The sequence below is a fragment of the Stenotrophomonas sp. Y6 genome (assembly GCF_022436665.1).
In the GTDB taxonomy this organism is placed as follows: Bacteria; Pseudomonadota; Gammaproteobacteria; order Xanthomonadales; family Xanthomonadaceae; genus Stenotrophomonas; species Stenotrophomonas acidaminiphila_A.
Genome location: NZ_JAKUKB010000015.1, coordinates 1 through 45417, shown reverse-complemented (window position 1 = coordinate 45417; position 45417 = coordinate 1). Strand labels below are relative to the sequence as shown.

The 45417-nt window shown below is 70.4% G+C and carries 34 protein-coding genes; 16 read left to right on the top strand and 18 right to left on the bottom strand.

The features are described from left to right. The 4 genes from MKP15_RS16495 to MKP15_RS16480 all read right to left on the bottom strand — a co-directional run. Positions 1-1025, bottom strand: a 1025-nt coding sequence (locus MKP15_RS16495; RefSeq protein WP_240213456.1) for a glucokinase, incomplete at its 3' end; no start/stop codon positions are given. 312 nt (positions 1026-1337) lie between these two features. Further along, complete coding sequence (locus MKP15_RS16490) at positions 1338-3638, bottom strand: family 20 glycosylhydrolase (RefSeq protein ID WP_240213455.1); 2301 nt, start codon at positions 3636-3638, stop codon at positions 1338-1340. A 109-nt stretch (positions 3639-3747) separates the two neighbouring features. Beyond that, positions 3748-6450: a TonB-dependent receptor gene (locus MKP15_RS16485; RefSeq protein ID WP_240213454.1), complete on the bottom strand. Its 2703-nt coding sequence runs from the start codon at positions 6448-6450 to the stop codon at positions 3748-3750. Between the two features lie 60 nt (positions 6451-6510). Beyond that, complete coding sequence (locus tag MKP15_RS16480; protein ID WP_240213458.1) at positions 6511-7503, bottom strand: glucokinase; 993 nt, start codon at positions 7501-7503, stop codon at positions 6511-6513. 431 nt (positions 7504-7934) lie between these two features. On the opposite strand from MKP15_RS16480, the gene MKP15_RS16475 reads away from it, so the two are divergent. The 6 genes from MKP15_RS16475 to MKP15_RS16450 all read left to right on the top strand — a co-directional run bounded on the left by MKP15_RS16475 (position 7935) and on the right by MKP15_RS16450 (position 15536). Next, on the top strand, positions 7935-9218 hold the full coding sequence (locus tag MKP15_RS16475; protein ID WP_240213453.1) for a sugar MFS transporter: 1284 nt from the start codon (positions 7935-7937) through the stop codon (positions 9216-9218). 43 nt (positions 9219-9261) lie between these two features. Next, positions 9262-10338 (top strand): LacI family DNA-binding transcriptional regulator, encoded by a 1077-nt coding sequence (locus tag MKP15_RS16470; protein WP_240213452.1) that lies wholly within the window; start codon positions 9262-9264, stop codon positions 10336-10338. Between the two features lie 4 nt (positions 10339-10342). Continuing rightward, positions 10343-11368 (top strand): SIS domain-containing protein, encoded by a 1026-nt coding sequence (locus tag MKP15_RS16465; protein ID WP_161613209.1) that lies wholly within the window; start codon positions 10343-10345, stop codon positions 11366-11368. Positions 11369-11543: 175 nt separating this feature from the next. Next, positions 11544-12683: an N-acetylglucosamine-6-phosphate deacetylase gene (gene nagA / locus MKP15_RS16460; RefSeq protein WP_240213451.1), complete on the top strand. Its 1140-nt coding sequence runs from the start codon at positions 11544-11546 to the stop codon at positions 12681-12683. A 569-nt stretch (positions 12684-13252) separates the two neighbouring features. Beyond that, positions 13253-14341, top strand: coding sequence for a heparan-alpha-glucosaminide N-acetyltransferase domain-containing protein (locus tag MKP15_RS16455; protein ID WP_240213450.1), 1089 nt, complete (start codon positions 13253-13255; stop codon positions 14339-14341). 220 nt (positions 14342-14561) lie between these two features. Continuing rightward, positions 14562-15536 carry a S41 family peptidase gene (locus MKP15_RS16450; protein WP_240213449.1) on the top strand — a complete coding sequence of 325 codons (975 nt, stop codon included), beginning with the start codon at positions 14562-14564 and terminating at the stop codon, positions 15534-15536. Between the two features lie 10 nt (positions 15537-15546). Here MKP15_RS16450 and MKP15_RS16445 read toward each other — a convergent pair whose 3' ends face one another. Beyond that, positions 15547-16773 (bottom strand): multifunctional CCA addition/repair protein, encoded by a 1227-nt coding sequence (locus MKP15_RS16445; protein ID WP_240213448.1) that lies wholly within the window; start codon positions 16771-16773, stop codon positions 15547-15549. Continuing rightward, positions 16770-18728: a transglycosylase SLT domain-containing protein gene (locus tag MKP15_RS16440; RefSeq protein ID WP_240213447.1), complete on the bottom strand. Its 1959-nt coding sequence runs from the start codon at positions 18726-18728 to the stop codon at positions 16770-16772. The genes MKP15_RS16445 and MKP15_RS16440 overlap by 4 nt, the downstream gene beginning before the upstream one ends. Positions 18729-18915: 187 nt before the next feature. Between MKP15_RS16440 and MKP15_RS16435 the strand changes: the two genes are divergently transcribed. After that, complete coding sequence (locus MKP15_RS16435) at positions 18916-19323, top strand: biopolymer transporter ExbD (RefSeq protein WP_240213446.1); 408 nt, start codon at positions 18916-18918, stop codon at positions 19321-19323. A 109-nt stretch (positions 19324-19432) separates the two neighbouring features. Next, positions 19433-20311, top strand: a complete 879-nt coding sequence (locus MKP15_RS16430) for an EamA family transporter (protein ID WP_240213445.1) — start codon at positions 19433-19435, stop codon at positions 20309-20311. Positions 20312-20452: 141 nt separating this feature from the next. Here MKP15_RS16430 and MKP15_RS16425 read toward each other — a convergent pair whose 3' ends face one another. The 4 genes from MKP15_RS16425 to MKP15_RS16410 form a co-directional block, all read right to left on the bottom strand. Beyond that, positions 20453-21190, bottom strand: a complete 738-nt coding sequence (locus tag MKP15_RS16425; RefSeq protein WP_104940113.1) for an endonuclease/exonuclease/phosphatase family protein — start codon at positions 21188-21190, stop codon at positions 20453-20455. Between the two features lie 70 nt (positions 21191-21260). Further along, on the bottom strand, positions 21261-22085 hold the full coding sequence (locus tag MKP15_RS16420; RefSeq protein ID WP_240213444.1) for a thiol:disulfide interchange protein DsbA/DsbL: 825 nt from the start codon (positions 22083-22085) through the stop codon (positions 21261-21263). Positions 22086-22204: 119 nt separating this feature from the next. Beyond that, positions 22205-22852, bottom strand: coding sequence for a thiol:disulfide interchange protein DsbA/DsbL (locus MKP15_RS16415; RefSeq protein ID WP_161613219.1), 648 nt, complete (start codon positions 22850-22852; stop codon positions 22205-22207). A gap of 97 nt (positions 22853-22949) precedes the next feature. Continuing rightward, positions 22950-23726 carry a c-type cytochrome gene (locus MKP15_RS16410; protein WP_240213443.1) on the bottom strand — a complete coding sequence of 259 codons (777 nt, stop codon included), beginning with the start codon at positions 23724-23726 and terminating at the stop codon, positions 22950-22952. A gap of 125 nt (positions 23727-23851) precedes the next feature. Between MKP15_RS16410 and yihA the strand changes: the two genes are divergently transcribed. Further along, a complete protein-coding gene (yihA, locus tag MKP15_RS16405; protein WP_104940114.1) occupies positions 23852-24451 on the top strand; it encodes a ribosome biogenesis GTP-binding protein YihA/YsxC in 600 nt (199 codons plus the stop codon). A gap of 85 nt (positions 24452-24536) precedes the next feature. Here yihA and MKP15_RS16400 read toward each other — a convergent pair whose 3' ends face one another. From MKP15_RS16400 to MKP15_RS16390, 3 genes are all read right to left on the bottom strand, one after another. After that, positions 24537-25499 carry an MBL fold metallo-hydrolase gene (locus MKP15_RS16400; RefSeq protein WP_240213442.1) on the bottom strand — a complete coding sequence of 321 codons (963 nt, stop codon included), beginning with the start codon at positions 25497-25499 and terminating at the stop codon, positions 24537-24539. A 109-nt stretch (positions 25500-25608) separates the two neighbouring features. After that, positions 25609-26442 carry a helix-turn-helix transcriptional regulator gene (locus MKP15_RS16395; protein ID WP_240213441.1) on the bottom strand — a complete coding sequence of 278 codons (834 nt, stop codon included), beginning with the start codon at positions 26440-26442 and terminating at the stop codon, positions 25609-25611. Further along, the gene (locus MKP15_RS16390; RefSeq protein WP_161613223.1) at positions 26442-27146 is read right to left on the bottom strand and encodes a VIT family protein; all 705 of its coding nucleotides are present in this window, start codon (positions 27144-27146) and stop codon (positions 26442-26444) included. Before MKP15_RS16390 ends, MKP15_RS16395 begins: the two co-directional genes overlap by 1 nt. Positions 27147-27487: 341 nt before the next feature. On the opposite strand from MKP15_RS16390, the gene MKP15_RS16385 reads away from it, so the two are divergent. The 4 genes from MKP15_RS16385 (at position 27488) to MKP15_RS17045 (ending at position 30951) form a co-directional block, all read left to right on the top strand. Further along, a complete protein-coding gene (locus MKP15_RS16385) occupies positions 27488-28867 on the top strand; it encodes a glutamate--cysteine ligase (protein ID WP_240213440.1) in 1380 nt (459 codons plus the stop codon). A gap of 54 nt (positions 28868-28921) precedes the next feature. Further along, on the top strand, positions 28922-29557 hold the full coding sequence (locus MKP15_RS16380) for a glutathione S-transferase family protein (RefSeq protein WP_240213439.1): 636 nt from the start codon (positions 28922-28924) through the stop codon (positions 29555-29557). Between the two features lie 153 nt (positions 29558-29710). Then, complete coding sequence (locus MKP15_RS16375; protein WP_240213438.1) at positions 29711-29953, top strand: hypothetical protein; 243 nt, start codon at positions 29711-29713, stop codon at positions 29951-29953. A gap of 218 nt (positions 29954-30171) precedes the next feature. Beyond that, positions 30172-30951: a hypothetical protein gene (locus tag MKP15_RS17045; protein WP_345778734.1), complete on the top strand. Its 780-nt coding sequence runs from the start codon at positions 30172-30174 to the stop codon at positions 30949-30951. 250 nt (positions 30952-31201) lie between these two features. Here the strand turns inward: MKP15_RS17045 and MKP15_RS16365 are convergent, their stop codons facing one another. Both MKP15_RS16365 and MKP15_RS16360 read right to left on the bottom strand, forming a co-directional pair. Continuing rightward, a complete protein-coding gene (locus MKP15_RS16365) occupies positions 31202-37948 on the bottom strand; it encodes an MBG domain-containing protein (RefSeq protein ID WP_240213437.1) in 6747 nt (2248 codons plus the stop codon). Positions 37949-37959: 11 nt separating this feature from the next. Continuing rightward, on the bottom strand, positions 37960-39501 hold the full coding sequence (locus tag MKP15_RS16360) for a ShlB/FhaC/HecB family hemolysin secretion/activation protein (protein WP_240213436.1): 1542 nt from the start codon (positions 39499-39501) through the stop codon (positions 37960-37962). Positions 39502-40315: 814 nt separating this feature from the next. Between MKP15_RS16360 and MKP15_RS16355 the strand changes: the two genes are divergently transcribed. From MKP15_RS16355 to fghA, 3 genes are all read left to right on the top strand, one after another. Continuing rightward, entirely contained in the window at positions 40316-40591 is a 276-nt protein-coding gene (locus MKP15_RS16355; protein WP_104938063.1) for a metal/formaldehyde-sensitive transcriptional repressor, read from the top strand. Between the two features lie 136 nt (positions 40592-40727). Then, positions 40728-41837 (top strand): S-(hydroxymethyl)glutathione dehydrogenase/class III alcohol dehydrogenase, encoded by a 1110-nt coding sequence (locus tag MKP15_RS16350; RefSeq protein ID WP_161613229.1) that lies wholly within the window; start codon positions 40728-40730, stop codon positions 41835-41837. Between the two features lie 51 nt (positions 41838-41888). Continuing rightward, complete coding sequence (fghA, locus tag MKP15_RS16345) at positions 41889-42719, top strand: S-formylglutathione hydrolase (RefSeq protein WP_240213435.1); 831 nt, start codon at positions 41889-41891, stop codon at positions 42717-42719. Between the two features lie 507 nt (positions 42720-43226). Here the strand turns inward: fghA and MKP15_RS16340 are convergent. From MKP15_RS16340 to MKP15_RS16330, 3 genes are all read right to left on the bottom strand, one after another. Beyond that, positions 43227-43913 carry an ATP-binding protein gene (locus MKP15_RS16340; RefSeq protein ID WP_161613231.1) on the bottom strand — a complete coding sequence of 229 codons (687 nt, stop codon included), beginning with the start codon at positions 43911-43913 and terminating at the stop codon, positions 43227-43229. Next, complete coding sequence (locus MKP15_RS16335; RefSeq protein ID WP_104938067.1) at positions 43914-44252, bottom strand: hypothetical protein; 339 nt, start codon at positions 44250-44252, stop codon at positions 43914-43916. A 69-nt stretch (positions 44253-44321) separates the two neighbouring features. Continuing rightward, entirely contained in the window at positions 44322-45266 is a 945-nt protein-coding gene (locus MKP15_RS16330) for a DegV family protein (RefSeq protein WP_161613232.1), read from the bottom strand. Between the last annotated feature and the right edge of the window lie 151 nt (positions 45267-45417).

The following is a 45417-nucleotide window of genomic DNA, read 5'->3' as shown; positions in this document are numbered from 1 at the left end:
TACCAACTGGCTGCGCCGATGACGCCCAGTTGCCCGTGCTCGACCAGTTTCACGGGGATGCGCTGCAGCGCCTTGGCCATGGGTCCCTTGTTGAGGAACCGCTCGACGAAGGTGCTGCCGATGAGGAACGGGCCGAGCTTGGGCAGGATGCCGCCGGCCAGGTAGATGCCGCCCTGCACGCCGTAGAGCAGGGCCATGTCGCCGATGGTGGAGCCGAGGATTCCGCAGAACAGCTCCAGGGTCTGGACCGCGAGCGGGTCGCTGCCATCGCAGGCGGCGGCGCTGACCGCGTCGGGGGTGGCGTGCACGGGCGCGGTGCCGCGCACCGCGCACAGGGCGTTGTAGAGGTTGAGCAGGCCGGGCCCGGACAGCGCGCCGTGCTCGATGGAGACATGGCTGCGGTTGCGCAGCATGTGCTGCAGCACGGCCATTTCCAGTTCGGTGCCGGCGGCCAGCGCGGCCTGCCCGGCTTCGGTGGCGAGCACGACCGAGCGCTCGCCGACGGGAATCCAGAGCGCGGCGCCCAGGCCGGTGCCGGGGCCGACGACGAGGGTGGGGCCGCGCGGCGCCTGCGCCGGGCCGGTGAGCTGCAGCACCTGGCTGCCGTCGATGTGGGCGGCGGCGTGGGCGACTGCCTCGAAATCGTTGACCAGGTGCACGGCCTCGAAGCCGAGGTCGTCGCGGATGCGGCTGGCCGACAGCGGCCACGGCAGGTTGGCCGAGATCACGCTGCCGTCGGCCAGCGCGTAGCCGGCGCTGGCGATGACGCATTCGCGCGCGCCGGGGGCGTGGGCGTGGAAGTCGGCCAGGATCTGGCCCAGCCCGGCGTGGTCGGCGCAGCGGTAGCGGCGGTAGGCGGTCACGTCGACGGCCTGGCCCGGCGTGGCACGGACCAGCCCCACCCGCACATGGGTGCCGCCGACATCGGCGGCGATCAGCGGCACGGCCGGCGCGGCGATGGGCTGGTGCTGGGTTGGACTGAAGCTGGCGACCACGCGGTTCCCCCGGAGTGTCTGCAGTTCCATGGGGAGCTGCGGCATCCGGAGTTTCGGCGTTGCCTGACAACGATGTCAAGCTGTTCTGCAAAAAATTTTCAGATCAACAATGCCGTCAGAATTTCAAATAACCCAATGATTGCAATGGCAAAAATTATTTCATTCGAAACGATGCTTCAAATTTGGAGGGTGCGTAGGACCAGTCGGTTGTATTCGTGAAATTTTTTCGCATCGCCCGGGCCTGGCTCGCTGCCCGCGCCCGGGGGCCGGCACCGCAGCGGCCTACGTGGTCCGTCCCCATGAAGAAAAGGGCCACCGTTTCCGGTGGCCCCGGGGGCGTGCTCAGTGCGTGGTTTCCAGTTGTATCCAGTCCAGCGTCCACAGCGCCGGCCGGGTGTCGCCGGTGAAACGGATGCACAGGTCGGCGCGCGGCGGCGCCGCGTGCAGTGGCGCGCGCAGCTCCACGAACCCGTCGGCGCCCGGCGCCGCCGGCAGCGGCACCGACACCAGCGGCGTGCCCTTGCAGTCGGCCAGGATCTCCAGCTCGCCATGCGCGGTGCGGGCGGGTGCGAAGCGGCGGCTGGGTTCGTCGTGGGCGAGCTGGAAGTTGTACGGGATGCGCCCGGCGCGGACCTTCACCGCGCTCACGCCCGCCAGGTCCGCGTCCTGCCACAGCCAGCACGGGCTGAAGATGTTGACGTTGAACACCGCGCGCTCGCCGTCGGCGGGGCCGTCGTCCTCCAGGCGCAACAGCAGCTTGCCGTCGCCGGGGCAGAGGCCGAGCCGGGTGTCGTCGCGGGTGAGCAGCGAATCGGCGGTGACCGCGAAGCGGCTGGCCGCGGCGAGCGGCTTGCCGTCGAAGAACGCCGCGGCGCGCACCTCGGCCGGCAGCCTGACCTGCAGCGGCTGTACGTAGCGCGGCGACGCGGCGCTCACCGCGCTGCCGTCGAGCGTGTAATGCACCGCGTAGCCGAGCGGATTGTCGAGCGTGACCGTGGCGGTGCCGGCGCTGCGGTCGCCCTTGTCGTGCATGTCCACCTGGAACGGCGTCTGCGCGTAGTGGATGCCCATCGCGCGGTAGCGCTGCAGCTGGCGCGGCAGGCGCTGCAGGAACCCATCGAAATCGCGCTTGTCCGCTGGACTCCAGCCGGTTTCGGCCACCGCGGCCAGGCGCGGGAACAGGTTGTGCTCCAGATTGCGGTCGTTGCGCGTGTGCTCGGTGAACATGTTGGCCTGCAGGCCGAGGATGTGCTGGCGCTTGTCGGCGGCCAGTTCCGCGGGCACCGGCTCGAACCCGTAGGCCTTGCGCAGCTCGATGGTCGTCGGCCGGCCCGGCGGCTCGTCTGGCGAGGACGTCTGCAGGTAGTCCATGTACATGTGGGTGACCGGCGACATGATCACGTCGTGGCCTTCGCTGGCCGCCTTCAGGCCGCCTTCGGTGCCACGCCAGGACATCACCGTGGCTTCGGGCGGCAGGCCGCCCTCGAGGATTTCGTCCCAGCCGATCAGGCGGCGGTCGTGCTGCTCCAGGAACTTCTCCAGGCGCTTGATCATGTGGCTCTGCATTTCCATCTCGTCCTTCAGGCCGAGCCGGCGCATGTGCGCCTGCACGCGGGGGGAAGCGATCCACTGGTCCTTGACCGCCTCGTCGCCGCCAACGTGCACGTACCTGGCCGGGAACATGTCGATCACTTCCAGCAGCACGTTCTCCAGGAACTGCAGGGTGCTTTCTTCGGTGTTGAACAGGTTGGGGAACACCCCCCACTGGTTGTCGATGGCCAGCTTCTGGCCGGTCACGCCCAGCTCGGGGTAGGCGGCGATGGCCGCGGTGGCGTGGCCGGGGACGTCGATCTCCGGGATCACCTGGATGTGGCGCTCCGCCGCGTACGCCACGATCTCGCGGATCTGCGCCTGCGTGTAGTAACCACAGTAGCGGCGCGGCTCGCCGGTGGCCGGGTCGCGGCCGGCATCGCCCAGCGGCACCCGGCAGCTGCCCACCTCGGTGAGCTTCGGGTAGCGCTTGATCTCCATGCGCCAGCCCTGGTCGTCGGTGAGGTGCCAGTGGAAGGTGTTGAGCTTGTGCTGGGCCATGGCATCGAGCAGCTTCCTGATCTCGTCCATGCTCTGGAAATGGCGGGCCGAATCCAGCATCAGCCCGCGCCAGACGAAGCGCGGCGCATCGGTGATGGTGGCGGCGGCGACCTCGCCGGGGGTCTGGTCGGTCAGCAGCTGCGCGGCGGTGACGGCCCCGTAGAACAGGCCGCGGTCATCGCTGGCACTGACGTCGATGCCGGTGTTGGAGACCTTCAGCGTGTAGGCCTCGGCCGGGTTGGTCGCCGATGGGTCCAGGCGGAAGCGGATCTGTGCCTTGCTGGCGTTCTCGGCCACCGCCAGCGTGGGGCCGCCGTTCTGCCTGAGCAGCTCGACGAACTGGGCGGCGACGCGGCGCGAGGCCTCGTCATTGCCACCGACCCGGGCGGCATCCTTCAGTACGAAGTCCTTGCCGCCGTCGGCCTGGTAACGGGCGGGCAGCGGGATCAACGACGGTGCGCCGGCGGCGTGGACCTGCACGGCGGTGAGGCCGAGCAGCAGGCAACTGCCGAGCAGGGTTGCGCGACGACGCGCACGGAGGGACTTCGTCATCGGGGCGGAGCTCCTGTGTTTTCTGGAGGGTACTCAAAAAAACGCCGGGCCCGGAATGATCCAGGCCCGGCGCGTCATGCTGCCCGGCGATGCGGCGTGCCGGGATGGATCAGAACTTCACGCGGGCATTGAGGTAGTACTGGCGCCCGTTGCTGTAGAACGCGGTCGGAATGCTGGCGCTCTGGTAGTACTTGTAGGTCGGGTCGTTGAGGTTCAGCGCATCCAGGCTGAAGCTCAGGTGGTCGTTGAACTTGTAGCTCAGTGCCACCGACAGGGTGCCGAAGCTGTCCTGGTAGTACGGATTGGCGCCGGACAGGCCGATCAGGAACTTCGAACGGTAGGTGTAGCCCACGCGTGCACCGAAGGTGTCGTTTTCGAAGTAGGCACCCACGTTGTAGGTGTTCTTCGAAGTGCCGGTCAGGTTGTTGCTGCCGTCGGCCCAGGTGTGCGAGGTGCTGCCATCGGCGTAGGTGTAGTTGCTGGTGACGCCGAAGTTTTCGCCGATCGGTTGCTCGTAGACCAGTTCGACGCCGGTGACCTTGCCGTTGGAGTTGACCGGAACCGAGACGTTGTACGGCTCGAGCTTGTGGGTCAGCTCGCTGAACAGCATCTGCGTCTCGGTGCCGAAGGCCACGTAGTCCTTCAGGTTCATCGAGTAGGCGCCGATCGACAGCAGGCCGCGCGGCATGAAGTACCACTCGAGGTTGGCGTCGAAGTTGGTCGATACGATCGGTTTCAGGTTCGGATTGCCGCCGCCACCGGTCTTGTTCAGGTCAGAGCCCCAGGACGAGGCGCCGAGCGCGGAAAAGTCCGGCAGGGTCTGGGTCTGGGATGCGGCAAAGCGGAACACCAGGTTGTCGGCCATGTCGAACTTCAGGTTCGCGCTCGGCAGGATGCGGCTGTGCTTGTTGTTGGTGTTGATGATCTTCCAGCCGCCCCACACCGGGCAGGCCCAGCCGCAGCCGGGGCCGGGGCCCTGGGCGAACAGGCTGGTGACATCCGCATTGGCGACGTCGCTGACCGACTGGTAGGACATGATGTCCTGGTCGATATTGACGTAGCGCAGGCCGACGTTGCCGCTCCAGCGGTCACCGACGAAGTTGGCCTGCACATAGGCGGAGAAGTTCTTCTCCTGGACCTTCCACTCGGCGCCATAGTTGTGGCGGCCGTTGGGGCCGTCGTCGTTGGACAGCCAGGTGGAGTTGTTGACCACCGCGTCCTTCAGCGCGCCGGGGGTGAAATACCACAGGTTGCGCGGGAAGGTGCCGCCGATGCTGCTGGCGAAGCCATCCGGGTACGGTGCGGTGGCGCCATTCTTGAGCGCACTCCAGATGTCGCCCGGGCTCGCGCCTTCCGGCGACATAGCCTCGCGCTTGTGGTCGGCGTAGCGGGCGCCGAAGTCGAGCGAGCTCAGCGTGCCGTCGTTGAAGTACTGGCTGAAGTCGGCGGTGAACCACTTCTCCTTGTCCTCGGCGGTGACCTGCTGGTTGCCCCAGGTGCCGAAGCTGGTCACACCGCTCGGGGTGAGGTCGCCGCCGACGTTCCAGTCGATCGGCGCGCCGTTGCCGTGGGTGCTCCAGCTGGCGCCGCCGCCATTGGCCAGGGTCACTTCGGCGATGAACTGGCGTGGGGTGGAGCCGGTGCCCTTGGTCGAGCCGGCCTGGAACTTGGCGCTCAGGTTGTCGTTGATCTGCCAGTCGGCATCCAGGGTGACGTAGCTGCTCTTGGCGGTGGCTTCGCGGTAGATCATGTCGTACACCGCGTAGTCGGTACCCGCCTGGCCGGTGTACGTGGCATCGGTCAGCACGCCATCCTTGACCACGTAGCCGGGGTTGGGTGCCTGCGCGCCGGCAAAGTGGTTGCCCCACAACATGAAGTTGCGGTTGTAGTTGTTGGCGTCCATCTTCGAGCTGAAGCCCTCGACACCCAGGATGAGGGAGTCGGACGGCTTGAACTGCAGTGCGACCAGCCCGCCCTTGCGCTCGCGGGTCTGTTCGAACAGGGTCGAGCCGAGCAGGCCGGGCGCCCACACCCCGACCAGGTCCGGGTTGGTCGCGGCCACCGGGTCGGAGGCGCCGATCTGGAAGAAGCCGCCGGGCACTTCCTGGGCTTCGCGGCGCAGTTCGCGCTTCTGGCTGAACGCCTGCACCATCACGCCGAAGGTGTTGTCGTCATTTTTGTAGTTGAACAGGCCGGACAGCTGCGGATCGTTGGACTTGGCCTGGTCCGAGCGCACCGCGCCGATCGAGGCCTCGGCGGTGATCTGCTTGGCGAACTCCAGCGGCTTGCGGGTGATGATGTTGACCGTGCCGGTGGTGCCGCCGTCCTGCAGCTTGGCCTGCGAGGACTTGTTCACCTCCACAGAACGCACCAGTTCCGACGGCAGCAGGGTGTAGCTGACGCTGCGGCCGACGTTGTTGCCCTGGCTGAGTACGAACCAGTCGGCCGAGCCGACGCTGTGGCCGTTGATCAGGGTCTGGGTCAGGCTCGGGCTGGTGCCGCGCAGGCTGACGCGGTCGGCTTCGTCGAAGCCGCCTTCGTCGGCGCTGGACGAGCTGATGTTCACGCCGGGCAGGCGCTGCAGGGTGTCGGCGACGTTGTGCGCCGGCAGCTTGCCGATGTCCTCGGCGGTCACCACTTCGACGCGGGCATTGGCTTCGCGCTTGGTGTCCAGCGACTTTTCCATCGAGCCGCGGATGCCGGTGACGGTGACGGTGTCCAGGTCGGTCGCCTTGGGCTGCGCTTCCTGCGCGTGGGCGCTGAAGGCAAGGCAGCCGGCGATGGCTGCCGAAAGCAGGGTCTTGCGGTGCATGTTGTCTCTCCTCAACATCGGAATGAAAGGCACGGGCGTGCCGCTTTACGTCTGGTCTTGCTATTGCATCTGTTGCTTATGCTGCGAGGCTTGCGTGGCCAACTTTTCCAGATACCAACTGGCTGCGCCGATGACGCCCAGTTGCCCGTGCTCGACCAGTTTCACGGGGATGCGCTGCAGCGCCTTGGCCATGGGTCCCTTGTTGAGGAACCGCTCGACGAAGGTGCTGCCGATGAGGAACGGGCCGAGCTTGGGCAGGATGCCGCCGGCCAGGTAGATGCCGCCCTGCACGCCGTAGAGCAGGGCCATGTCGCCGATGGTGGAGCCGAGGATTCCGCAGAACAGCTCCAGGGTCTGGACCGCGAGCGGGTCGCTGCCATCGCAGGCGGCGGCGCTGACCGCGTCGGGGGTGGCGTGCACGGGCGCGGTGCCGCGCACCGCGCACAGGGCGTTGTAGAGGTTGAGCAGGCCGGGCCCGGACAGCGCGCCGTGCTCGATGGAGACATGGCTGCGGTTGCGCAGCATGTGCTGCAGCACGGCCATTTCCAGTTCGGTGCCGGCGGCCAGCGCGGCCTGCCCGGCTTCGGTGGCAAGCACGACCGAGCGCTCGCCGACGGGGATCCAGAGCGCGGCGCCCAGGCCGGTGCCGGGGCCGACGACGAGGGTGGGGCCGCGCGGCGCCTGCGCCGGGCCGGTGAGCTGCAGCACCTGGCTGCCGTCGATGTGGGCGGCGGCGTGGGCGACGGCCTCGAAATCGTTGACCAGGTGCACGGCCTCGAAGCCGAGGTCGTCGCGGATGCGGCTGGCCGACAGCGGCCACGGCAGGTTGGCCGAGATCACGTTGCCGTCGGCCAGCGCGTAGCCGGCGCTGGCGATGACGCAGTGCGCCACCTGCCGGTGGTGGCTGGCGAAGTCGGACAGGATCGCGCTCAGGCTCGGATGGTCGCCGCAGCGGTACTTGCGGTAGGACAGGATCTCGATGGTCCCGCCATCGCTGCCGCCGGCGCGGATCAGGCCGACGCGGACATGGGTGCCGCCGACGTCGGCGGCCATGAAAGGTAGAGACGCGCTGTCGAGCGGAAAGGTCTGCAGTGTGGGGGCGGCAGCGGTCACTCGGTTTCCCTATGGCGTTGGGGGAGCGCCCGTCAGGCGCCATCGGGAGCCGAGTCTGTAATCGTTCTGACAACGATGTCAACGAATAGTTGAAACTTTCGATGCTGCGCCGCAGCGCCGTTCTGCGCGGCGGCGACGGCTGCGGTTCGGTTGCATTCGAAAGCAGGTGGCCGGCAAACCCTGCGTTTTCAAGCGTGCGAGCACTGGCTGCATGCCGTGCGGCACGCTGCCAGCGTGGGCGGCAGGCGGGTCACGCGTACACGCGTTGTTGACAAACGCGTCGGCACCCAACCATAAATGTGACAACGTTGTTCCCAGTTACCACCGGTCGGCGTGAGCCGTCCCTCTCGCAGCTGCAGGAGCCTTGACCAATGTCCGCTGTTCCCGCTTCCACGCCGCGCACCGGCATGGCGTCGTCGATCGCCATCGTCGGCGGCCTGTTCTTCATCCTTGGATTCTGTACCTGGATCAACGGGCCGCTGATCACCTTCGTCAAGCTGGCCTTCGAGGTCAGCGAGGTGTCGGCGTTCCTGGTGTTGATGGTGTTCTACCTGTCCTACTTCTTCCTGGCGCTGCCGGCGTCGCTGATCCTCAACCGCACCGGCATGAAGAAGGGCCTGGCGCTGAGCCTGGCGGTGATGGCGGTGGGGGCCATGCTGTTCGGCCAGTTCGCGACGCAGCGCTGGTTCGCCGGTGCGCTGGGCGGCCTGTTCGTGATCGGCGGCGGCATGGCGCTGCTGCAGACCGCGGTGAACCCCTACATCTCGATCCTCGGCCCGATCGAGGGCGCGGCCCAGCGCATCGCGCTGATGGGCATCTGCAACAAGGTCGCGGGCATCCTGGCGCCGATCGTGATCGGTTCGCTGGTGCTGCACGGCATCGGTGATCTCGACGCCCAGGTGCAGGTCGCGGACGCGGCCACCAAGGCGCAGCTGCTCAGCGATTTCGCCGCCAAGATCCATACCCCGTACATGGTGATCGCCGGGGTGCTGCTGCTGGTGGCGGTGGGCGTGCTGTTCTCGCCGCTGCCGGAAGTGCGCGCGGCCGAGGCCAACGCCGTGGCCGCCGACGGCGCCGCGGAAAAGCACAGCATCTTCCAGTTCCCGCACCTGTGGCTGGGCGTGCTGTGCCTGTTCGTCTACGTCGGCGCCGAGGTGATGGCCGGCGACGCCATCGGCACCTACGGCCATGGCTTCGACCTGCCGCTGGACCAGACCAAGCTGTTCACCTCGTATACGCTGACGGCGATGCTGGTCGGCTATCTGGTCGGCCTGGTGCTGATCCCGCGCTTCATCTCGCAGGAGCGCTGGCTGGCGGTCTCGGCGGCGCTCGGCGTGCTGTTCAGCGTGGGCGCCTACGTCACCCAAGGCTACGTCTCGGTAGGCTTCGTGGCCGCGCTGGGCTTCGCCAACGCGATGATGTGGCCGGCGATCTTCCCGCTGGCGATCCGCGGCCTGGGCCGCTTCACCCAGACCGGCTCGGCGCTGCTGGTGATGGGCATCGCCGGCGGCGCGATCATTCCGCAGGCGTTCGCGGTGCTCAAGCAGCATTTCGACTTCCAGCTGGTGTTCGCCGCGCTGATGGTGCCGTGCTACCTGTACATCCTCTATTTCGCTGTCCGCGGGCAGCGTGCGGGCCGCGCGCATGGCGGCTGAATCGAGCATCATGGCGGCCAGTCAGTCCAGCCAGGAAACCGTCATGCGCAGGCCCACCATCAAGGACGTCGCCGAGCGGGCAAAGGTGTCGCTCAAGACCGTGTCGCGGGTCATCAACAACGAACCGTCGGTGATGCAGGCCACCCGCGCGCGGGTGCTGCGCGCGGTCGCCGAGCTGGATTACGAGCCGGATCCGTCGGCGCGCAACCTGCGCAGCAACACCACGTTCGTGATCGGGCTGGTCTACGACAACCCGAACCCGTACCACATCATCGGCGTGCAGAACGGCGTGCTGTCGGCCTGCCGCGAGACCGGCTTCGGCCTGCAGATCCATCCATGCGACTCGACCTCGCCGATGCTGGCCGAGGAACTGGCCGACTGGGTGCAGCGCTCGCGCCTGGCCGGGCTGGTGCTGACCGCGCCGATGTCCGAGCGCCCGGAGCTGGTGGCCGCGCTCAACGCGCGCGGGATCAAGACGGTGCGGATCATCGCCGCCACCGAGGACCCGGCCGACGGCGCCTGCGTGTTCGTCGACGACCGCGATGCCGCCTACGAGATCACCGAGCACCTGATCCAGCTCGGGCACCAGCGCATCGGCTTCCTGTGGGGCGGGCCGGAGCACCGCTCCAGCGGCGAGCGCTATGCCGGCTACGAGGCCGCGCTCAAGGACTACGGCATCCCGCTGGACAAGCACCTGGTGATCCCGGGCGACTACACCTTCGACGATGGCTTCCGCGGCGCGCGCCGGCTGCTGGCGCTGCGCGAGCCGCCCACCGCGATCTTCGGCTCCAACGACGAGATCGCCGCCGGGGTACTGGCGGCGGCCAACTCGGCCGGGCTCAACGTGCCCTACGACCTGTCCATCGCCGGTTTCGAGGACAGCCCGTTCTCGCGCCAGTCGTGGCCGGCGCTGACCACCGCCAAGCAGGCCACCGGCGACATCGCCCGGCATGCCGCGCGGCTGCTGATCAGCCAGCTGCGCACCGACGCCTACGAGGACAACCCGGTGCAGCTGCAGAACCAGGGCTTCGTGCCGCAGCTGGTGGTGCGCGGCTCCACCGCGCCGCTGCGCCAGCAGCCGTTGCGGCCGCCTTCCCCTTCCCCCGATCTTTCCGAGTAGAACCATGTTGCCCAGCGAGACCGAAACCCTGATGTTCAACGAGGCCGCGTCCAGCGCCTCGGTGATCGCCGCCCAGTTCGCCCGCAACCACGAGCGCATGCGCGCGCTGGCCGCGGACCTGCGCCAGAACCCGCCGCCGTTCGTGGTCACCTGCGCGCGCGGCAGTTCCGATCATGCCGCCACCTACGCCAAGTACCTGTTCGAGACCCGGCTGGGGCTGGTGACTGCCTCGGCCTCGCCGTCGGTGGGGTCGGTCTACGAGGCCCGGCAGCAGCTGCAGGGCGCGCTGTACCTGGTGATCTCGCAGTCCGGCAAGAGCCCGGACCTGCTGCGCAACGCCGAGGCGGCCAAGGCCGCCGGCGCGCGCGTGGTGGCGCTGGTCAACGTCGAGGATTCGCCGCTGGCGCAGCTGGCCGATACGGTGATCCCGCTCGGTGCCGGTGCCGAGCGCAGCGTGGCCGCGACCAAGAGTTACCTGGCCTCGCTGGCCGCGATCCTGCAGTTGTGCGCCTACTGGCGCGATGACCCGACCCTGATCGCCGCGCTCGACGCCCTGCCCGCGGCCCTGACCCAGGCCTGGCAGTGCGACTGGAGCGCGCTCACCGAAGGCCTGGTCGATGCCCACAACCTGTTCGTGGTCGGCCGCGGCCCCGGCCTGGCCGCGGCGCAGGAGGCGGCGCTCAAGTTCAAGGAAACCTGCGGCCTGCATGCCGAAGGCTACAGCTCGGCGGAGGTCAAGCACGGACCGATGGCGCTGGTCGGCCGCGATTTCCCGGTGCTGGCCTTCGCCCAGCCGGACGAGACCGGCGCCGGTACCCGCGCCCTGGCCGACGAGTTCGCCGCGCGTGGCGCACGCGTGTGGCTGGCGGGCGAGGGCGGCGACCTGCCGGTGGCGGCCGCGCCACACCCGCTGTGCGCGCCGCTGCTGACGGTGCAGAGCTTCTACCGCGCGATCAACGCGCTGGCGCTGCGCCGGGGCCATAATCCGGACCTGCCGCCGCACCTGAACAAGGTGACCGAAACCGTCTGAGCGCCGGTCCCCGGCCTGCGCGGCGGGCCGGGCGTCGCAGGGGGCGGCACAGGCCGCCGCCGGCTCACCGCCGAGGCGCTCGCGACCTGCCGCCGCCGCCATCGAATGGGCAGGGACGCTGCCGTTGTTCATCCTCCCGGCGCAGGGCTGCGGGAGGGCATCCGGAACCAAGAAGATGACCAGCTACGCATTGACCCACGCCCGCATCCTGGGCAACGACGACTTCCACTCCGGCCACGCGGTACTGGTGCAGGACGGCAAGGTGGCGGCGGTACTGCCCGAGGCCTCGCTGCCGGCGGGCGTGCCGCGGCATGATCTGGGCGGCGGCTGGCTGCTGCCGGGCTTCATCGACGTGCAGGTCAACGGCGGCGGTGGCGCGCTGCTCAACAACGCCCCGGACGTGGCGTCGCTGCGCACGATGATGCGCGGGCACCGCCGCTTCGGCACCACCGGCATGATGCCGACCCTGATCAGCGACGACGCGGCGGTGATGGCCCAGGCCATCGCCGCGGTGCGCCAGGCCATCGCCGAAGGCGTGCCCGGCATCCTCGGCATCCATCTGGAAGGCCCGTACATCGCACCGGCGCGCAAGGGCACCCACGATGCCGGCAAGTTCCGCGTGCCGGGGCCGGACGAGGTGGCGATGGCGACCGCGCTCGACAACGGTGTCACCGTGATCACGCTGGCACCCGAGCGGGTGCCGGTGGAGACCATCCGCGCGATGGTCGGCAACGGCGCCATCGTCTGCGCCGGCCACACCGCCGCCAGCTACGAGGAAACCCGCGCCGGCCTGGAGGCCGGCATCAGCGGCTTCACCCACCTCTACAACGCGATGACGCCGCTGCAGGGGCGCGAACCCGGCGTGGTCGGCGCCGCGCTGGAGGACCCGCACAGCTGGTGCGGGGTGATCGTCGATGGCGTGCACGTGCACCCGGCCAGCCTGCGCGTGGCGCTTGCGGCCAAGCCACGCGGCAAGGTGATGCTGGTGACCGATGCCATGCCGATGGTCGGCGCCGACGATCCGTCGTTCGCGCTGTATGGCGAGGTCATCACCGCCGTCGATGGCGTGGTGCGCAACGCCGCCGGCTCGCTCGCCGGCTCGGCGCTGGACATGGCTACCGCGGTGCGCAACACGGTCAGGCTGCTGGGGCTGCCGTTGGCCGAAGCCGCGCGCATGGCATCCACCTACCCGGCGCGGTTCCTGCGCCTGGACGACCGCTTCGGCCATATCGCCGCGGGTTACCAGGCGGATTTCGTGCTGCTGGATGAAAGGCTGCAGGTGCAGGCGACGTGGATCGCCGGGCAGCGCGAGTGAGGGAGCCGCTCTCCCTTCGTGGCGGGAGGGCACGGTTTGCGCGCCGCTGGCGCGCGCGTGCGTTCGAGCGCCCACGCCATTGGCGTGGGCCGGGACGCGGAGCGGGAGGGTACGGGCGGAGCCTCACAGCGTTCGATCGTGCGAAGCCCCGTTTTGATCGGCCCTGGGCAACGGCAGCGGCTTTCGCTCCCGCTTCGCGTGAGCGGGTTACTCATCTTTGGCTCGTGCAAAGAGAAGGTAGCCAAGAGCAAGCACGCCTGCCTTCGCGCCCACGGCAGTGACGTGCCGTGGGTCCACTCCGCCGCCGGGATTTTTTTGACGAGACATCCCTGTCTCGTCGAAGAACGACGTGCATCCCAGCACGTCGCCGCTTGCGGGGGCTTGTCCGTCGGCGCCGTCCCTGCGGAAGGGGACCCGGCAAGTCAAATCACGAGCAACAGCAACAGCAGGCCTCTGCTTGTGGTTCCGGCAAAGGTGGCAGTTCTTTTCAACAGACCGAAGGGCTGGTCAATCGCTTCTCGATGCGGTGTCTGCCGGCCTCCGCTACCTGACCGCACGGGATACCCTCCATGAGCAGTTCCCCATCCAGCCAGACACCCACCCGCTTTGCATCGGTCGATGCGCTGCGCGGCATCACCGTCGCGGCCATGCTGCTGGTCAACAACCCGGGCACTTGGAGCCACGTGTACGCGCCGCTGGAACACGCGGAGTGGAACGGCTGCACGCCCACCGACCTGGTGTTCCCGTTCTTCCTGGTGATCGTCGGCGTGTCGATCGCGCTGGGCGTGGTGCCGCGGGTCGAGCAGGGCGCCGACCGCGCCGCGCTGACCCGCAGCGTGCTGGTGCGGGCGGCACGCATCGTCGGCCTGGGCCTGCTGCTGCACCTGTTGGCGTGGTGGTGGCTGGACCTGGCGCATTACCGTCCGCTGGGGGTGCTGCAGCGTATCGGCGTGTGTTTCGCCGCCGTCGGCGCGCTGGCGATCTGGTCGCGCGCGACCACGCAGTGGGCCTGCCTGCTGTTGTTGCTGTCCGGCTACGCGGCGCTGCTGGCCGCGGGGAGCACGCTCGAGCCGTGGCACAACCTGCCCAGTCGCGTGGACACCGTTGTGTTCGGCGACCTGGCCTACCGCTACGACGCCGCCACCGGGCTGGGGCATGATCCGGAAGGGCTGCTGTCGACGCTCGGCGCCCTGGCCTCGACCCTGCTCGGCCTTCGCGCCGGCGCGCTGCTGCGCCAGGGCCGTGCGGCGCGGCTGCTCCCGGCCGCGCTGGTGCTGTTGCTGCTGGGGGCGCTGTGGTCCAGCTGGCAGCCGCTCAACAAGAACCTGTGGACGCCGTCCTACGTGCTGTGGACGTCCGGTTGGGCACTGGCTGCGCTGTGGCTGGCGCACGTGCTCATCGACCGCGTGCAGTGGCCGCCGCTGGGCCGGCGCTTCGGCGTCAATGCGATCACCGCCTACGCCGGCTCCGGGGTGACGGTGCTGGCATTGCTGGGCACCGGCAGCTGGGGGTGGCTGTACAGCCACGTGTTCGACCGCTGGATCACCCCTCTGGCCGGTGCCGAAGCCGCCTCGCTGGCGATGGCCATCGCCTTCGTCGCGGCCTGGTGGCTGCCGATGTGGTGGCTGGACCGGCGCCGGATCTACCTGAAGATCTAGCCCCCAAAGCCGGGTCCGCGCCCATTCCCCGGGCAAGGGACGTTGACCTGGGCCTGTTCCCGGCGCTGTTCTATCCTGCATCGGTAGCGACGTGCCATGGGATGGAACCACGATGTGCAGGAAGCGGAAACGCGCGCTGGCGGTGATGCTGTGGATGGCGATGCTGCCGGCGTGGGCGCTATCGGCCACCCCGGTGCCCTCGTTGCCTGCGCGGGAGCAGATGCTGGGCCTGCTGGAGCAACGGGCGCTGCATCGGAACCTGGTGGACTGGAGGGCGTTGCGTCGCGAGCTTGCCGCGACCACCGATGCCGAACGGCAACGCGCGCTGCTGGCCGACGCCATCCACCGCGCGACCGCCGGTCATGGCGGGTGGATGGCGGCCGCGGAGCTGCGCGACAGGTACCGCGCGGCGGCGCCCGCGGCCGCGCTGCCCGCGGCTGTGGAAGCGTCTGCGGCGCCGGAGGCCGGGCGGATCGACCCGCGGCTTGGTCGGATCACGATCGGGCCCTATCTGCCCGATCCGGGGCTCACCCGTGCGCAGCAGCGGGAAGCCGAGCAGCAGCACGCGCAGCGTCTGCGGGACACGCTCTGGCGCCTGGACGATGGCAGCCGTTGCGGCTGGATCGTGGACCTGGCCGACAACACCGGCGGCAACATGTGGCCGATGCTGCTGGGGGTGGGGCCGCTGCTGCCCGGCCGCGTCGGTGGCACGGACGTGGTCGGGCATTTCCAGGATGCAGGCGGGCTGCAGCCGTGGCGCTACCGCGACGGTGCGGTCTGGGTGGGCCAGGCCCTGCGGCTGGCGGCGGACGATGGGAGCGGGCGCCTGCGCCATCCCGAGGCACCGCTCGCCGTGCTCCAGTCCGGGCGTACCGCCAGTTCCGGCGAGGCCATCGTGCTGGCGCTGCGCGGACGGCGCGGCAGCCGCAGTTTCGGCACGCCGACGATGGGCTACTCCACTGGCAACGTTCCGGTGACACTGGTCGACGGCAGCACGCTGCTGCTCACCACCACGGTGATGAAGGACCGCAACGGCATGGGCGATGGCAGCCGCATCGTTGCGGATGTTCCGGCGGCGCTGCCGGCCGATGCGCTGCGCCTGGCGCAGGCATGGCTGCTGGCGCAGCCGGCCTGTGGCGGAAAACCCACGGGAAGTGCAGGGGCAGGCGCGCCATCCTGGAAAACCGCCCCCTGACTGGTTCTCCCTATGCCCGGCGTGCCGCGCCGATGGCGTTGATCCGGGCCTTGTTCAAGGCTTCGCCCACCGCCGGGCCGCTGAGGCCTTCGGCGGCGAGGTCGCGCGCATTGATCGCCAGCGCCGCGGCATGCAGGCGCAGCAGCGTGGCGCGTTGCGGGTAGTCGCTGTCCTCGAAACCAAGCCGGCCGCGCTTGTCGCATTCGCAGGCCAGCGCCATCTGCGCGATGCGCTCCGGGCGCCTGAAGCCGTCGCAGCGCTGCAGCAGGTCCAGTACGGTGGCGTCGCGCAGTTCGTCGATCCGGTGCACGTTGAGATGCTCGCGGCACACCGCCGCGGCCAGCTGGCGGTGGTCGGCGGGGATGCGCAGGCGGTCGCACAGCGCCGCCAGCGGCTTCAGCCCGCGCTGTTCGTGCATGACATGGCGTGGCAGCTGCTCGGCCGGGGTGAGCGCCTTGCCGAGGTCATGGGTGAGCGCGGCGAAGCCGATGAGGTCGTCGCCCGGCGCCAGCCGCGCGGCCATGTCGCTGACCATTTCCTGGTGCACCCCGGTGTCCACTTCCGGGTGGAATTCGACGCGCTGCGGAATGCCGTACAGCGCGGCCACTTCCGGCAGGATCGGTGCCAGCGCGCCGGTATCGTGCAGGGTGCGCAGGAACGCCGAAGGGCGCGCAGCGCGCAGCGCCTTGCGCAGTTCCTGCCAGATGCGTTCGGGTACCAGCGCGTCCAGTTCGCCGCTGGCGGCGATCTCCCGCATCAGCGCGGCGGTTTCCGGGGCCAGGGTGAAACCCAGCGGTGCGAAGCGCGCCATGAACCGTGCCGCGCGCAGTACCCGCAGCGGATCCTCGACGAAGGCCGGGCCGACGTGGCGCAGCACGCGCGCCTGGAGGTCGCGCGCGCCGCCCCAGGGGTCGACCAGCGTGCCGCTGTCCTCGTCGCAGGCGATGGCATTGATGGTGAAGTCGCGGCGTTGCAGGTCCTGTTCCAGCGTCACCGACGGGTCGGCGTCGACCACGAAGCCGCGGTAGCCGCGCCCGCTCTTGCGCTCGGTACGCGCCAGCGCGTGTTCCTCGCCGGTATGCGGGTGCAGGAACACCGGGAAGTCGCGGCCCACGGCCTTGAAGCCACGCGCCTCCATCTCCTGCTGGGTGGCGCCGACCACCACCCAGTCGCGGTCGCCCGCATCCAGCCCCAGCAGCCGGTCGCGGACCGCGCCGCCGACCAGGTAGGTCTTCATGCGCCGTCCTTGGCCGTCGGGCAGACGAAGCCGCGCGACGCCGGGACGTTGCGGCCGGCGATGCGGTCGCCCAGCGGCACCGCCTTGCCGTTGAGGCGCCAGTCGTAGATCACGCTGAACGCAAGCACGCGCGCGACGTATTCGCGCGTCTCCTTGTAGCTGATGGTCTCGATCCAGAAGTCGGGGTCGTAGTCCGGCCGCTGCGACTGCCAGCGCGCCGTTGGCGTGGGCCCGGCGTTGTAGGCGGCGATGGTGACGTACGGCAGGCCGCCGTAGGTGTCCAGCAGCTGCCGCAGGTAGGCGGTGCCGATGGCGATGTTGGTGTCCGGATCGTAAAGGCTGGCCGCGCCGCCGTAGCCGTCGAGCCCGATGCGCCGGGCGACGCTGGCGCCGGTGGCGGGCAGCACCTGCATCAGCCCCAGGGCGTTGGCCGGCGAGCGCGCGTTGGGGTTGAAGATGCTCTCGGCGCGGATCTCGGCGGCAACCCACGCCGGATCCAGCGCGTTGCGCGCCGCTTCGCGGCGGATGGTGTCGTCGTGGTACAGCGGGAACCGCAGCGCGTACAGGCGCATCTCCTGCGGCCCCTTGAGGGCGAACACGGCGCGGTCGAACCAGCCCGCCTCACCCGCCACTTCGACGGCCAGCCGGCGCCGGGTGTCGTCGAACCGCGACAGCGCGTCGGCCCATTCGCGCGCGGCCCAGGTGGCGCGGTCGATGCGGAACAGTTCCAGCGCGCGCACCAGCGCCGGGTCGCGCGCCACCGCCGCGCGCGCCTGCGCATCGCTGCCGGGGTTCCACGGACACAGTGCGTAGGGCTGGCGCAGCTTGTCGGCGGCAAGGAAGCCATGGAAGGTCGGCTCGGTGGCGACGGCGCGGTACAGCGGCATGGCCTCGGCGGCCCTGCCGGTCTTTTCCAGCAGCCGTGCCTCGAACCAGCGCCAGCGCGAGTCACCGCGCTGGCCCGCGGGCATCGCCCGGATCGCGGCCAGCGCCGCGGGCCAGTCGCCGCGCGCCATCGCTTCGCGCGCGCGCCATTCGTGCAGGCGCTCGTCGTACGCCGATTCCGGCACCGCGGCCAACCGCCGCGCCGAATCCGGCAGGTAGGACGCCACCGTCCACAATGCGATCTGGTAGCGCACCTGCGCCTGCTGCGCGGCGTCCAGCCGCAGCGCCTGCGCATACTGCGGCAACTGCCGTTCGGCGGCGTCGGGGTCGGTCCGCGCCAGCTTTGCCAGGCCGTCGCTGGCGATGCGCCGGCTGCGTTCGTTCTGCGGCCACTTCAACGCGCGCACGTCCGGTTTGTCGACGAACGCGGCGTAATCATTGGCCAGGGCCAGCTCGGCGGCCGGCAGGCCGCGCGCGGCGGCGCGCATCACCCCGGGCTGCTGGGCGTCGGCCGCGGCGTCGATGCGCTCCCAGCGCAGTGCCGGGGTCAGCCCGCCGCGCTCGGCCAGGCCGGCGAACACCGGATCGCACGCATCGGGCAGCGACTTGCCGCTGCTGCGCCACAGCGCCTGCGCGTCGCGGATCCAGCCGGCATCGGCCTTGCCGGTGGCCAGGCGTGCGTTGAGCTCGGCGCACTGCAGCCCGGGGTCGTTGCTGGGCCGCCAGTTGGCGAGCAGGGTCGGCCAGTCCTGGCGCCGCGCCAGCGCCGGCAGCCACGCGGCGCGGAATGCCTCGGCCACGGCCTGGCCCTGGTAGCGCTTGAGGAAGTCCAGCGCCTGCGGCGTGTCCACGGTGTCGATGCCACGGCGCAGCGCGCTGTACTCGAGCCAGCCGTACAGCGGGTGGTCGCGCAGGCCCGCGCTCGCGGCGGCATCGAACTGGCCGCGTTCGGCGTTGTCGATGGCCACGCGCATGGCGGCGCGCCGGGCGTCGAGGGTCTGTGCGCCGGTGCCGGTACAGGCCAGCAGCAGGGACGCGGCGAAAGGCAGCAGGCAGATATTCCGTTTCATCGGCAGAGCATAGCCGGGGTATCGTCAACAGCGCCGCGGCGATTCCGGCTCGCGCATGAACATCGCCGCCGCGCGGCCGCTGAACCGAAACGCGGGCTGAACGTGACGGGCCGCGCCGCTGCCGTGCGCCGCGGTGGCCGGCGTAGTGTCGACACCGGGGCGCAACGCCTCGCCGAAGGAGCGGAGCATGGCATTCAGTGCAGCTGGCAGTTCCGGACCGATCGCCGACATCAATGTCACCCCGCTGGTGGACGTGATGCTGGTGTTGCTGATCATCTTCATCGTCACCGCGCCGTTGGTGTCCTGGCCGATCCCGGTGGACCTGCCGCAGTCCACCACCCGCCAGGTCCCCCGCGTGGATCCGCCGCCGCCGATCGAATTGCGGGTGGACGCGGCCAACCAGCTCACCTGGAATGGCCAGGCGCTGCCGGTCGCTTCGCTGCAGGCGCGGCTGCAGGAGCAGGCGCGTCTGCATGCCGGCAACCTGCCGGAGCTGCGCATCGACGCCAGTCCGGACGCCGAGTACGACACGATGGCCAAGGTGCTGGCGGCGGCCGACAACGCACGGATGGAGCGCATCGCCTTCCTGCGATGAAGGGGTGCCCGGGCCGTGCGCGAAGGCGGGCGGCCCGGGACAGGCGCGCGGCGGCGCACGATGAGCCGCGCGCGGCGGCCGGGGGCGCCCGCCGCACTACACTACGCGCATGCAGACTTCACGATTCGCGCCGCTGTTGCCGGCGCTGGCGGTGCTCGGCTCGGTGACTTCGCTGGCCATCGGCACGTCCTACGCCAAGCACCTGTTCCCGCTGATCGGCGCCCAGGGCACCAGCGCGTTGCGCGTGGGCTTTTCGGCGCTGTTCCTGCTGCTGCTTTGGCGGCCGTGGCGCTGGCATACCCGCCGCGCCGACGGCGCCGCGATCCTGCGCTACGGGCTGGCGCTGGGGCTGATGAACCTGCTGTTCTACATGGCGCTGCGCACGATTCCGTTCGGCATCGCGGTGGCCATCGAGTTCATCGGGCCGCTGGCGGTGGCGATGTTCTCCTCGCGGCGGGCGATCGATTTCCTGTGGGTGGGCTGCGCGCTGGCCGGGCTGCTGCTGTTGCTGCCGCTGGGCGGCGGGCCGGCGCTGGACGTGGCCGGCGTGCTGTACGCGCTGGGCGCCGCGGCCTGCTGGGCGCTGTACATCGTGTTCGGCAAGCGCGCCGGGCACCTGCATGCCGGGCACTCGGTATCGCTGGGCGTGGCGGTCGCGGCGCTGGTGGTGGTGCCGGTGGGCGTGGCCCACGCCGGCATGGCGCTGCTGCAGCCGTCGATCCTGCTGGCCGGGCTGCTGGTGGCGGTGGTGTCCAGCGCGATCCCCATGTCGCTGGAGATGATGGCGCTCAAGCGGCTGCCGAAGGAGACCTTCGGCATCCTGATCAGCATGGAACCGGCGGTGGCCGCGCTGTGGGCGCTGCTGCTGCTGCACGAACAGCTGTCCGGCCTGCAGTGGCTGGCGATCGGCTGCACGGTATTGGCCTCGGTGGGGAGCGCGGCGACCGCGCGGCGCCGGCCACCGCCCGCGGCTGCCGTGGTGACATGAGCCGGTGCCGGGCGTAGCCCCTTGTGCCGGGGATGCGCCGCAGGGACACCCGGGTCCAGGGGCGCGGCTGCGTCGCTGCGGGGAATCGGGACAGTGGCCCCGTCGGCGCTGCGACCCATGGCGCGGCCGCGTGCGGCGACGCTAGCGCAGGCTGTTGGCGGGGACTTCGACCTGCATCTCCACCGCCAGGTGGTCCGAATGGGCCGCGGCGACGGCGCCGGTTTCGAGCGCGCGCAGGCTGTCGCTGACCAGGATATGGTCGATCGCCCGTTCCGGGCGCCAGCTGGGGAAGGTGGGCACCAGGCAGCCGGGCGGCTGCAGCCGGGTCTTGCGGTACAGCACCTGCATTTCCGGGCGCTCGGCCTTGCAGTTGAAATCGCCCATCAGCACCGCGTTGGGGTAGTCGGACATCAGGTCGGCGATGAAATCCAGCTGCGACAGGCGCGAACCCACGCCCAGCGACAGGTGCGCGACGGCGACCGCCAGCCCTTCGCGGCCGTCGCCGAAGCGCGCCAGCAGCACGCCGCGGCCGCCGATGCGGCCGGGCAGGGCGTGATCCTGCACTTCCACCGGTTCCAGCCGGCTGAGCAGGCCATTGGCGCTGGACGCGACCCCGCCCATGCGCCGGTTGGGCTGGTGGCTCCAGTAGTTGAAGCCGGCGCGCTGGGCCAGGTAGTGGGTCTGGTTGGTGAAACCCGAGCGCAGGCTGCCGGGGTCGGCCTCCTGCAGGCCGACGATGTCGCGGCCGCTGGCGAGCCTGGCGATCGCATCCAGGCTGGAGCGCTTGCTGCCCGACGGCAGCGCGTGCGACCAGCTGCGGGTCACGTAGTCGCTGTAGCGGCGCGTGCTGGAGCCGGCCTGGATGTTGGCCGTGAGCAGGCGCAGGGTGTGGGTGGGGGAATTCACGGCGGTGGAACCAGGGCCTCGTGTCGACGAGGCCCTTGATACCTTACTTGGCGTTGGCGGCGCGTTCGCGTGCGATCAGGTGGTCGGCGATGCGCAGCATGTCCTCGTAGCTCTTGCCCTTGACCAGGTACTTGCCGTTGACGATCAGCGACGGCGTGCCGGTGATCTTGCTGCGCTGGGCGAACTGCTTGGCGCGATTGGTCTTGGCCACCACCGAGAAGCTGCCCATGGTGTCGGCGAAGGTCTTCGGGTTGACGCCGAACTTGGCGTAGAAGTTGGCGATGTCCTCGACCGAATCGCGGCCCAGCTCGCCCTTGAGCGACTGCTCGACATGGATGGCCGAGTACAGCGCCTCATGGGTCTTCTCCTGCACGCCCAGTGCCTCGGCGGCATAGAAGGCGCGGCCGTAGTCGTCCCACATGCTGCCGAACATGGCCGGCACGTAGACGAAGTTGACGTCCGACGGCAGGCCGGCCTTCCACGGCCCGATCAGCGGCTGGAAGCGCGCGCAGGCCGGGCAGACGTAGCCGAACACCTCGGCCACTTCGATCTTGCCGGTCGCCGGCTGGATCGGCTGGCCGCCGTCGATGACCAGGTAGTCGGTGCCGGCCACCGGTTCAGGGCCGACCAGGCGCGCCTGCGCCGGCACCGGGGTGTTCTCCGCGCTCTGCGCGGCGGCCTGCCCGCTGGCCGCTTCCGGCGTGGCGGCGGCTTCGGCAGCAGCGTCGGCGGCGGGGGCGGCCGGGGCGTTGGCGGCGGCCGGTTGTTCGGCGACCGGGGCGACGGCGTCGGCCGAGCCGTCCTGGGCCTTGCAGGCCACCATCAGCGGCAGCAGGGCGGCCAAGGCGAGTACGAAACGGATCTTCATGGGTGGATCTCCAGCAGGGATTCGTCGGGTCGTCGGGCCGCCAGCGGCGACCGCGGGGCGCATGATGACATTATCTGCGGCGGCGGCTGAACCGGTTGCCGGAGCGCGCCGGCATGGGCTCAGCGGCGCCGGCCGGCAGCGCGCTCGCGTTCCACCAGGGCGCTGGCGATGCGCAACTGGTCCTCGAAGCTGCGGCCCTTGACCAGGTATTTGCCGTTGACCACCAGCGCCGGCGTACCGGGCACCCGCACGCGCAGGGCGAAGGCGCGCGCGGCCTTCACCCTGGCGTCGGTCTGGTCGCTGCGCAGCGCATCGACATAGCGCTCCGGCTGCACCCCGTAGGCGGCATAGAACGTCGCCAGTTCCTGTGGCGACACGTTCTGCATCGGCAGGCTGCGCCGTTCGTGCAGGGCCTTGAACACATCGGCGTGGCTGCGCTTGAGCACGCCGGTCTGCTCGGCGGCGTAGAAGGCGCGCGCATAGGCGTCCCAATGGCCGCCGAAGGCAGCCGGCACCGCGGTGAAGCGCACGTCGCCCGGCAGCCGGGCGACCCAGGCTTCGAGCAGCGGTTCGAAATGGGCGCAGTGGATGCAGGGGTAGCCGAACACTTCGACCACCTCGATCTTGCCGGCCAGGGGGGCGAACGGGCCGGGTTCTGCGATCAGCTCATAGTCCTGGCCTTCCACCGGTGCGGCGGCGTCGGCGGCACAGGCGGCCAGCGGCAGCAGGGCCAGCAACAGCAGGGACAAGCGCGCGAAATACGTCATCGGGATCTCCAACTGGAAAAAGAGACGCCGACCACAGGGGTCGGCGTATCCGGGAACACGACTGCCCGTCGCCGTGGCGACCGCGACCGTCAGGCGGTCAACGCGCGGCGGCCACGGCCACGTCGTCGGCGCGCGCGTGCAGGCCCTGCACGTAGCTGGCCAGCGCCTGGATTTCCTGCTCGGTGAGCTTGCCGGCCACCTGGGCCATGATCCGGAACTGCGACGGATCGGTTTCCTGGGTCTGGCCCGCCTGGTAGTGCTGCAGGCGCTGGGTGACGTACATGGCGTGCTGGCCGCCGATGTGCGGGTAGGCCGGGCCGGGATTGCCGGCGCCGCTCGGGCCGTGGCAGGCCATGCAGGCCGGGATCTCGCGGCTGGCGTCGCCGTTGCGGTACAGCTTCTGGCCGACCTCGTAGAACTTCATGCCGGCGTACGGGCCGTCGGCGATGGCGGTGTCGTCGGCCACGCCGGCGCCGGACTTCTGGCGGGCGAAGAAGGCGCCGATGTCGCGCATGTCCTGCGCGGTCATGCCCTGCACGAACGGCAACATGGCGGCGACCGCGCCCTCGGTGCGCTGGCCGCCGGCGATCAGCGCCAGCTGGCGGGCGATGTAGCGCTCGCTCTGGCCGGCCAGCCGCGGATACATCTCCACCGCGGAGTTGCCGTCGGCGCCATGGCAGGCGGCGCAGGCCTGTGCCTTGCCTTCGCCGGCCTCGGCATCGCCGGGCAGGGTCTTGCTGAGGTCGATCTCCAGCGGCGCGGTCTGCACCGGCGCGTTGTCGGGCACCGGCGTGACCGAACTCTGTGCGAACGCGACGACCGCGATCAGCGGGATGACAAGGGCGGAAACGGCTAAGACACGAGCGTGGCGCATGCAGAAGCTCCGTGTGGAACGGGCCGGGCGGGTCCGCGCCGGCATCGACCGGATTATCCACGCCGTTTCATGGCAGGGTCAACGCACGGGCGCCAGCGGGGCCCGCGGCGTGCGATCCTATGGGCATGTCACAGCTCCTAGAACGCGCCCGATATCTGCTTTCGGCCCACAATGCCCGGCAATTGCCGCCGGACGAGGGCGCCGAGGTGGCCTTCGCCGGTCGCTCCAACGCCGGAAAATCCAGCGCGCTCAACGCGCTGACCCGCCAGAACGCGCTGGCCCGCGTCTCCAAGACGCCGGGCCGCACCCAGCAGCTGGTGTTCTTCCAGGTCACCCCGCAGGCGCACCTGGTCGACCTGCCCGGCTATGGCTACGCCAAGGTCCCGCAGGAACTGCAGGCGCACTGGCAGGCCTTCATCGACAACTATTTCCGTACCCGCGACGCGCTCAAGGGACTGGTGGTGGTGATGGACATCCGCCACCCGCTCAAGGACTACGACCGGCAGATGCTGGCCTACGCGGTGCAGCGCGGCCTGCCGGCGCATGCGCTGTTGACCAAGGCCGACAAGCTCGGCCGTGGCCAGCAGGCGCAGACGCTGCAGAAGGTGCGCAGGGAACTGGCCGATGCGTTCGGCGATTCGGTGAGCGTGCAGGCGTTCTCCGGCGAGTCGAAGCAGGGCGTGGACGAGGCCCGCGCCGTGATCGGTGGCTGGCTGGGCCTGTAACGCCGACACCAGGCGGGCACTCCAGCCCTTTCCCACGCGCCGCGCACCCGCCCGTGGGGCGCCAGCGCGCGGCGCGGGCCCTCGCTCACAGCGGCGAAAACTCGCCCGGCACCCAGGCGAAGGCTTCACCCGCGTGGCGCACGTGGCCCAGGCCGGGGAACGGCAGGTGCGCGCCAGCCACCCACCACCGCCCCGCCGCGGCCTCGGCCATCAGCCGGCGGCGACTGGCGATGGCGGCCGTGCGGTCGCTGTCGGCTTCGTAGCTGGCGTCGGGCCGCGCGAACTGGACCGCGTGGAAGTGCACGATGTCGCCCCATACCAGCAGCTGCTCGCCGTTGCCGCCGTCGATCCGCCAGGAGACGTGGCCCGGGGTGTGGCCGTGGCTGTCCAGCGCGGTGATGCCGGCGGGCAGGGCATCGCCTGCGACAAAACGTCGCAGGCGTCCGGCCGCGGCGTACGGCGCCACCGCACTGCGCGCCATCGGGAAGGCGAAGCGCAGCGACTGCGGCGCGCCGGCTTCACTGGCCGGGTCCAGCCAGTAACCGGCATCGGCCTGTGACAGCCACACGCGGGCGTTGGCGAACGCCGGCTTGCCGTCGGCGTCGAGCAGCCCGCACAGGTGATCCGGATGGGCGTGGGTCAACAGCACGTCGTCCACCTCGGCTGGGTCGTAGCCGGCGGCGCGCAGGTTGACCAGTACCTGACCCAGGCCGGGGCCAAAGCACTGCGCGGCGCCGGTATCGACCAGCGCCAGGTGTGTGCCGCGCTGCACCAGGTAGGCGTTGACCGCGGTCTGCAGGCCCTTGCCGTCCTCGGGCACGTAGCCGTGTTCGAGCAGGCGGGTGACCGCGCCCGGGTCAATGCCGGCCAGTGCCTGCCGCGGCAGCGCGACGGTACCGTCGAACAGCGCGGTGACGTGCACCTCGCCGATCTGCTGGTGATACACGCCGGGTACCTGCGCGTGCGGGACATGGGCGGTGCCGGCATGGGCGCCGCCGGCGGCCAGCAGCAGGGCCAGGGCAAGGGGACGAAGGACAGCGTGGGACATGGGCAGTTCCGTCAGGGGCGGCATCGCGCCGCGGAGCCGCCATGTTGCGCCCGGCCCAGCCTGCGATGCGCTCGCAATGCCGCGCGATCCGCTCACCGCCGCCGCGTCGTCACTGGTTGCCGATCGCGGACGGCTCCATGCCATAGCGTTCGTGGAAGCGCCGGTTGAAGCTGGACAGCGAGCGGTAGCCGACGCGCGCGGCCACGGTCTTCAGCGGCAGGCGGGTGGTGTAGAGCAGCTGCATCGCCTGCGCCAGCCGCGCATCGCCGATCAGCTCGCGCAGGCCGAGCCGTTCGCTGGCCAGGCGCCGGCGCAGGGTGGCGCCACTGATGCCCAGGTGCTGTTCGAAATCGCGCGACTGCCAGTTGCGTCCGGGCTGGGCGGCGACCAGGTCGCGGATGCGCTCGCCCAGGCCGGGTTCGGGCGCGACCAGCAGGCTGCCATGGCCGGACGCGCAGAACGCCACGGCCAGGCTGGCCAGCGCCAGCCGGGCCGCGGTGTAGTCGCCGTGTTCCAGCGCCTGCCGCCACTGCAGCAGCGGCGCGCCGTGCGCGGCCAGCGGCAGCCGCGCCAGCGGCGGGCCGGCTTCGGGCAACGGCCCGCTCCACAAGGTGCGGGTGGCGTGCAGCACTTCGGTGCACAGCGGCACGATGGCGCTGAGATAGAGGCCACTGTCGGGGTCGGGGACGTTGACCACGTCGATCCGGCAGCGGCGGGTGATCAGGAACAGGTCGCCGGGGGCCAGGTCCAGCACCTGCTGCGCGGTGCGCACGTGCTTGCGTCCCTGCAGCAGGATCGCGAACTGCGGGCGCGGGATCTCCACCGAGGAAGCGCCGTGTTCGCGGCGCGCGGTGATACAGGCATAGTCCCCGGCGTTCTGGCAGTCGGCCAGCGTCGCCAGCTGTTGCAGCAACGGGCCGGGCGTCGTCGCCAGGGCCACCATCAACCGGCCAGGTGGGTGTCGAACAGATTGCCGATGGCCGCCGCCGCGCCCATCGCCAGTGCGCCCCAGAACACCACCCGCAGCGCACCGCGCAGGCGCGAGGCGCCGCCGGCGTGGGCGGCCATCGCGCCGGTGATGCACAACCCGACCAGGGTGGACGCGGTGGTGATCTGCGCGACGTAGGCGTAGGGGGCCAGCAGTGCGGTGAGTACCGGCAGGATCGCGCCGACGACGAACGCGCCAGCCGAGGCCAGCGCCGCCTGCAGCGGCCGCGCCCGCAGTTCCTCGGTTATGCCCAGCTCGTCGCGCGCATGCGCGGCCAGCGCATCGTGCGCGGTCAGCTGCACGGCCACCTCGTGCGCCAGTTCCGGGGTCAGCCCGCGCCGCCGGTAGATGCCGGCCAGTTCCTCCAGCTCGGTATGCGGGTCTTCGCGCAGTTCACGGCGTTCCAGCGCCAGGTCGGCATGCTCGGTGTCGGCCTGCGACTGCACCGACACGTATTCGCCGGCGGCCATCGACATGGCGCCGGCCACGGTGCCGGCGACGCCGGTGGCCAGGATGGTGGAGGCCGGCGCGCCGCTGGCGGCGATGCCGACCACCAGGCCGGCGACGGAGACGATGCCGTCGTTGGCCCCGAGCACGGCCGCGCGCAGCCAGCCGACACGTTCGGAGCGGTGGGATTCGGTGTGTCGGGTCGGTTTCATGGCCGCAGTGTAGGACGGCACGTGGACCGTTGGTGAAAACGACTCGCAGCCGCGGCGCCGGACCGGTCAAGTCGCCGCCGGTGGGATGCTGAAAACCGCCACCGCGACATGCCGGCAATAGGGGCCGCGATATAGTGCGCGCTCGGGAGCTGTTCGCGGTCCATCGCGGGCGAGGGCCGGTGGCCCGTGGCGGAGCCGGGCAGGCGCAGCGTGCGTGGATGCGCGCCTTGCCAGCGCTGGACGGGACGCGGCGACGCGCGCGACGGACTGCGGGCCGGTTCTTGTGATGCCGGGGGCAGGCCCCCATTTCCCCGCCCAGCCAGAACACTGCGAGCCAGCCCTTGTCGAGCCCCAGCCACGTTGCCGATACGCCCATTACCGACCGCTCGCAGCTGGTGGAGGTGCTCGCTTCCGGCGAGAAGCCGCGCCCGCAGTGGCGCATCGGCACCGAGCACGAGAAGTTCGGGTTCCGCCTGGACGACCTGCGCCCGCCGACGTTCGAGGGCGAGCGCGGCATCCAGGCGCTGCTGACCGGGCTGACCCGTTTCGGCTGGGAGCCGGTGCAGGAACGTGTCGATCAGGGGCCGGGCAACACCATCGCGCTGCTGCGCGACGGCGCCTCGGTGACGCTGGAGCCGGCCGGGCAGCTGGAGCTGTCCGGCGCCGCGCTGGAGAGCATCCACCAGACCTGCGTGGAAACCGGCACCCACCTCAACGAGGTGGCGCAGGTGGCCGGCGAGCTGCAGCTGGGTTTCCTCGGCATGGGCTTCCAGCCGAAGTGGACCCGCGCCGACATGCCGTGGATGCCCAAGGGCCGCTACCGCATCATGCGCGAGTACATGCCCAGGGTCGGCTCGCTCGGCCTGGACATGATGACCCGCACCTGCACGGTCCAGGTCAACCTCGACTACGCCAGCGAAGCGGACATGGTGAAGAAGTTCCGCGTGTCGCTGGCGCTGCAGCCCATCGCCACCGCGCTGTTCGCCGATTCGCCGTTCACCGAGGGCCGGCCCAACGGTTACCTGAGCTACCGCTCGCACATCTGGACCGACACCGATGCCGACCGCACCGGCATGCTCGACTTCGTGTTCGAGGACGGCTTCGGCTACGAGCGCTACGTCGACTACCTGCTCGACGTGCCGATGTATTTCTCCTACCGCGACGGCGTCTACCACGATGCCAGCGGCAAGTCGTTCCGCCGCTTCCTCAAGGGCGAACTGGATGTGCTGCCGGGTGCGCTGCCGACGCTGCGCGACTGGTCCGACCACATGACCACCGCCTTCCCCGAGGTGCGGCTGAAGAAGTACCTGGAAATGCGCGGCGCCGACAGCGGCCCGTGGAGCCGGATCTGTGCGCTGCCGGCGTTCTGGGTGGGCCTGCTGTACGACGACACGGCGCTGGATGCGGCCTGGGACCTGGTCAAGGATTTCAGCCTCGCCGAGCGCCACGCGCTGCGCGACGGCGTGCCGCGGCAGGCGCTGCACCTGCCGTTCCGCGGCGGCAGCGTGCGCGACCTGGCGCGGCGCGCGCTGGAGATCTCGCGCGAGGGCCTGCGCCGCCGCGCGGCGCTCAACGGCGACGGCCAGGACGAGACCCGTTTCCTCGACGTGCTGCAGGAAATCGTGGACTCGGGCAAGACCGCCGCCGAGCGCAAGCTGGAGCTGTTCCATGGGGCATGGAACGGCAGCATCGACCCGGTGTTCCGCGAATTCGCCTACTGAGCCGGCACCCTGGCGCGTTGCTAGACTGCCGGCTCCCTTGACGGAGGCAGGCGCATGGGCAACACGACGGACGAGATCGTCTTCTACACCCACCCGCAATCGCGCGGCCGCATCGTGCGCTGGATGCTGGAGGAAGTCGGGCAGCCGTACCGCACCGAGGTGCTGGGCTACGGCGAGGACATGAGGTCGCCGGCCTACCTGGCGATCAACCCGATGGGCAAGGTACCGGCCATCGTCCACCGCGGGGTAGTGGTGACCGAGGCCGCGGCCATCTGCAGCTACCTGGCCGATGCGTTCCCGCAGGCCGGGCTGGCGCCGGCGCAGGACGACCCGCTGCGCGGCAGTTATTTCCGCTGGCTGTTCTTCGCCGCCGGGCCGGTGGAGGCCGCAGTCAGCGCCAAGGCGTTCGGCCTGCTGGCGCCGCCGGACAAGGCCGGCATGGTCGGCTATGGCAGTTTCGAGCGGATGGCCGACACCCTGGAGAAGGCCGCTGCCGGCGCCGCGCCGTGGCTGCTGGGCGAGCGGTTCAGCGCCGCCGACGTCTACCTGGGCAGCCAGGTGCTGTGGGGCACGATGTTCAAGACCCTGCCCGAGCGCCCGGCGTTCGCCGAATACGCCGCGCGCCTGCGCGCGCGTCCGGCCTGGCAGCGCGCGGCCGCGCTGGACGACGCGCTGGCGGCGTCGCAGTGAGCGGCGCCGGCGGCGATCACGCCGAGGCTTGACCCCGGTCAGGGCGGCCCGCGCCGCGGGCACGCAGTATCCGGCCGGCGGGCACGGTCGCCCGCCGCCGGAACGGCCACGGGGCGGGTCGCCGGTCGCGTGCTGCGCCCCGGGAGTATGTCGATGACGCAATTCAGGATTCCCCTGTCCGGCCCGGCGCCGGACCTGCAGCTGCTGGAAGACGCGCTGCAGGACGCCGACCCTTCCGTGCTGCTGGATATCGAACCGCTCAGCCGGGTGTTGCGCATTTCCACCCTGCTCGACGAACACAGCCTGCTGCCGGCACTGGGCCGCGGCGGCCTGCCGGTTTCCGCCGCGCAGCTGGAACGGGTGCCTTCGGAATGCTGCGGCGGCTGCGGCGGCTGAGCCGTCGCGGCGCGCAGTCCCGGGGGAAGCCGGCACGTGGGCGCCCCGCGTGCCGGCCTTCCCTCCCGGCCAGGCGCGACGATGTGGAGGGGATGGCCTGGCGGGAAAGCCACCGGCCGGCGTGGCGGATGCGCCGCCGGCCGCGGCGTGATGCCTTCCGTGCAGTGCGCCCTGCATCGGCCAGCGTAAGCGCCCGCGACCCGACCGTGGGGCTTCCCGTGGAGACGTCGTCCCTGCTCGCCGCGACCGCCTTGTTCGCGCTGCCTTGCGCCTTGCAGGCGCAGGCCGCCCTCCCGATGCTCAACGGCACCTGCCCCGGTGCACGGGAGGTGCCTGCCGACGACGGCGGGCCGGTCTATGTCAACGGCAGGGAAACCCGGCTGAAGCGCTTCAATGACGATCATGTCGAGGCGCACGACCCGGCCCGCGGCGTGACCCTGTCGATCACCACGTCCGCCGGCGGCGGCGTGCAGATGTCCCATACCGGCCAGGACGGCGCGAACGGGGGGTGTTCGGTCGGCCGCCATGACGCGCGCGGCGGATCGCACGACGCGCCGGTCTGCCCGGGACGTGACCTGCGAATCGCAGGGCAACACCCTGGCCGGGTGCGACATGGACACCCGCGGCGATGTCGAGCTCGTGCGCCGGCTCAGCCGCACCGAATGCGTGGAGGGCCGGAACGGGGGGTGTCGCGCAATTCCGTCCGGGTCAAGGACGGGTGCCGCGCGGTGTTCCGCAACACGCCGGGGGACGGCGGGCATCACGCCGACCACGGCCAGCACCGCGGTTACGTGGCGCCCGTGGCCGCCGCCGGTGCCGGGCTGCTGGGCGCCTGCAATCGGCGTGCGGGCGCATCCGGCGCGCTGGTCACGCGCGTGCCGGAGAACGACGAGGCCGCCGAACTGATCGTCGATCATCCGGACGGCTGCTACCTGTGCATGGCGCGCAACGATGCACAGGTGATGTCCTTGACCCGGTTGCTGCGCCAGCCGAAGTGATCGTCTGGGCGGCGTGGTGCCGCCCCGGCGAGGGGATGGCGCAGGTGGCGGCAACAGGGTGCCCTCGCGCCTCTGCGGCGTATTGCCCGGGCATGGCCGCTGGCGCCGCGTCGTCGGACGCTGCGGCCGGTATCGCGGTGGCGGCGGGCGGGACCGCCGCGCAAGCCGCCGGGGAACGGCCGCGGCACTGCCCGGGACAAAGAAAAAAGGCGCGTCGACAGACGCGCCTTTTCCCTTCACCGGCCCGCCGTCATTCCGGCTGGCGGATGGGACAGCGCACCTCCTCCAGGGACGTGCAGGCGTCGCTGGCCGGGGCGATGGCCGCATCGGCCAGGCGGTACAGGCCGGCGGCGGACGAAGCGGTGGGTGGGCGGGTTGCGGGCGTGCGCACGCTGGCGGCCACTTCACGGCCCACCTGCAGGTTCTGCGCGACGGACAGGCCCTTTACCTCCAGCGTTCCTTCGCGGTAGGTGATGTCGTAGTTGCCCAGCCGTGCCCCCTGCGCATCGCTGGCGACGATGGCGTAGCTGCCGGGCTGCGCGCTAACGCCACTGCCGTCGCTGAACAGCCTGACCGCGTCGATGGTGTCGTCGTTGACCAGGCCCTGCGCCGTGTAGCCGTTGAGCGGTGAGTGCTGGCCAATGGTCTTGCTGGCGTTGTTGGCGGTGATGATCAGGCCGGCCTTGCCGATGCTCAGGGTGCCGTTGACGTAGGTGATGTCGTAGTTGGACAGGCCGCTGCCATCGGCATTGCTCGCGGTGATGGTGTACTCACCGACGTTGGCGGTGGCCGCGCTGCCGGCCGAGGCCAGCTGGACCGAGGACACCGTGTCGCCATCGGCCAGGCCACTGACGGTGAAGCCGTTGATGCCGCCGGTCTGGCCATAGGTCTTGCTGCCGTTGTTGGCGGTGATGGTCAGCCCGGCCTTGCCGATGGTCAGGGTGCCGTTGACGTAGGTGATGTCGTAGTTGGACAGGCCGCTGCCGTCGGCGTTGCTGGCGGTGATGGTGTAGTTGCCGACGCTGGCGGTGGCCGCGGTGCCGGCCGAGGCCAGCTCGACCGAGGACACCGTGTCGCCATTGACCAGGCCGCTGGCGGTGAAGCCGTTGATCCCGCCCGCCTGGCCATAGGCCTTGCTGCCGTTGTTGGCGGTGATGGTCAGCCCGGCCTTGCCGATGCTCAGGGTGCCATTGACGTAGGTGATGTCGTAGTTGGACAGGCCGCTGCCGTCGGCGTTGCTGGCGGTGATGGTGTAGTTGCCGACGTTGGCGGTGGCCGCGGTGCCGGCCGAGGCCAGCTGGACCGAGGACACGGTGTCGCCGTTGACCAGGCCGCTGGCGGTGAAGCCGTTGGTACCGCCTGCCTGGCCGTAGGTCTTGTTGCCGTTGTTGGCGGTGATGGTCAGCCCGGCCTTGCCGATGGTCAGGGTGCCGTTGACGTAGGTGATGTCGTAGTTGGACAGGCCGTTGCCCGCGGCATTGCTGGCGGTGATGGTGTAGTTGCCGACGTTGGCGGTGGCCGCAGTGCCGGCCGAGGCCAGCTGGACCGAGGACACGGTGTCGCCGTTGACCAGGCCGCTGGCGCTGAAGCCATTGACACCACCCGCCTGGCCGTAGGTCTTGCTGCCGTTGTTGGCGGCGATGGTCAGGCCGGCCTTGCCGATGGTCAGGGTGCCGGCGAGCAGCTCGATGTCATAGCCGAACTGGCTGGAATAGAGCCCGCTGGCACGCAGGTTGGCGCCGGTGTAGGTGCCGGCGTTGGCGCTGCTGGCGGTGTAGACGGCGCTGCCGGACACCAGCGCCGGGTCGTAGCCGACGGGGAACACCAGGGCGCCGACGCTGCTGCTGGCGCTGCCGTCGTAGGTCTTGCTGGCGTTGCCGGCATTGACGCTGAGCGTGGTCATGAAGCTGCGCAGCAGCGGCGCGCTGTGGCCCTCGTACATGCGCCAGGTGGCGCCCGTGCCACCGGCGTCGTCGATGCTCCAGCCGGCCGCCACGAAGGGCGCCAGCCCGGTGAGCTGGGCGCTGGTCAACCCGGAGATGCCGCTGCCGTTGCCGGCGCCGACGCCCTGGGCCAGGCCGCTGCTGCTGGTGTTCCAGAAGCTGCCGGTGGCGGTGCCGACATTGCTGCCCACCAGGCCGCCGACCGCGCCCGCGCTGGAACTGGCCGTGCCGGTGGCATAGACACGCAGCAGGCTGCCGTCGTTGAACCCGACCAGGCCGCCCGCGGTGGCGCTGCCCTGGGCGCTGCCGGTGGCGTAGCTGTCGCGGATGACGCCGGTGCTGGCGTTGCTGCCGGCCAGGCCGCCACCATTGAGGCCGCCGCCGGCGCTGCCCGTGGCCAGCGACTCGCTGAGGGTTCCGGCGTTGCTGCCGACCAGGGCGCCGACATTGCCCGTGCCGGTGACGGTGGTGTCGCTGCTGACCCGCTCGATAACCCCGCCGGCGGCGTTGTAGCCCACCACGGCGCCGCTGTAGCTGCCGCCGGCCACGCTGCCGCCCACCAGGTTGAGGTTGCCGACGTAGCCGGCGTTGTAGCCGAACAGGCCGCTGTAGGTACTGCCCGGACGGTTGATGACCAGGCCGCTGATGCGATGTCCCTGTCCGTCGAGCCGGCCGCTGAAGGGGGTGGCCAGGCTGCCGATGGAGAGGAAGCCGGTGCCGCTGTTCCACAGCGCGCTGCTGGAGGCGTTGATGTCGTTGGCCAGGACGAAGCGGCTGCCCGCCAGGCTGGTCGACGCCAGGCCCTGCAGGCCGTAGACATCGGTGATGCGGTACGGCGTGGCGGTGCTGCCATCGCCACCCAGCGCGCGCACGAAGGTGGCGCCGGCGCCGAGGCGGAAGTCGGTGACGCTGAAGCCGGGCAGGCTGGCCGCCACCTGGCGCCAGGTGCCGCCGGTGAGATCCAGCACGCCGAGGTTGACGCCCCCGTTGCTGGTTACGGTGCCGGCAGCGGACAGGGCCAGGCTGCCGTTGGCCGCATCGATGCCATCGCCCAGCACGACGTTGCCGCCGTTGCTGGTGCTGAGGGTCAGGCCGGCGTTGTCGCCCCAGGTCAGGCGGTCGGCGACGCTGAGGTTGCCGCCTGCCGACAACTGGCGGGTGCCGCTGATGCCGAAGGTGCCGCCGCTGTCCAGGCTGAGCAGGCCGCCGGAACCGAGGTTGGTGTCCAGGCTGTAGCTGGCGGCGCTGGCCGCCAGGTAGAGGCCGTAGCCGCTGCTGGTGAGGTTCGCGAAGTCGCCGTACGAGAGGAAGGCGAGGTCGCTGTCGGCATGGCTGCCGCGCGCGGCCAGGTAGCGGCTGCGGGTCGCCGAGAGGCTGCCCTGGCCGGTGAACAGACGCATGGCGGCGCTGTAGACGTCCAGCCCCTGGATGCCGTTGGTGCCGATCACGTCGCCGAAGCCGGCACCGGTGTCGAGGTTGCCGTCCAGGTAGGCGATGGCGCCATTGGCGTCCAGGCTGCTGGCATCGCCGAGGATGTAGTAGTAGCCGTCCGCCCCGCTGCTGGCGCTGCCGATGGCCACGCCGCCGGACACGGCGGTCAGCGTCGCGCCCGCCAGGGCGGCGGCACCGGCATTGCCGAAGGCCTTGCCGCTGATGGCGATGGGCGTGGTGCCGTAGCGCCAGCTGAAATACGGGTAGAGGTTGGCGCCGGTGCCCCAGATGGACGCGGAGAAACCGGCCGGCAAGCCACCCTGGAGCTGGGCGGTGGTACGCCCGGTGATCCCGTTTACCAGGCCACCGGCTGCGGCCAGCGGCTGGCCACTGGTCTGGGTGTTCCAGTAGGCGTTGCTGATGGCGCCATTGGTGCCGTTGTTGTAGCCGACGAACCCGCCTGTCTGGCTGCCGCCCGCGACGTAGCCCGTGGAGTAGCTGTTGCTGATGGTGCCGTTGATGAAATTGACCCCGGCGAAGCCGCCGATGTTGCTCGCAGAGCCCTGGCCGATCACCGCGCCGGTGGCGTAGGAGTCGGTGATGCTGCCTTCGTTGTGGCCGACGAAGCCGCCGACCGGCCCCGACGACGCCCGCACCGTGCCGGTGGCGTAGGACTGGCTGATGGAACCGCCATCGCCGCTGTAGCCGTTGGCGCCCACCAGGCCACCGACATAGCCGAGGTTGGCGGTCGTGTTGGTGCCGGTGACGTTGCCGGTGGCATGGGAGCGGGTGATGCTGCCGCCGTTGACGTTGAAGCCGACCAGGCCACCGACCTGGTAGCCGGCCCCGGTGACATTGCCGGTGGCGGAGGCATCGGCGATGGCGCCGCCGTCGTTGGTGCCCACCAGCCCGCCGGTGTTGGCTTCGCTGGTGCTGGTGCCGCTGACCGTGGTGCTGGCCGACGCGTTGCCGAGGGTGCCGCCCTGCATGTAGCCGACCAGGGCACCGACGTTGTCTCTGCCGGTGACGTTGCCGCCCACCAGCCTGACGTTGGCCAGGGTCGCGCCGGAGGTGTAGCCGAACAGGCCGACATAGTCGGTGGCCGCGCGGTTGATGACCAGGCCGCTGATGCTGTGGCCCTGTCCGTTGAAGCTGCCGGTGAACTGCTGTGCGTTGCTGCCGACCGGGCGGAAGCCCGACGCACCCCATACCTCGCCGTAGTAGCCGCCACTGGCGGCCATGGCGCTGGCCAGGCTCAGGTCGGTGCCCAGCCGGTAATTGGCATTAAGGTCCAGCCCCATCAGTTGCAGGGCGTGGGGGGTGAAGATGGTCGTGGAGTATTCGTTGCGCAGCATCGGCCGGGTATCGCCTTCGAACATCACCCACATGTTGGTGAAGTCGAAGCCGGTGTAGGCCGACTGGTTACGCACGGCGCTGGTCAGGCCGGTGCCGCCGCCCAGCGAGCTGGACTGGCCGGTGCTGTTGATGTCCCAGTAGCTGCTGTTGACGATGATGGTCGGCAGGTAGCCGCCACCGATCAGGCCGCCGGTGGTGGTGTAGCCGGTGACCTTGCCGCTGGCGTAGGTGTTGGTCAGCGTCGCGCTGGAGATCACCTCGCCCAGCAGCCCGCCCGCAAACGCACTGGTGTTGCTGACCGTGGCGGTGACCGAGCCGGTGGCATAGGAGTCGGCCATGGCAATGCTCTGCACGCTGCCCGCCAGCCCACCCACCACGGTCAGGCCGGTCACGTCGGCGGCAGAGGACGAGTAGCGGATGATGCCGTTGTTGACCGTGCCGGCCAGGCCGCCGACGAAGGCGCTGGAGCCGGACACGCTGCCGGTCATGTGAACGTTGCTGAGGGTGCCGCCGAGGGTGGCGGCGATGCCGCCGACGTTCATCTGGCCGGTGATGCGGGCATTGGACAGGGTCAGGTCACGAACGTTGCCGCTCACGGTGCGGAACAGCCCGACGTCGTTCTCCAGCCCGCGGTTGATGGTCAGCTTGTCGATGCTGTGGCCAAGGCCGGCGAAGTTGGTGCTCGCCCCGTCCAGCGGGTTGAAGCCGGCACCGCCGTTCCAGCTGGCGGTGGCGCTGGCGTCGATGTCGTTGCCCAGGGCGTAGAAGCCGGTGCTGGTGATGTTCTGCAACGCACCGATGTCATGGATCAGGACGTAGCCGGTGCCCGCCAGGCTGAGGCTGGCATTGCTGCCGGACAGGGTCACGCGGGCGCCCTTGTTCAGGCTGTAGCTGCCGCTGTAGGACAGCGACAGCCCGGCGTTGTTGCCGGTGGCGGTGATGTCCTTGTTGATGATGATGCTGCCGGCGGCGTTGAGCGCCAGCACGGTGTTGGCGCTCCAGCTGATGGGCGCGTCCACGGTGATGTTGCCGGCCTGGCTGCCGCCGACGCCGGTGGTCACCGTCACCCCGGTGCTGGCCAGGGCGTTGCTGAGGGTGGTGACGTTGAGCACGCTGTCGTTGGCGTTGCCGTTGAAACCGCCCATGCCGGAGCTTGTGCCGTTGGAAATGGTCACGTTGTACGGGTCGATCAGCCACTCGCCGGTCTTGCCGTTGGGCGCCAGGGTGGTGATCCTGACGTCGTCGGCGATCTTCACGTGGGCGCCGCTGGTCTCGATGAAGCCGCCATCACCGCCGTCCGGGGCACTGGCATCGAGGGTGCCGGCGACGTTCACCACGCCGCCATCGAAGTCGCCCATCAGCAGGATCCTGCCGTCCTTCTCGCCCACCGTGCGGGCTTCGATCACCCCGGTATTGTTGACCACGGTCTTGAGCAGGGCATCGCCGGCGTGGGCGGTGAGCAGCACCTGGCCGCCATCGGCCTTGATCAACTGGTGGTTCTCCACCAGGGCATCGACCATGGCCTCATCGACCCGCAGGTTGAGCAGGCCGTTGCCGGCGAAGTCCAGGGTCATGGCATCGCCGGCGGCCAGCGCCACGCTGCCCTGGTTGGCGACGATCACGCCGTGGTTGCTGACCCTGCCGCCGAGCAGGGCAATGGCGCCGCCTGCGCGGGTGTTGAGCGAGCCGTGGTTGATCACCGCCGCATTGCGGCCGTCGCCCTTGAAGCGGTAGTTGCCGGCGGCGAAGTCGGCGTCGCTGATGCCCAGGGTGGAGGCGACCAGGCCGCCGACGTTCACCTGGGCGCTGGCGCCGAACAGTACGCCGTTGGGATTGACCAGGAAGACCCGGCCATTGGCGTCCAGCTGGCCCATGATCAGGGAGCCGTCGACGCCGAGTACGCGGTTGAGCGCGATCGCGTTCGCGCCGGGCTGGTTGAAGGTGACCTTCTGCCCGGCACCGATGTTGAAGCTCTGCCAGTTGATCGCCAGTTTGTCGCTGGCCTGGTTGATGACCAGCTGGTTGCCGCCGGGCGCGCCGATCTGGCCGCTGCCGGACACGATGTTGCCGCCGGTCGGCAGCGATTGCGCCATCAGCCCCTGGCTGCTGATGGACACCAGCAGGCCCAGCGCCAGTGGCGTGAGCCGCGGGCCGGCCGGCAAGCGGCGCGTGGCGCCGCTCGTCGCGCCGGGAGAGGCACCCAGTTCGGAGGCCACCTGGACCTGGCCCAGGGCGCGGTTGAACACGAGACGGTAGATGCGATTCATGGCCGGTGTCCTTAGAAAGTGGTGCTGATGCGTGCCCAGTACTGGGTGCTGTGTCCATCGGCGGCGCGGTAGCTGCCCGTAGGCCGGGCGCCGCTCACTTCCAGCCGCAGTTCCGGCTTCCAGGGCAGCCGCAGGCCGATCGCGACACCGGCGCCTTCCAGCGTCGTGGGCTGGAAGCCGATGCGGCGGTTGTCGGCTGCCGGGGAGGTGCGGCCCCAGTCGTAGAACAGGTTCAGTTCGACCAGGTCGCCCCAGCGACGGCCATTGAACGGCGAGGGCGTGTCGGCAAAGCCCGGCGCGCTGACCTGGTACTCGAAGGTCGCCTGCACGCCACGGTCACCCAGTGCCGTGGACAGCGGATAGGCGCGCACGCTGGTCGGTCCGCCGACGCTGAACTGCTCCACCGGGGTCAGCGCATCATCGCTGAACTGGGCATTGCCGCGCAGCAGCAGGCGCTGGTTGCCGGGCAGGGCCTGCAGGCGCGCCAGCGCCAGCCGGCTGACCCAGAAGTAGGAGTCGTGCGCGGCATACAGCCAGTTGAAGGCCGGGGAACCATCCTTGACGGATTTGCGCACCGACAGCTGCGCCAGGTTCATGCCACGCCAGCGGCGGTCGGTGTGGCGCAGGCTCACTCCGGCCTCGACCACGTCGAAGGTGTGGCGCGAGAGTTCGATGTCCAGGCCCTCGAGCCTGGATTCCTCATGGACCCAGCGCGCCGACGCCTGGACCTGCAGGTCCGGGCGCTGGATGAACTTCCAGTCGCTGCCCGCGTAGAAGAGCGTGGTCGGGCCCTTGATGCCGATGGCGGCGAACGGCCCGGAGTTGAGCTCGATCTCGCTGCGGCTGGCGCCGGCAATGGCGCTCAGCCCATCGACCGTTGCCAGCGGGGCGCTCAGGGACAGCGCCGCCTGCCAGCTGTTGGCCGGGTCCAGCCCGTAGCCGACGCTTGCGGCGAGCACGTCGCCCAGGCCCAGTGCATTGAACGCGCTCACGCCCAGTTCGGCGCGGTACTGGCCGGTGCTGTCGGTGCCGTGGTTGCTCAGGCCGGCGGTGATTTCATAGGGGCGTTCACTGTCGCGGGCGACCAGGATGATGTCGGTCTCGCCTTCGTTCTGGCCCGGCTGCAGCACCGAGGTGACCGACACCCCGGGCAGGTCGCGTGCGTAGAGAAGGGCGCGCTCCAGCTCCGCCTGGCGCAGCGGGCGACCGATCAGGCCCAGGCTGCTGGCGCTGAGCTGGTCGTCGCGATAGCGCCGGCTGCCCTGTACCAGCACCCGCCCGACCCGGCCTTCCATCACCTTCAGCGTCAGTGTCTGGCTGTCGTCGATCTGCTGCGGCGGCACGTAGGCCACCGAAACCAGGAAGCCGGCCTCGCGGTAGGCCTGGGTGATGCGCGCGGTGATCTGTTTGATCTGCTCGAAGGTCAGCGCTGCCGGCAGCGTGGGGCTGATGTCGCGCAGGGCCTGGTTGGCGACGGCATCGATCGCCGCGCGGCTGATGCCGCTGTCCGGGTGCTCGCCGACGCCTTCGACCGCGATGCGGGCGATATGCACGGTGGCAGGCGCCGTGGTGGGCGCGGCATCCTGCGCCCATGCGCAGGGGCTGAGGACGCACGCCAGCGCGGCGGCCAGTACGGCGCAACGCAGTGGGTGGATACGGGGGACGCGAATCGGGGTGTTGCTGCCATTGAGAGGCATCAGCGTGGTATCCGTCAGTGGTTTTGAGAGCGCTTGCCTGGGAACGCGACCGGCTTACTTTCTAACCGGGAAAAGTGCCCCGATGGCATCACCCGATTTGCAGGTGGGCGGGATCATATGTGACCCCTATCGCAATTTGAATTACCCGCTTCGCGGCAGGGGCGGGACCGGCCCTGAAAACGGCCAGCGTCCGCGGTCCATGCGGCCGCAGGGCCCGTCGCCCGGGGGCCATCGGACCCGCCCTGCAGGTGTCATTGCGGGCGCGGAACTCCACGGGGCATTGCCGCCCCCGGGGGCGGCCCGGGGTACCCGGGCGTTGCGTCCCCGGCGACGCGGAGGGAGCGCCCGGGGCCGCTCGTTCACGCCGGTACCGGCGCGCGGCCCGGCGTGGATCGGGCACTGCGGACCCGCGCATCCGGCGGCCGCAGCGATGGCCGGATGCGCCGCCCATCGCTGCGGCTGCACCCCATGTGTTTGCGCGCTGGCGCCTGCCGTCCGCGTCCGCGCCCTCCGGGTGCCAGGAGCGGCATGGGTCCTGCTCCGTGCCGCCCGCTGGACCCGCTCCGCAGGTCAGCCCCGGGCCAGGCCGGCCCGCACGCGTGCGCAGCAGCGCTGACAGCCGGGCCTTCGTCCAATATACTGCCCCCCAGTACAGGATAGGAGTCCGCGCATGCCGCATTCACCCGAGGAAAAGAAAAAGGTCCTGGCGCGGGTGCGGCGGATCCGCGGGCAATGCGATGCGCTGGAGCGCGCGCTGCAGGCCGGGGCCGACTGCGGGCCGGTGCTGCAGCAGATCGCGGCCATCCGCGGTGCCGTCAACGGGCTGATGTCCGAAGTGATGGAAGCGCACCTGCGCGAGGAATTCGGCCAGCCGGCGCAGTCGGACGCGCAACGCGCCGCGCGCGTGGCCGAGATGTCCGGCCTGATCCGTTCTTACCTCAAGTAGGGGCAGCGCCGGCGACGACGGCGCTGCCTGCGCAGCTGCGCACCGGCCGCATGGCGGCCGGGCATGGATGCGCCGCATCGCCCCCCGGCAGCCCACTGCAACCGCCGAACCCGAACAACCGCTACAGGAGAAAACCATGAAGTCACGTGCCGCCGTCGCTTTCGGCCCCGGCCAGCCGCTGCAGATCGTCGAGATCGACGTCGCCCCGCCGAAAGCGGGCGAGGTGCTGGTCCGGATCACCCACACCGGCGTCTGCCACACCGACGCGTTCACCCTGTCCGGCGATGATCCCGAAGGCCTGTTCCCGTGCGTGCTCGGCCATGAAGGCGCGGGCATCGTGGTCGAGGTCGGCGAGGGCGTGACCTCGGTGAAGCCGGGCGACCACGTCATCCCGCTGTACACCGCCGAGTGCGGGCAGTGCCTGTTCTGCAAGAGCGGCAAGACCAACCTGTGCACCGCCGTGCGCGCCACCCAGGGCAAGGGCGTGATGCCCGACGGCACCAGCCGCTTCTCGTACAACGGCCAGCCGATCCATCACTACATGGGCTGCTCGACCTTCTCCGAGTACACCGTGGTGGCCGAGGTGTCGCTGGCCAAGGTCAACCCGCAGGCCAACCCGGAGCACGTGTGCCTGCTGGGCTGCGGCGTCACCACCGGCATCGGTGCCGTGCACAACACCGCCAAGGTGGCCGAAGGCGACAGCGTGGCCGTGTTCGGCCTGGGCGGCATCGGCCTTGCGGTGATCCAGGGCGCGCGCCAGGCCAGGGCCGGGCGCATCATCGCCATCGACACCAATCCCTCCAAGTTCGCCCTGGCCCGGCAGTTCGGCGCCACCGACTGCGTCAACCCGAAGGAGCACGACAAGCCGATCCAGCAGGTGATCGTGGAGATGACCGGCTGGGGCGTGGACCACAGCTTCGAGTGCATCGGCAACGTCAACGTGATGCGCGCGGCGCTGGAGTGCGCGCACCGCGGCTGGGGCCAGAGCGTGATCATCGGCGTGGCCGGCGCCGGCCAGGAGATCTCCACCCGTCCGTTCCAGCTGGTCACCGGGCGCAAGTGGATGGGTACCGCCTTCGGCGGCGTGAAGGGCCGCAGCCAGCTGCCGGGCATGGTCGAGGACGCGATGAAGGGCGATATCGAACTGGCACCGTTCGTCACCCACACCATGGGCCTGGAGCAGATCAACGACGCCTTCGACCTGATGCACGAAGGCAAGTCGATCCGCAGCGTCGTCCACTTCTGAGGGGCGGCCGGGGCACGCCCCGGCCATGCCTCCGCGCGACTGGAGAGAACCATGCAACGAATCGAACACCGCGCCTGCTTCGGCGGCTGGCAGGACGTGTACCGGCACCGCTCCCAGGTGCTGGGCTGCGACATGACGCTGGGCGTCTACCTGCCGCCGCAGGCGCAGGACGGGGCCCGGCTGCCGGTGCTGTACTGGCTGTCCGGGCTGACCTGCACCGAGCAGAACTTCATCACCAAGGCCGGCGCGCAGCGCTACGCCGCCGAGCACGGCATCATCCTGGTGGCGCCCGACACCAGCCCGCGCGGCGACGACGTCGCCGATGCCGAAGGCTACGACCTGGGCAAGGGCGCGGGGTTCTACCTCAATGCCACGCAGCCGCCGTGGGCGCCGCACTACCGCATGTACGACTACGTCGTCAGCGAGCTGCCGGCGCTGGTCCAGGCGCAGTTCCCGGCCAGCGATGCGCGCGCGATCAGCGGCCATTCGATGGGCGGGCACGGTGCGCTGGTGATCGCGCTGCGCAACCCGGGGCGCTACCGCAGCGTGTCGGCGTTCGCGCCGATCGTGGCGCCGTCGCAGGTGCCGTGGGGCGAGAAGGCGTTTGCCGCCTATCTCGGCCAGGACCGCGATGCGTGGCGGCAGTACGACGCCACCGCACTGGTGGCCGGGGCCGCGGAGCGGCTGCCGCTGCTGGTGGACCAGGGCGGCGCCGACGAGTTCCTCGCGCCGCAGCTGCGCCCGCAGTTGCTGGCCGACGCCTGCGCGGCCGCCGGCCATCCGCTGCAGCTGCGGATGCAGCCCGGTTACGACCACAGTTACTACTTCATCGCCAGCTTCATCGGCGAGCACATCGCCCATCACGCCCGCGCGCTGGCCTGAGCCGCCGCGGGAGCGGGGCGTCGGTGTGGCCGCGGCGGTCCGCGGCGCCACATCGCGCCGCGGCGGACTCCCCGCCTGCGCACCGTCGCTGTCGCTGTCGCTGTCGCTGTCGCAGGCGGAGCCGTGGACGAGGTTGCAGTGGCCGCAGGCAGTCGCGGCAACAGCTGCCGGAGCAGGTGCGGGACGCCTGTGACGGCCGGCAGCGCGACCAGCGGTCACGTATTCCTGCGCGGTGCCTGCGGACGACGCTGCTCAGCGGCCGGGCCTGTGGGAGCGGTTGGCCGGTGATGCGCGACCGTTGCGCCGCCCGTGCGTGGGCCCCGGGTACCGGCGCGGCCGGTTCGTCCGGCAGCGCTGCCAGCTGCGGGGCGAGGACCGCGCGCCTGTGCGTCCGCCGCCGGCCGCTCCGTGCGTGTCTGCGCCGACGTTCCCGTCGGCCTGGCGGGATGCGGCCGGGTCAGCCGCCGCGGAAGTGCCGCGGCGCCGCGGTGGCCATGATGGCCGCGATCACGGTGCTGTCTCGTCCACCGCGAAGTCGGTGTAGGCGTAGCGCGCATCGCGCAGCACGGTATCGCCCTGCCGCAACCGCAGCGGCGCGGCGAACATCGGGCCGGCGCTGACGCAGGTGTGGAACTCGCCGTTCTCGCCACAGGCATCGATGGCGGCCGGCAGCGCGTCGAGCAGGGCGTGGTCGAAGTCACGGCCGGCGAAGGCGGCGTCCAGTACCCGGGTATCCACGCAGCACAACTGCGCGCGCAGGCCGCCGTCGATCATCTGCCGCGCCAGGGTGGCGGTATCGCGCCCGAACAGCGGGAACAGGCAGTCCCAGTCCAGCGCGGCGTACTGCTGCTGGCGCCAGTGGCGGATGTCCTCCAGCAGCAGGTCGCCGAAGGCCAAGGTACGCAGTGCCGGCCAGCGCAGGCGGGCGGCTTCAAGCGCCTGGCCCATGCGCTGCAGGTAGCCGGCATTGTCGCAGTCCTGCGCGATCCAGGCGCGCAGCAGCGGCAGGCCGGCGGCGTGCGCCTGCTGCCGCAGCACTTCCTCGCGTATGCCCTGCATCGACGCGCGCTCGTAGCCCTCGGTGAGGGTGCTCAGCAGGGCGACGACTTCGATGTCCGGGCGCTGGCGCAGGGCGTGCAGCGCCCAGGCGGCATCCTTGCCGCCGCTCCAGGAAAGCAGGACCGGGGTGGCCACTCAGCGTACGTCGCGCAGTTCCCAGTGGCTGCCAGCCAGCCAGCGCAGGCGCTGCTTGAGCACGTCGCCGGGAATGCGGGTGATGGCGACCAGGTCGATGCGCAGGTCCGATTGCCTGCCGCTGACCGTCGCCTCGGGATCGGTCACGCCCCAGCTCGGGTCGACGTCGTCGGGATCCTCCTGGGTGGCGCGCCAGCGCTCGAACAGCGCCGGCGTGCGCAGGGCATCCTGCAACTGCTCGGCGAACGTGTCGGCACCGTTGGCGGTGAACGACAGGCGCGGGTCGCTGCCGCGCGCGGCGGCGGGATCGGGCAACGAAATCGAATAGTGCACGGGCATGCGGGGTCTCCTTGGGTGGGGGCCAGTGTGGCGCAACGGGCGTGGTGCCGGCGTACACGCCGGCGCCGATCAGCTCTCGAACGCGTGCGGCTGGTCGGCAAAGCCAACCGTCACCGCGCCCTTGCCGACGTTGACCATGCCGGTCAGGCTCATCACCGTTTCGAGCAGGGTCACGCCGTGCGCCAGGCAGGTGTCGCGCAGGGTGGCATAGCCGGGCAGGGCGCGCAGTTCGTCGAGCGGGCCGCCGTAGCTGACGCACACCACCGGGGTCAGCAGGCCCGCGGCCACGCGCTGGCCGACGAAGCCGAACAGCCGCTGCACCGCGTTGTCGAAGCCCTTGATCTTGGCCACCGGCGCGGTCTCGCCGCGGTAGCCGTGCAGCACCGGCTTGATGTCCAGCGCGCTGCCCAGCGCGGCGGTGAGCAGGCCGACGCTGCGGTCGCCCTTGTGCCGGGCGCGGGCGCGCATGTAGTACAGGTCGCGGGTGACCATGTAGCCGTGCACGTTGCCGGCCAGTTCTTCCAGCCGCTCGCGCATCTGCGCCACGCCGGCGCCGGCATCGCGCAGCCGTACCGCCTCCACCGCGGTCACCGCCTGGGCGGCGAACAGGTTCTGGGTGTCGAGCACGCGCAGGGCGAACGGCGAGTTGTGCCCGGCGGCCTGGCGGATCGGCCGGTACTCGTTGAGGATGGCGAAACTGGCCTGCAGCGCGTTGTCGTGGATCGGGCTGCGGGTCTTGGTGATGGTCAGGCAGAACACGTGGTCGTAGTCGATCACCAGGTGCTGCAGGAACAGGTCGCGGATCTGGTTGACGCTGAACGGGATGGTCTCGGCCTCGGCGCCGCGTTCGGCGACGTGGGTATCGAGGAAGTTGAGGGTGGCGTCTTCCTCGCGGTGGTCGGCCAGCACCGCCTCACCGATGCGCACGGTGATCGGCAGCAGGACCAGCTTGTGTTCGCGGATGAAGTCGGCCGGCAGGTCGCAGGCCGAATCCACGACGATTCCGATGCGCATGCTCGAGTCCCCCCGGGGCGTTGTGTGGCTGCGGTCACACTAACCCAAAACCGGCGTGGGGGGGGGGGGCCCCCCCCCCCCCCCCCGGGGGGGGGGGGGGGGGGCGGCGGGGGGGGGCCGGGGGGGGGGGGGGCGCCCGGGGCGGGGGGCG

Excerpts from the sequence above, each read along its gene's own strand:
- MKP15_RS16470 (WP_240213452.1), top strand. The coding sequence starts at position 9,262 with ATGCGCAGGCCCACCATCAAGGACGTCGCCGAGCGGGCAAAGGTGTCG.
- MKP15_RS16440 (WP_240213447.1), bottom strand. The coding sequence starts at position 18,728 with ATGAAACGGAATATCTGCCTGCTGCCTTTCGCCGCGTCCCTGCTGCTG.
- MKP15_RS16435 (WP_240213446.1), top strand. The coding sequence starts at position 18,916 with ATGGCATTCAGTGCAGCTGGCAGTTCCGGACCGATCGCCGACATCAAT.
- MKP15_RS16420 (WP_240213444.1), bottom strand. The coding sequence starts at position 22,085 with ATGAAGATCCGTTTCGTACTCGCCTTGGCCGCCCTGCTGCCGCTGATG.
- MKP15_RS16490 (WP_240213455.1), bottom strand. The coding sequence starts at position 3,638 with ATGACGAAGTCCCTCCGTGCGCGTCGTCGCGCAACCCTGCTCGGCAGT.
- MKP15_RS16355 (WP_104938063.1), top strand. The coding sequence starts at position 40,316 with ATGCCGCATTCACCCGAGGAAAAGAAAAAGGTCCTGGCGCGGGTGCGG.
- MKP15_RS16335 (WP_104938067.1), bottom strand. The coding sequence starts at position 44,252 with ATGCCCGTGCACTATTCGATTTCGTTGCCCGATCCCGCCGCCGCGCGC.
- MKP15_RS16365 (WP_240213437.1), bottom strand. The coding sequence starts at position 37,948 with ATGAATCGCATCTACCGTCTCGTGTTCAACCGCGCCCTGGGCCAGGTC.
- MKP15_RS16475 (WP_240213453.1), top strand. The coding sequence starts at position 7,935 with ATGTCCGCTGTTCCCGCTTCCACGCCGCGCACCGGCATGGCGTCGTCG.
- yihA (WP_104940114.1), top strand. The coding sequence starts at position 23,852 with ATGTCACAGCTCCTAGAACGCGCCCGATATCTGCTTTCGGCCCACAAT.
- MKP15_RS16430 (WP_240213445.1), top strand. The coding sequence starts at position 19,433 with ATGCAGACTTCACGATTCGCGCCGCTGTTGCCGGCGCTGGCGGTGCTC.
- MKP15_RS16410 (WP_240213443.1), bottom strand. The coding sequence starts at position 23,726 with ATGCGCCACGCTCGTGTCTTAGCCGTTTCCGCCCTTGTCATCCCGCTG.
- MKP15_RS16350 (WP_161613229.1), top strand. The coding sequence starts at position 40,728 with ATGAAGTCACGTGCCGCCGTCGCTTTCGGCCCCGGCCAGCCGCTGCAG.
- MKP15_RS16480 (WP_240213458.1), bottom strand. The coding sequence starts at position 7,503 with ATGGCCGCCGACGTCGGCGGCACCCATGTCCGCGTCGGCCTGATCCGC.
- MKP15_RS16380 (WP_240213439.1), top strand. The coding sequence starts at position 28,922 with ATGGGCAACACGACGGACGAGATCGTCTTCTACACCCACCCGCAATCG.
- nagA (WP_240213451.1), top strand. The coding sequence starts at position 11,544 with ATGACCAGCTACGCATTGACCCACGCCCGCATCCTGGGCAACGACGAC.
- fghA (WP_240213435.1), top strand. The coding sequence starts at position 41,889 with ATGCAACGAATCGAACACCGCGCCTGCTTCGGCGGCTGGCAGGACGTG.
- MKP15_RS16330 (WP_161613232.1), bottom strand. The coding sequence starts at position 45,266 with ATGCGCATCGGAATCGTCGTGGATTCGGCCTGCGACCTGCCGGCCGAC.
- MKP15_RS16485 (WP_240213454.1), bottom strand. The coding sequence starts at position 6,450 with ATGCACCGCAAGACCCTGCTTTCGGCAGCCATCGCCGGCTGCCTTGCC.
- MKP15_RS16455 (WP_240213450.1), top strand. The coding sequence starts at position 13,253 with ATGAGCAGTTCCCCATCCAGCCAGACACCCACCCGCTTTGCATCGGTC.
- MKP15_RS16400 (WP_240213442.1), bottom strand. The coding sequence starts at position 25,499 with ATGTCCCACGCTGTCCTTCGTCCCCTTGCCCTGGCCCTGCTGCTGGCC.
- MKP15_RS16415 (WP_161613219.1), bottom strand. The coding sequence starts at position 22,852 with ATGACGTATTTCGCGCGCTTGTCCCTGCTGTTGCTGGCCCTGCTGCCG.
- MKP15_RS16390 (WP_161613223.1), bottom strand. The coding sequence starts at position 27,146 with ATGAAACCGACCCGACACACCGAATCCCACCGCTCCGAACGTGTCGGC.
- MKP15_RS16395 (WP_240213441.1), bottom strand. The coding sequence starts at position 26,442 with ATGGTGGCCCTGGCGACGACGCCCGGCCCGTTGCTGCAACAGCTGGCG.
- MKP15_RS16445 (WP_240213448.1), bottom strand. The coding sequence starts at position 16,773 with ATGAAGACCTACCTGGTCGGCGGCGCGGTCCGCGACCGGCTGCTGGGG.
- MKP15_RS16375 (WP_240213438.1), top strand. The coding sequence starts at position 29,711 with ATGACGCAATTCAGGATTCCCCTGTCCGGCCCGGCGCCGGACCTGCAG.
- MKP15_RS16465 (WP_161613209.1), top strand. The coding sequence starts at position 10,343 with ATGTTGCCCAGCGAGACCGAAACCCTGATGTTCAACGAGGCCGCGTCC.
- MKP15_RS16450 (WP_240213449.1), top strand. The coding sequence starts at position 14,562 with ATGCTGGGCCTGCTGGAGCAACGGGCGCTGCATCGGAACCTGGTGGAC.